49 protein-coding genes and 2 pseudogenes (1 of these 51 running past the window's edge) are annotated in these 57,671 nt (G+C 62.9%); 28 read left to right on the top strand and 23 right to left on the bottom strand.

The window, feature by feature from the left end:
• Positions 1-243 (top strand): transposase (locus BM216_RS32140; protein ID WP_177231018.1); only part of this gene is annotated, 243 nt, incomplete at its 5' end.
• Positions 244-388: 145 nt separating this feature from the next.
• Here BM216_RS32140 and BM216_RS32145 read toward each other — a convergent pair.
• From BM216_RS32145 to BM216_RS32160, 4 genes are all read right to left on the bottom strand, one after another.
• Positions 389-1,690 carry a PQQ-dependent sugar dehydrogenase gene (locus tag BM216_RS32145; protein WP_093004303.1) on the bottom strand — a complete coding sequence of 434 codons (1,302 nt, stop codon included), beginning with the start codon at positions 1,688-1,690 and terminating at the stop codon, positions 389-391.
• Positions 1,691-1,895: 205 nt separating this feature from the next.
• Positions 1,896-2,249 carry a hypothetical protein gene (locus BM216_RS32150; RefSeq protein ID WP_093004305.1) on the bottom strand — a complete coding sequence of 118 codons (354 nt, stop codon included), beginning with the start codon at positions 2,247-2,249 and terminating at the stop codon, positions 1,896-1,898.
• A 279-nt stretch (positions 2,250-2,528) separates the two neighbouring features.
• The gene (locus tag BM216_RS32155; RefSeq protein ID WP_093004307.1) at positions 2,529-2,900 is read right to left on the bottom strand and encodes a response regulator; all 372 of its coding nucleotides are present in this window, start codon (positions 2,898-2,900) and stop codon (positions 2,529-2,531) included.
• A gap of 167 nt (positions 2,901-3,067) precedes the next feature.
• Positions 3,068-3,937 (bottom strand): LysR family transcriptional regulator, encoded by an 870-nt coding sequence (locus BM216_RS32160; RefSeq protein ID WP_177231019.1) that lies wholly within the window; start codon positions 3,935-3,937, stop codon positions 3,068-3,070.
• Positions 3,938-4,272: 335 nt separating this feature from the next.
• Here BM216_RS32160 and BM216_RS32165 point away from each other — a divergent pair, with 335 nt between their 5' ends.
• Positions 4,273-5,607 carry an aspartate aminotransferase family protein gene (locus tag BM216_RS32165; RefSeq protein WP_093004311.1) on the top strand — a complete coding sequence of 445 codons (1,335 nt, stop codon included), beginning with the start codon at positions 4,273-4,275 and terminating at the stop codon, positions 5,605-5,607.
• A gap of 513 nt (positions 5,608-6,120) precedes the next feature.
• Here the strand turns inward: BM216_RS32165 and BM216_RS34960 are convergent.
• Positions 6,121-6,672: a CopG family ribbon-helix-helix protein gene (locus BM216_RS34960; RefSeq protein ID WP_244530455.1), complete on the bottom strand. Its 552-nt coding sequence runs from the start codon at positions 6,670-6,672 to the stop codon at positions 6,121-6,123.
• A 139-nt stretch (positions 6,673-6,811) separates the two neighbouring features.
• On the opposite strand from BM216_RS34960, the gene BM216_RS32185 reads away from it, so the two are divergent.
• A complete protein-coding gene (locus BM216_RS32185) occupies positions 6,812-8,272 on the top strand; it encodes a protein adenylyltransferase SelO (RefSeq protein WP_093004317.1) in 1,461 nt (486 codons plus the stop codon).
• 92 nt (positions 8,273-8,364) lie between these two features.
• Here the strand turns inward: BM216_RS32185 and BM216_RS32190 are convergent, their stop codons facing one another.
• Both BM216_RS32190 and BM216_RS32195 read right to left on the bottom strand, forming a co-directional pair.
• Positions 8,365-9,291 (bottom strand): dihydrodipicolinate synthase family protein, encoded by a 927-nt coding sequence (locus tag BM216_RS32190; RefSeq protein ID WP_244530456.1) that lies wholly within the window; start codon positions 9,289-9,291, stop codon positions 8,365-8,367.
• Positions 9,292-9,558: 267 nt separating this feature from the next.
• Positions 9,559-10,452: an AraC family transcriptional regulator gene (locus tag BM216_RS32195; protein ID WP_093004387.1), complete on the bottom strand. Its 894-nt coding sequence runs from the start codon at positions 10,450-10,452 to the stop codon at positions 9,559-9,561.
• Between the two features lie 304 nt (positions 10,453-10,756).
• Here BM216_RS32195 and BM216_RS32200 point away from each other — a divergent pair, with 304 nt between their 5' ends.
• The 3 genes and pseudogenes from BM216_RS32200 (at position 10,757) to BM216_RS32210 (ending at position 13,232) form a co-directional block, all read left to right on the top strand.
• The gene (locus tag BM216_RS32200) at positions 10,757-11,512 is read left to right on the top strand and encodes an SDR family oxidoreductase (RefSeq protein WP_093004319.1); all 756 of its coding nucleotides are present in this window, start codon (positions 10,757-10,759) and stop codon (positions 11,510-11,512) included.
• Between the two features lie 403 nt (positions 11,513-11,915).
• Positions 11,916-12,358: pseudogene (locus tag BM216_RS34965) on the top strand (DNA-packaging protein); the annotation flags it as partial.
• A 574-nt stretch (positions 12,359-12,932) separates the two neighbouring features.
• Positions 12,933-13,232 (top strand): hypothetical protein, encoded by a 300-nt coding sequence (locus tag BM216_RS32210; RefSeq protein ID WP_093004321.1) that lies wholly within the window; start codon positions 12,933-12,935, stop codon positions 13,230-13,232.
• 158 nt (positions 13,233-13,390) lie between these two features.
• Here the strand turns inward: BM216_RS32210 and BM216_RS32215 are convergent, their stop codons facing one another.
• Positions 13,391-13,663: a hypothetical protein gene (locus tag BM216_RS32215; RefSeq protein WP_177231020.1), complete on the bottom strand. Its 273-nt coding sequence runs from the start codon at positions 13,661-13,663 to the stop codon at positions 13,391-13,393.
• A gap of 175 nt (positions 13,664-13,838) precedes the next feature.
• Here BM216_RS32215 and BM216_RS32220 point away from each other — a divergent pair, with 175 nt between their 5' ends.
• Both BM216_RS32220 and BM216_RS34425 read left to right on the top strand, forming a co-directional pair.
• A complete protein-coding gene (locus BM216_RS32220) occupies positions 13,839-14,147 on the top strand; it encodes a Dabb family protein (RefSeq protein WP_093004325.1) in 309 nt (102 codons plus the stop codon).
• A 601-nt stretch (positions 14,148-14,748) separates the two neighbouring features.
• Positions 14,749-14,847, top strand: a pseudogene (locus BM216_RS34425) (phage major capsid protein); the annotation flags it as partial.
• 160 nt (positions 14,848-15,007) lie between these two features.
• On the opposite strand, the gene BM216_RS32235 reads toward BM216_RS34425, so the two are convergent.
• Entirely contained in the window at positions 15,008-16,234 is a 1,227-nt protein-coding gene (locus BM216_RS32235; protein WP_093004327.1) for an MFS transporter, read from the bottom strand.
• Between the two features lie 259 nt (positions 16,235-16,493).
• Between BM216_RS32235 and BM216_RS32240 the strand changes: the two genes are divergently transcribed.
• From BM216_RS32240 to BM216_RS32300, 13 genes are all read left to right on the top strand, one after another.
• On the top strand, positions 16,494-16,742 hold the full coding sequence (locus BM216_RS32240; RefSeq protein WP_093004329.1) for a hypothetical protein: 249 nt from the start codon (positions 16,494-16,496) through the stop codon (positions 16,740-16,742).
• 133 nt (positions 16,743-16,875) lie between these two features.
• A complete protein-coding gene (locus BM216_RS35245) occupies positions 16,876-17,010 on the top strand; it encodes a hypothetical protein (RefSeq protein WP_348272033.1) in 135 nt (44 codons plus the stop codon).
• A gap of 106 nt (positions 17,011-17,116) precedes the next feature.
• The gene (locus BM216_RS32250; protein WP_093004331.1) at positions 17,117-17,380 is read left to right on the top strand and encodes a hypothetical protein; all 264 of its coding nucleotides are present in this window, start codon (positions 17,117-17,119) and stop codon (positions 17,378-17,380) included.
• A gap of 59 nt (positions 17,381-17,439) precedes the next feature.
• Entirely contained in the window at positions 17,440-18,111 is a 672-nt protein-coding gene (locus BM216_RS32255; RefSeq protein ID WP_093004333.1) for a response regulator transcription factor, read from the top strand.
• Positions 18,112-18,132: 21 nt separating this feature from the next.
• Positions 18,133-19,539, top strand: a complete 1,407-nt coding sequence (locus BM216_RS32260) for an ATP-binding protein (protein ID WP_093004335.1) — start codon at positions 18,133-18,135, stop codon at positions 19,537-19,539.
• A 224-nt stretch (positions 19,540-19,763) separates the two neighbouring features.
• Positions 19,764-20,195 (top strand): hypothetical protein, encoded by a 432-nt coding sequence (locus tag BM216_RS32265; RefSeq protein WP_093004337.1) that lies wholly within the window; start codon positions 19,764-19,766, stop codon positions 20,193-20,195.
• Positions 20,196-20,353: 158 nt separating this feature from the next.
• Positions 20,354-21,592: a c-type cytochrome biogenesis protein CcmI gene (ccmI, locus tag BM216_RS32270; RefSeq protein ID WP_093004339.1), complete on the top strand. Its 1,239-nt coding sequence runs from the start codon at positions 20,354-20,356 to the stop codon at positions 21,590-21,592.
• Positions 21,589-22,122: a cytochrome c maturation protein CcmE gene (gene ccmE, locus BM216_RS32275; RefSeq protein ID WP_093004341.1), complete on the top strand. Its 534-nt coding sequence runs from the start codon at positions 21,589-21,591 to the stop codon at positions 22,120-22,122. The genes ccmI and ccmE overlap by 4 nt, the downstream gene beginning before the upstream one ends.
• Complete coding sequence (locus BM216_RS32280) at positions 22,119-24,116, top strand: heme lyase CcmF/NrfE family subunit (protein WP_093004343.1); 1,998 nt, start codon at positions 22,119-22,121, stop codon at positions 24,114-24,116. The genes ccmE and BM216_RS32280 overlap by 4 nt, the downstream gene beginning before the upstream one ends.
• Before the next feature lie 146 nt (positions 24,117-24,262).
• Entirely contained in the window at positions 24,263-24,742 is a 480-nt protein-coding gene (locus tag BM216_RS32285; protein WP_244530457.1) for a cytochrome c-type biogenesis protein, read from the top strand.
• 155 nt (positions 24,743-24,897) lie between these two features.
• Positions 24,898-26,469, top strand: coding sequence for a Do family serine endopeptidase (locus BM216_RS32290; protein WP_093004347.1), 1,572 nt, complete (start codon positions 24,898-24,900; stop codon positions 26,467-26,469).
• A gap of 252 nt (positions 26,470-26,721) precedes the next feature.
• Positions 26,722-27,399, top strand: a complete 678-nt coding sequence (locus BM216_RS32295) for a response regulator transcription factor (protein WP_177231023.1) — start codon at positions 26,722-26,724, stop codon at positions 27,397-27,399.
• A gap of 7 nt (positions 27,400-27,406) precedes the next feature.
• Positions 27,407-28,831, top strand: coding sequence for a sensor histidine kinase (locus BM216_RS32300; protein ID WP_177231021.1), 1,425 nt, complete (start codon positions 27,407-27,409; stop codon positions 28,829-28,831).
• 4 nt (positions 28,832-28,835) lie between these two features.
• Here BM216_RS32300 and BM216_RS32305 read toward each other — a convergent pair whose 3' ends face one another.
• Positions 28,836-30,230 carry a GntT/GntP/DsdX family permease gene (locus tag BM216_RS32305; RefSeq protein ID WP_093004349.1) on the bottom strand — a complete coding sequence of 465 codons (1,395 nt, stop codon included), beginning with the start codon at positions 30,228-30,230 and terminating at the stop codon, positions 28,836-28,838.
• A 233-nt stretch (positions 30,231-30,463) separates the two neighbouring features.
• Here BM216_RS32305 and BM216_RS32310 point away from each other — a divergent pair, with 233 nt between their 5' ends.
• Positions 30,464-33,412 carry a bifunctional [glutamine synthetase] adenylyltransferase/[glutamine synthetase]-adenylyl-L-tyrosine phosphorylase gene (locus BM216_RS32310; protein WP_093004351.1) on the top strand — a complete coding sequence of 983 codons (2,949 nt, stop codon included), beginning with the start codon at positions 30,464-30,466 and terminating at the stop codon, positions 33,410-33,412.
• A 55-nt stretch (positions 33,413-33,467) separates the two neighbouring features.
• Here BM216_RS32310 and BM216_RS32315 read toward each other — a convergent pair whose 3' ends face one another.
• Both BM216_RS32315 and BM216_RS32320 read right to left on the bottom strand, forming a co-directional pair.
• Complete coding sequence (locus BM216_RS32315) at positions 33,468-35,816, bottom strand: PAS domain-containing sensor histidine kinase (protein WP_093004393.1); 2,349 nt, start codon at positions 35,814-35,816, stop codon at positions 33,468-33,470.
• Positions 35,817-36,131: 315 nt separating this feature from the next.
• Positions 36,132-37,334 carry an MFS transporter gene (locus tag BM216_RS32320; RefSeq protein ID WP_093004353.1) on the bottom strand — a complete coding sequence of 401 codons (1,203 nt, stop codon included), beginning with the start codon at positions 37,332-37,334 and terminating at the stop codon, positions 36,132-36,134.
• 208 nt (positions 37,335-37,542) lie between these two features.
• Here BM216_RS32320 and BM216_RS32325 point away from each other — a divergent pair, with 208 nt between their 5' ends.
• Positions 37,543-38,106, top strand: a complete 564-nt coding sequence (locus tag BM216_RS32325; RefSeq protein ID WP_093004355.1) for a TetR/AcrR family transcriptional regulator — start codon at positions 37,543-37,545, stop codon at positions 38,104-38,106.
• A gap of 20 nt (positions 38,107-38,126) precedes the next feature.
• Here the strand turns inward: BM216_RS32325 and pepN are convergent, their stop codons facing one another.
• The gene (pepN, locus tag BM216_RS32330) at positions 38,127-40,766 is read right to left on the bottom strand and encodes an aminopeptidase N (protein WP_093004357.1); all 2,640 of its coding nucleotides are present in this window, start codon (positions 40,764-40,766) and stop codon (positions 38,127-38,129) included.
• Positions 40,767-41,276: 510 nt separating this feature from the next.
• Here pepN and BM216_RS32335 point away from each other — a divergent pair.
• Positions 41,277-42,215, top strand: coding sequence for a DMT family transporter (locus tag BM216_RS32335; RefSeq protein WP_093004359.1), 939 nt, complete (start codon positions 41,277-41,279; stop codon positions 42,213-42,215).
• 18 nt (positions 42,216-42,233) lie between these two features.
• On the opposite strand, the gene BM216_RS34430 is transcribed toward BM216_RS32335, so the two are convergent.
• The 7 genes from BM216_RS34430 to BM216_RS32365 all read right to left on the bottom strand — a co-directional run bounded on the left by BM216_RS34430 (position 42,234) and on the right by BM216_RS32365 (position 50,936).
• Positions 42,234-42,377: a hypothetical protein gene (locus BM216_RS34430; protein ID WP_177231022.1), complete on the bottom strand. Its 144-nt coding sequence runs from the start codon at positions 42,375-42,377 to the stop codon at positions 42,234-42,236.
• A gap of 11 nt (positions 42,378-42,388) precedes the next feature.
• Positions 42,389-42,580, bottom strand: coding sequence for a hypothetical protein (locus tag BM216_RS32340; protein WP_093004361.1), 192 nt, complete (start codon positions 42,578-42,580; stop codon positions 42,389-42,391).
• Positions 42,581-42,749: 169 nt separating this feature from the next.
• A complete protein-coding gene (locus BM216_RS32345) occupies positions 42,750-43,658 on the bottom strand; it encodes a uracil-DNA glycosylase (RefSeq protein ID WP_093004363.1) in 909 nt (302 codons plus the stop codon).
• Between the two features lie 255 nt (positions 43,659-43,913).
• Complete coding sequence (locus BM216_RS32350; RefSeq protein WP_093004365.1) at positions 43,914-45,206, bottom strand: Hsp70 family protein; 1,293 nt, start codon at positions 45,204-45,206, stop codon at positions 43,914-43,916.
• A 243-nt stretch (positions 45,207-45,449) separates the two neighbouring features.
• Positions 45,450-46,388 carry a hypothetical protein gene (locus BM216_RS32355; protein ID WP_143102938.1) on the bottom strand — a complete coding sequence of 313 codons (939 nt, stop codon included), beginning with the start codon at positions 46,386-46,388 and terminating at the stop codon, positions 45,450-45,452.
• Positions 46,389-46,575: 187 nt separating this feature from the next.
• Entirely contained in the window at positions 46,576-49,704 is a 3,129-nt protein-coding gene (locus BM216_RS32360) for an efflux RND transporter permease subunit (RefSeq protein WP_093004369.1), read from the bottom strand.
• On the bottom strand, positions 49,701-50,936 hold the full coding sequence (locus tag BM216_RS32365; protein WP_093004371.1) for an efflux RND transporter periplasmic adaptor subunit: 1,236 nt from the start codon (positions 50,934-50,936) through the stop codon (positions 49,701-49,703). Before BM216_RS32365 ends, BM216_RS32360 begins: the two co-directional genes overlap by 4 nt.
• A 242-nt stretch (positions 50,937-51,178) precedes the next feature.
• Here BM216_RS32365 and blaOXA point away from each other — a divergent pair, with 242 nt between their 5' ends.
• Positions 51,179-51,982, top strand: a complete 804-nt coding sequence (blaOXA, locus tag BM216_RS32370; RefSeq protein WP_093004395.1) for a class D beta-lactamase — start codon at positions 51,179-51,181, stop codon at positions 51,980-51,982.
• 42 nt (positions 51,983-52,024) lie between these two features.
• Here the strand turns inward: blaOXA and BM216_RS32375 are convergent, their stop codons facing one another.
• Both BM216_RS32375 and BM216_RS32380 read right to left on the bottom strand, forming a co-directional pair.
• Positions 52,025-52,228 carry a hypothetical protein gene (locus BM216_RS32375; protein ID WP_093004373.1) on the bottom strand — a complete coding sequence of 68 codons (204 nt, stop codon included), beginning with the start codon at positions 52,226-52,228 and terminating at the stop codon, positions 52,025-52,027.
• 331 nt (positions 52,229-52,559) lie between these two features.
• Positions 52,560-53,348, bottom strand: coding sequence for an SDR family oxidoreductase (locus BM216_RS32380; protein ID WP_093004375.1), 789 nt, complete (start codon positions 53,346-53,348; stop codon positions 52,560-52,562).
• Positions 53,349-53,651: 303 nt separating this feature from the next.
• Between BM216_RS32380 and BM216_RS32385 the strand changes: the two genes are divergently transcribed.
• A complete protein-coding gene (locus tag BM216_RS32385) occupies positions 53,652-55,310 on the top strand; it encodes an electron transfer flavoprotein-ubiquinone oxidoreductase (protein ID WP_093004377.1) in 1,659 nt (552 codons plus the stop codon).
• Between the two features lie 71 nt (positions 55,311-55,381).
• Here the strand turns inward: BM216_RS32385 and BM216_RS32390 are convergent, their stop codons facing one another.
• Positions 55,382-56,143, bottom strand: coding sequence for an SDR family NAD(P)-dependent oxidoreductase (locus BM216_RS32390; protein ID WP_093004379.1), 762 nt, complete (start codon positions 56,141-56,143; stop codon positions 55,382-55,384).
• A gap of 159 nt (positions 56,144-56,302) precedes the next feature.
• Here BM216_RS32390 and BM216_RS32395 point away from each other — a divergent pair, with 159 nt between their 5' ends.
• Together BM216_RS32395 and BM216_RS32400 are read left to right on the top strand one after the other, a co-directional pair.
• Positions 56,303-56,884: a TetR/AcrR family transcriptional regulator gene (locus BM216_RS32395; RefSeq protein ID WP_093004397.1), complete on the top strand. Its 582-nt coding sequence runs from the start codon at positions 56,303-56,305 to the stop codon at positions 56,882-56,884.
• 120 nt (positions 56,885-57,004) lie between these two features.
• A protein-coding gene (locus BM216_RS32400; RefSeq protein WP_093004399.1) for a pentapeptide repeat-containing protein crosses the window boundary here: on the top strand, positions 57,005-57,671 show its 5' portion. Its footprint extends 86 nt past the window's final position; 667 of the gene's 753 nt are visible here — the first part of the coding sequence; the start codon lies at positions 57,005-57,007; its stop codon lies off the right edge, out of view.

Below are 57,671 nucleotides of genomic sequence, written 5' to 3' on the forward strand. Positions count from 1 at the left end.
GATGCCCGTGATGTTGCCCGAGCAATAGCCGCAACACCAGAATACGTGCAGTCACGGCATCGCCGTAAGAAGGTCGAGATGCTCTTTGCTCACCTCAAGCGCATTCTCCGGATGGCGCGCCTGAGGCTGCGAGGTCCATGCGGTGCCCGCGATGAATTCCTGCTTGCAGCGACCGCCCAAAACCTCAGGAGGCTTGCCAAGCTGAGGCCACTGCGAACGCCGCAAGGCGCTATCGCCGCCTGACGGCGGCGGAGATGAAACCCTGCGCCGAGGCGCGGGGATCGAAAACGCAAACCCGCCGTCCAAAAGGAAAAAACGGCAGGACGAGCGGAAAATCAGTCGAGTTTTTCAACGATATCGGCCGAAAGCAGCCATCGTCGAAGGCTTCTCAAGCCCCTGTGACGCGCCAGATGACGTCGCCCACATCGTCCGCCATCAGCACGGCGCCGTCGGCGGCGAGCGCCACGCCGACCGGGCGGCCGTAGGAATGTTTCTCGTCCGGAGAGAGGAAATCGGTGAGGATTTCGCGCGGCATGCCAACGGGCTTGCCGTTCTCGAAGGCGACGAAGGCGAGCTTGTAGCCGGAAAGTTTCGAGCGGTTCCACGATCCGTGCTGGCCGATCGCCATGCCGGCCGGAAAGCCCGGCAGCGTGCCTTCGGGCAGCCAGCAGAGGCCGAGCGAGGCGGTATGCCCGCCGAGCGCATAATCGGGCTGCAGCGCCGAAGCGACCTTTGCGGCATCCTGCGGCACGCGGTCGTCCACCACCCGGTCCCAGTAGCAGAACGGCCAGCCGTAGAAGCCGCCGTCGCGGACCGAGGTCAGGTAGTCGGGCGGCGTCTCGTCGCCCAGCCCGTCGCGCTCGTTGACGACGGTCCACAGCATGCCGCCCTCCGGCTCCCATGCCATGCCGACCGGGTTGCGCAACCCGCCGGCAAAGATGCGCGACCGGCCGGATGCGATGTCGTATTCGAAAATGCAGGCGCGGTTTTCCTCCGCCGCCATGCCGGCATCGCCGATATTGCTGAGCGAGCCGACCGCGACGTAGAGCTTGGCGCCGTCCTTGCTGACGATCAGGTTGCGCGTCCAGTGCCCGCCGGGGATCAGGTCCATCAGCTTCTTGCCCGGCGTGGTGATCTTCGTTGCTCCCGGCTCGTAAGGGTAGGCCAGAAGCGCGTCGCTGGCGCCGACATAGAGCGTGTCGCCGACGAGCGCGATGCCGAAGGGCTGGCGCACGTTCTCGATATAGGCGTGGCTTTCCTCGGCCACGCCGTCGCGGTCGGCATCGCGCAGCAGGGTGACGCGGTTGGCGCTGTCGCCGGAGGCTCGGGCCCGCTGCATGGTTGCCGACATGGCATGGTCGAACAGGCTTTGCGGATTGCCCCGCTCGCCCATGGATTCCGCCACCAGCACGTCGCCATTGGGCATGACATGCATGTTGCGCGGATGATCCAGTCCGCGCGCAAAGGCATTGACCTTGAGCCCGGCGGCCGCCGTCGGCTTGTGGTCGCCCTCCCAGCCCTTCGCCGTCGGCATCTTCAGCGTCGGTATCATGCCCTGCGGCTTGGCCACCGGAATGGCCGGCGCCGTGCCATAGACGGGTGCCCGTGGAGCATCGCCCGAGTGACGAACGGCAACGATGCCCTTGCTGATGAATTCGATGAAACGGGCAAAAGAGGAAGGCGCAGCCATGGGATGCCTCGGGCTATGAGGGAAACGGGAGGCCGGACGCTAGAGCCTTTGCGCGGGCAGCACCAGAGGGAGGTGTGAAAATTTGCGGGGTGGGGAGAGAAGGAGGGAGGATAAGTGTCACGTTCCTACGGGCGCTGCACACTGCGGGGCGAAGGCCGTCCATAGCATTCGGGCAGGCCGTATCAGCCCATCCCGATGCCGAGGCTCAAATTATACCTTGCTTGCGAAGTTCGGCTTCCTCATCGCCCGTGATCCATCCGAATACCCTGCATTTGCCATTGGCCAGGCGCGTCAGATAGACATTCGTGAAGTCGATCGTCATTTGCCTCCCGTCGCGATCATATGTCGCCCGCCAGTCGACGCGGACGAGCGCATGCATCGCGTCGATCTCATCTGCCTGAAGGCCGGCGACCTCCATTTGTCGAGCGCCGATCTCGCGATTGCGCGCGAAGCCGGTCGCTATCGCCTTCCTGAAATCCTCGTCCTTATTGCCGGCTATGACGCCTGCCGGGGCCGCTCCTATGAAGGCATCCTCATAAAGATCGCTGATCGCAGCCATATCTGGCGCGCCGCCGAGTGCCGCGCTCGTCTCCTTCTCCTAGCGACCAAAAAGATCCCTTATTGCTTGCTGCATGGCCCAAACTCGCCTGAAAAATCTGTTCTGATCACCCGTCAACGCGTTACGGGCATCAATGGTCCTGGCCGGCGACGGCCCAGCCAACTCGACCGGATTGTGCCGGGAGAGGCTGCTCGGAAAAACACGCGGCCTCAGCCGATAGGTGAAGCCTTGAGCAGGCCTGCTCGCAAGACTTGCGGACATCTGACGGGCCGCAATGCGTCACCTGCCTGTCACCGCCACGCGGATCGCGGTGACGACATGATCGAACTCATATGGCTTGGTGAAAAAGGGAATATCTTCCGGCAAACTTGAAGGATCGGGCGTAACCCTCCCTGATGTCACGATTATCTTTATGGGCGGCCACCGATCGCGGACGAATGCCGCAAGCTTCAACCCATCCATGGTGCCCGGCATGTCTATGTCGGTGAAGATCAGCCGAACCTCCGGATACTGTTCTATGACGGAGATAGCCTGGTCGGCGGATTCCGCTTCCAATACCCGGAACCCGGAAAGCTCCAGTTCGTCGACGATTCCAAGGCGAACCAGGGCGTCGTCTTCCACGACGAGAACTGTGGCAGTATCCGAATGCATGAGCCATCTCGTTTCGGTTAGAGCGGATTGGCTCTGCTTCAAGCCCTTACGACATCTTTGTCTGATACCGTACATAACAGGAGAGGGCGGCATTCGTTCCTGTGCCGGTCAGAAATTTGTCAGATCACCGTCGCCTTCTTGAAATCGTGGCCCGTCTGATCCACGCGTCACAGCCGCTCAGCACCACCCGCATCATCCAGCTGCGGCAGCACCGCCCGGATATGCTCGCCGAGCGCCTTCGCCGCCGATGACGGCTGGTGTTCGGCAAATTCCAGCGCGATGCCGATCGTCGGCAGGGGCGGCAGGCCTTCGGTCACGATATGCAGGTCCGGCGGCACGGCGGTGCGGGTGAGCACGCTGACGGCATGGCCGGAGCGGGCGATCGCGATCAGCCCGGCAAGGCTGTCGCTCGCAAACGCCACCCGGTAGCGGCGACCGGCAGACGCCATCGCATCGCAGGCAGCCCGATGATCCAGCGTCATCGGCGCCGACAAGGCCAACGGCAGGACGGGATTGGCAAGCACGTCGGGTTCCGGCCGGTCCGCCACCCAGACGAAATCCTCTTCGCGGATGACATCTGCATGATCCGGTTCGGGCAGCGAGACGAGCGCGAGATCGATCTGCCGGCGCTGGAGAAGGGGTTTCAGCCCGATCGTCGGCGCGCAGACCATGCGCAGTTCGACCTCCGGATGAGCGGCGCAGAAGCAACGCAACAATTCCGGCAGGAAGGCGATCGAATAATCCTCCGGGCAGCCGAGGCTGACCGCGCCTTTCAGCGCAGCCCCTCCCATATCGGCGAGGATCTCGTCATGCCGTGCGATGAGGCTTTCAGCATGGGCAAGCAGCCGCTCTCCCGCCGCCGTCAACCGCACGCCGGCACCGGTGCGCTGCAGCAGGTCCTGACCGACACCTTCGGCGAGCCGTTGCATCTGCATGCTGAGCGCCGATTGGGTGCGACCCACCTGCGCGGCCGCAAGGCTGATCGAGCCGGTGCGGGCGACGATGACGAAGTTTTTCAGAAGGGCGAGATCGAGCATGGCGATATCAGTTTTGTCGATATCGGATTGAAATACTATCAATTGGACTTTGACGCCAGACACCTGCACCTTTTCGGTCGATTACGGGGCTTCGGCATGTGAAGAAAAGACCCCCTCCCAAACAACCGGGGTCGAGCGCGGGTCTCGACCCGTCCTTACGGACTCCACAGAGGGGAGGGCTTAACCCAGCCGCTGCGCCTAAGCGCAATTGAGCGGAACGGGTGCCGCGGGTCTTCTTCTCCCTTGTGGGGGAGATGGCCGGCAGGCCAGAGGGGGACTTGCTTCACATGCGAAACCCCTGCGCTCAATCGGGATCACAAAAGGGGAAAGCCGCCATGGACAATCGTGCAAAATCATCTGTCTCGCTGAACGACGATCCGGCCTTCTGGGCCGACGCCGACAAGCATCTGACGCGTTACGGGCCGGCCTTCGAACAGGTCATCATCGAGCGCGCCGAAGGGGCCTATGTCTATGATGCCGATGGCCGGGCCATTCTCGATTTCACCTCCGGCCAGATGAGCGCCGTGCTCGGCCATACCCACCCGGATATTGTCGCCACCGTCAACCGCCAGATGGCATCCGTGGCGCACCTCTTTTCCGGCATGCTGTCGCGCCCGGTGGTGGAACTGGCCGCCCGGCTTGCAGCGCTGGCGCCGGGGCTCGACCGGGTGCAGCTCCTGACGACGGGAGCGGAATCCAACGAGGCGGCAATCCGTATGGCGAAGCTCGTCACCGGCGGGCACGAGATCGTCGCCTTCGCGCAGAGCTGGCACGGCATGACCGGGGCGGCGGCGTCGGCCACCTACAGCGCCGGCCGCAAGGGATATGGTCCTGTTTCGGCGGGCTCCTATGTCATTCCGGCGCCGAACGCCTATCGCCCACGCTTCAAGCACCCGGACGGTTCGAACGACTGGCAGGCGGAGCTGGACGATGCCTTCCATCTGATCGACAACCAGTCGACCGGCAATCTCGCCGCCTTCATCGCCGAGCCGATCCTGTCCTCCGGCGGCATTCTGGAACTGCCGGTCGGTTATCTCGCGGCACTGAAGAAAAAATGCGAGGAGCGCGGCATGCTGCTGATCCTCGACGAAGCCCAGACAGGCGTCGGTCGCACCGGCAACATGTTCGCCTTCCAGCGGGATGGCGTCACGCCCGACATCATGACGCTGTCGAAGACGCTCGGCGCCGGCCTGCCGCTCGCAGCGGTGATGACCAGCGCCGAGGTGGAAGAGAAGGCCTTCGAAAAGGGGTTCCTGTTCTATACGACCCATGTCTCCGACCCGCTGCCGGCGGCCGTCGGAGTCACGGTTCTGGATGTCGTGGCGCGCGACAACCTAGTGGAACAGGCGGTAACGCGCGGCAGGCGCCTCAAGGACGGACTTCTGTCGCTGCAGCAGCGTTTCGAATGCGTCGGCGACGTGCGCGGCCGTGGGCTGCTTCTGGGCCTGGAAGTCGTCACCGACCGCCACAGCAAGGCACCCGGTTTCGAACTCGGAGCCAGGATCATGGAGGAGGCGATGGTGCGGGGTCTCTCGATGAACATCGTCAAACTCCCCGGCATGGGCGGTGTCTTCCGCATCGCCCCGGCCCTGACGGTAACGGATGCCGAGATCGACCGCGGTGTGGAGATCATGGCCGATGCGATCGAGGCCGCGCAAAAGGGGCGGTGAGGGTTCCTATCGCCGATCTCCCCCCCGTGTGGGGGAGATGCCCGGCACGGCAGAGGGGGTGGTTCCACACACTCTTCGTAAGCCGAGTTCGCCGCGCCACCCCCCTCTGTCATCTCCGATGACATCTCCCCCACAAGGGGGGAGATTGGTGGGTGCGACGCGCTCGTCTTCCACTACGACCCTTGCAGGCCGTCGTCGTCCGGGTCTTGGAGGTCCGTGTCAATATCGAGATCGGGCACGGCAACCGTCATTCGCCCATGGCGATGGTCGTGATCTCGATCTGGACGCCGTCATAGGAATAGTCGAGGAGATAATCGCTCGTGACCAGCGTGCGGTTTCCCGCAATTTGAAGGCCGTGTATCTGATTGCCGGATTGCGGAAAATCCTGGAGCAGCCGTTTGGCTTTCTTGATCGCCTGCGAGAAGTTCTTTGCGGCGGTCGGGCTGCGCTCACGCAGATATTCCGCCTCTCTTCTGATTTAATTCGCCGCGTCCCTGGAAAGCCTGATCGGGATCATGCGGCCTTGCCGGCAATAATCTTATCCAGATCGGCAATGACATCATCGATATCCTCGAACTCGCCTGCGGCAATCTGCTCGCGCCCCTTGACCGCAGCCAGGATATCGGAGCCTTCGTTCAGCAGATATGTCCTGAGGGCACGAACGATGATGTAGCTTCTCGAACGTTCTGTCGCCTCGGCGATAACGTTGATATCCGACAGCACATCCGCAGGAACGCGCAGGGTGACCGACTCTGTGCTGGCTTTCGACATAGCATTGTTTCCCTGAATACCCGTAAGACGTTGTAAGACAATGTGAGGTAATCCGGGGCTCGCTGCAAGAGTATGCCGGCGCAAAAAAAAACCCTCGCGAGGGAAACGCGAGGGGTTCGCAAAATAAGGCTGGATAGTCAGAAACGAGGCTGACGACGCCTCGGGGGTGATGAAATCACAGGTCGCGACAATCCGCTTCACCCGTTCGGGGGATATTTTATCGATCGGGACGATATTTTGGATCAATTTTCGTGGGTTGAGGTTCGGCCTGCACCATATGGTGATGGTCAGCATGCCATTCCGCCTTGCCCCGTTGCCGCGATTTCCCATATTGGGCGCGAGAGCCCCGAAAGGGGCAAGCTGACGAGAAGGGTAAGCCCTGACGGCCTTTGCGGGCCGTTCGGACCCGAGGCAAAACCCGAGGGAGTTTCCCGTGTTTCATTTCGACAATTCCTATGCCCGCCTGCCGGAAAAATTCTACGCATCCGCCTATCCCGAGCCGGTCGAGGGGCCGAAGCTGCTGAAGTTCAACGAGGCACTGGCAAAGGAGCTCGGTGTCGAGGCCGATTTTGCTGACCCGGACCGGCTGGCGGCGACGCTTGCCGGCAATGTCGTGCCGCAGGGCGCGATGCCGATCGCCATGGCCTATGCCGGCCACCAGTTCGGTTCCTTCGTGCCGCAGCTCGGCGACGGGCGGGCGATCCTGCTCGGCGAGGTCGTGGATGCCGACGGCCAGCGCCGCGATATACAGTTGAAGGGGGCTGGTCCGACGCCGTTTTCGCGCCGCGGCGACGGGCGCGCCGCACTCGGGCCGGTGCTGCGGGAATATATCGTTTCCGAGGCGATGCATGCGCTCGGCATTCCGGCGACGCGGGCGCTGGCCGCGGTCGCGACCGGCGAGCAGGTCTATCGCGAGATGCCGGAACAGGGCGCGGTCTTCGTGCGCGTCGCGGCAAGCCATGTGCGGGTCGGCACGTTCCAGTTCTTCGCCGCGCGCGGCGACAACGACGGTGTCAGGACACTCGCGGATTACGTCATCGAACGGCATTATCCCGATCTGAAGACTGCTGAAAATCCTTATCTCGCGCTGCTCAGGGCCGTCGCCTTCCGGCAGGCGGAGCTGATCGCCCGCTGGCTCGGCGTCGGCTTCATCCATGGCGTGATGAACACCGACAACATGACGATTTCCGGCGAGACAATCGACTTTGGCCCCTGCGCCTTTCTCGACGAATATCACCAGATGAAGGTGTTTTCCTCGATCGACCAGGGCGGGCGTTATGCCTATCGCAACCAGCCGGGCATCGGCCAGTGGAACATCGCGAGATTGGCCGAATGCCTCGTGCCGCTGCTGGACGAGGATCAGGACAAGGCGGTGGACGAGGCCAATGGCGTGCTGAAGGAATTCGGCGAGCGGTTCCAGAGCGCCTGGATCGCGGTTTTCCGCGGAAAGATCGGGCTGGAGACGCAGGCCGACGGTGACGGGCAGCTGGTGCAGGATCTACTGACGGCAATGCAGGAGGCCGAGGCCGATTTCACGCTTGTTTTCCGCGGGCTGGCCGATGCGGCGGAAGGGTCTGACGAATGTTTTCTCGCCTGTTTTGCCGATCCCGCCAAGGCCGTCGAGTGGCTGGCGGCGTGGCGCGAGCGGCTGGCAGCGGAGACCGCAGGCGATGCCGAGCGGGCGCTAGCGATGCGCGGGGTCAACCCGGCGATCATTCCGCGCAACCATCGAATCCAGGAAGCGATTTCTGCCGCCAATTACGGCGACTTCTCCTTTTTCGAGCGGCTGCTGCAGGCGTTGGAAAAGCCCTATGAGGAACGCGCTGAATTTGCCGACTACATGACGCCGCCGAAGCCCGACGAGCGGGTGGCCCGGACGTTCTGCGGGACATGACGCGACTTCGCCCCTCTTCGAAAGACGAAGTCGTCATTCCCTTGTTTTAAGCCAAGCGCGGACGCAGGGGGGCCTGCTGTTGCAGGAGCTGCCTAGTCCTTCAGGCCGGCAATTGCCGCCTCGATGGCCGGCAGGGCGTCCGGACCGGGTGGCAGAAGCGGGCGGGGCGGCAGGCCGGTTTTTAGGCCCAGCATCTCGGCTGCGGCATAAACGACCCTGAGGCTGCCATGGGCCTTGAAGGCCTGCCAGAGCGGATGAAAGAGAGCGTCGAGGCGGGCGGTTTCTGTCGCATCGCCGGCGAGTGCGGCGCGTGTGAGCGCCAATGACGGCTTGGGGAACAGGCCGCCGATGACGCTGTACCAGCAGTCGGCGCCGGAAAGCAGCGCCTTGCCGCATTCCCAGTCGCCGCTATAGCCGATCGAAAAACTGCCCGGCGTGACCGAACGCAGCTGGGCGAGTTCGCCGGAAAAATCGAGATCCTCGGCGATCGGCATCTTCACCGCGCTGATATTGGCAAGACCGGCAAGACGGGCGATCAGCCCGTCGCTGAAGGAGAAATGCGTCGTCGACGGGTTGTTGTAGATGGCGAGCGGCAGGTCGGTGGCCGAAGCCGCGGCCTCGTAATGACGAAACGCCTCTTCTTCGGTCAGCGGCGTGTAAGAGACGGGGGCGAGCAGCAGCGCATCGGCGCCGCAGGCCGCCGCATCACGGGCGAGCGCCTGGACTTCGTCGGTGCGAAGCGCGCCGATGCCGACGATGACGGGAACCTTGCCGGCGGCGCATTCGACCGCAGCCTTGACCGCCCGGCGGCGCTGTTCCCGCGCAAGATACATGTAGGCGCCGGTGCTGCCGAGCAGGCCGATCGAATTCGCCTTGGCGTCGACGATGCGGGCGACGAGCCGCTGCAGGGCATCGGTATCGACACGGCCGTTCTCGTCCGCCGGTGTCAGCGGGAAGGCGGAAAGGCCGGTGAAGACGGGAGGCTTGGTCGGCATGTCGGCGGGGGTGGCGGCAGGCATGAAGGGCTCCGGCTGGGATGTCTTGGGTGGACTATGGACGGAAAGAAACGGATCGCAAGCGGGATTGTTGCGGGGGAGGTTTTTTGACCGATCTCCCCCCTTGTGGGGGAGATGTCACGTAAGTGACAGAGGGGGGTGGGTGCTGCGAACTCAACTGGCAAAGGAGTGCGGAGAGACACCCCCCTCTGCCCTGCCGGGCTACCTGGGCCGAGCCACGGGTCTCGGCCCGCTCTGCGAGCCCCCCACAAGGGGGGAGATCACCCAAGATTAAGCCGCCGCGAGCTGCCTTGATCTTGCGGTCTGGATTTCCTTCACCGGCGGCAGGCCGAACATGCGGCGGTATTCGCGGTTGAACTGCTGGACGCTTTCGTAGCCGACGGAGAAGGCCGCGATGCTGGAATTGGCGCCTTCGGCGAGCATCATTCGGCGCGCCTCGATGAGCCTCAGCTGCTTCTGGAACTGCAGCGGCGACAGCGAGGTGACCGAGCGGAAATGCTGGTGGAAGGAGGACGGGCTCATGCCGGCGACCGAGGCGAGTTCCTCGACCGGCAGGGTTTTCGCAAAATCGGCCCGCATCACGTTGACCGCCCGGCCAATGCGCTGGACATGGCCGTCGGTGACGCCGAGACGGCGGATCGCCGCGCCGTGGCGCCCGGCAAGCAGCCAGTAATGGATCTCCCGCATCAGCGAGCCGTGCAGGTGCTGGATTGCTGCCGGACGATCGAGCAGGCGCATGAGGCGAAGCGCGCTGTCGGCGACTTCCGCATGGGTGGGCTCGTTGCGCACCGCGGCACCGCCCGGATCCGCGATCGGCCCCATCTCGGCCGATAGCTCGGCGATGATTGCGGCGTCGAGACAGATCACCATCGAGAAATAGGGTTCGACGACGCTTGCCCTCCTGATCTGGCTGACCGTGGGCACGTCGGCGGTGATCAGCAGCGAATCCCCGGCTTCGAAGGTGAGGGTCTGGTTGCCCATCGTCACCAGCTTGGTGCCCTGCAGCACGAGGCAGGCGAGCGGCGAGGTGATCTGGTGCTGCAGCTCGCTCGGCGCCGTCGCGCGGATGACGGTGAGGCCGGCAATCGGCGTTGAGGCGAAGCCCGTGTGGTCGGCATGGGCCATGGAATAGCGGCGGACAGTATCGAGCAGCGTGTCGTTCATGGAGGCGAGACTACACGGGAGCGGCATGGGCGTAAACGGCATTTGGAGGAATAGGCAAAGAATGCCGAGCTTCCGGCAACCGGGGAACGATGGCCATGGGCATATTCGGCGCGTCGACAGGACGTCGCCGCCGGATCCCGAAAAGCGGTTCCCAACAGGGGATCAGGCAAGGGATCCGCAGGCCGGCATCCGACCGACCGGGGCAGCCAAAAGCCCCGACGCCCAATCACCGGATCGCCGTGAGCGCCGGTCCAAGCCCATCATCCGGCCGGCCTTCCGGCCGTTCAAGCCATGGAGAGCTAACATGACGAAGATTGCCATCATCACCGGTGCCAGCCGCGGTCTCGGCCGCAACACCGCGCTTCACATCGCCGACAAGGGCAGCGACGTAATCATCACCTACCGCAGCAGAAAAGAAGAGGCCGAAGCTGTCGTTGCCGAGATCGAGGCGAAGGGCCGCAAGGCCGCCGCCTTCCAGCTCGACACCGCCGACATTTCGACCTTTCCGGCCTTTGTCGAGAGCCTGCGCAGGGTGCTGAAGGACAAGTGGCAGCGCGATACGTTCGACCACCTGGTCAACAATGCCGGCCATGGCGAATATGCGATGATTGCCGACACGACCGAGGCGCAGTTCGACGGGCTGGTGAATGTGCACCTGAAGGGGGTCTTCTTCCTGACCCAGGCGCTTCTGCCGGTGATTGCCGACGGTGGCCGGATCGTCAACCTGTCGACGGGCCTGACGCGCATTTCCGCCCCCGGCTTTTCCGCCTATTCTGCGGTCAAGGGCGCAATCGAGATCCTCAGCATCTACATGGCCAAGGAACTGGGCGCCCGCGGCATCGCCGTCAACACGGTGGCGCCCGGCGCAATCGAGACCGACTTCCTCGGCGGCGCGGTGCGCGACCAGCCGGACATGAACAAGTTCTTCGCCGACATCATTGCACTTGGCCGCGCCGGCGTGCCGGACGATATCGGCCCGATGATCGCGGGCCTTTTGACCGAGGACAACCGCTGGATCAATGCCCAGCGGATCGAGGTTTCGGGTGGGCAGGTGATCTGAGGGGCGGGGGAAGGATCCCCTCACTTGCGATTTCTAAGACTTAGCTGCGACTAAGATCTTGAAATCGGTATCTCTCCCACAAGGGGAGAGATACCAGAGCTCGCGACACCCTCAGCGCTATATCTCTCCCCCTATGGGAGAGGTTACAAAATCAAGATCTTAACCGCAGGCTAAGCCTTCGATTTTGTTGGTGATGGGGACACTTTCCCTCGCCTAGATCACCGAAAATCACCGCGATAGGAAAGTAATCCTTGACGGTGCTTTGGTGGGGTTTGTGCATGGTCGAAGAGCCGTGCAGAGGGCGCGGTTTGTGACGACAACGCCGGTGATGAAACGGCGGATCGCCGACCCTTCGACGCGGCTGGGAAATCTCGATCGTCGGCAATGCGGGCAATCAAGCGTCGGCGCTCATTCCTGCTGCGGCATCGTCGTGGCCGGTATCGAGCTTCCGGCCGGGCGATGGTGCTGGCTGATCGTTCGGTGGAGGGCGCAACACCTCCGCCTGGGCGACGGCGGTGGTCAAGGCCTATCGGCGGTTCGAGGCCGATAGGGTTGTGGCCGAGGTCAACCAGAGCGGTGAGATGCTGAAAGGCGTCGACGTAGCACTGCCGCTGGCGCGGGTTAGGGCACCGCGCGGCAAATTTTGCCCGCGCCGAGCCGATGGCCGCTCTCTACGAGCAGGGGAGGGTTGCCCTGTGGGACATTTCACCGAACTGGAAGACCAGATATGCGATTTTGGCCCGGACGGCCTGTCGTCGGGCCGTTCGCCCGATTGGCTGGATGCGCTGATCTGGGTACCCCACGTCGCTGGTGCTGGAAGCCCAGGGCAAGCCGCGGGTGAGGGGATATAGCAGGTCGAAGGCGATATCGCCGAGCTCAGACTGCGCAGCGCAGGACGGACCAAACAAATCCCGGAGCCATATCCTGCCGACAAACAGAAGCGCCGTGCCCAGAAGAGCCGGCGCTGCAATTTGATACGGATCGGACATGTTGCATGCCCGAATAGGAAGAATGGCTCAGCGCTGGTTGGGCTGACGCGAAGGGCTTTCCTGGATCTGCTTCCATTCGGATTCCAGACGTTCAGCGACATGCTGGGGGATCGGCTTGGAGGGGGCTGCCTGTGCCGGCTGCTGCATCGTCATGATCTCCTGTTTTGTTGCGCTGCACTATCATCGCAGCGCCGACATGAACGTCGGATGAGCGAATTGGTTCCACAACCCACACCGAAAGTAAATGTGCGCCTAAGGCGTTAAAACGATTTAGTTTTTCTAAACCGATTGAATTTTGTGAACGCGGTAAAGAGGTAGGATTAATATGGGTCCCAACCGCCACTTTTCTTCGACCACGACCGTCGCAATCTCTTCGGCGGCCGGCTCTCCAAGGGCAGGTCGAGGGGCTGGAGGCGATACTGGACGGCTGGATGAAGCGCTCGGCGACGCTTTCCGGTGGGCTCGGGGCGGATGGTGGCGACGATGCGTTGGCCTATGTTCTCGCCACAGCCTTTCACGATTCGGCGGGGACATTTACCGGGCGGGCGCTCGGTCGCTATTTTTCGAAGGGCAAGGCGGCCGGGGCGGGTGCGCGGAAGAATATCAATGGCACGGACAGGGCCGACCTGGTGGCGCTGCATGTGCGGGTGTCTCAGGCGGGTCTGGAGGTCGAGCGAGCGAGTCCGTGCCACAGGCCAAGTTCAGAAGTGGATCGTGTAGGTCATGACTGAGAGATGGGCAGGGCCGCCGGGGTGACGGTCGCACCAACGCGGAGGCGGGTGCCGCGATATCTGCCGCTGCAGATTGTTTCGGGCACACCATCCAGCTGATCGGAGCTCGGCGGATTGAGCCCAAGCTCGCTGAAGGCCCATTTGAGGGCGACGATCGCTTACGAGTGGCCCGCTACCATTGGAATATACTGGCTGGCTATTTCGGGCATGGTTCTTTCGGGACCGATGCCGGAAATGGGATCGGCGGTGGACGTGTCGATTGCGGCCTTGTAGACGAGATCTTCCAGCAGAGCAGTGCCGTTCCAGAAGCGGATGCCGAGATCCAACAGGATGCGGGAACCGGTGAAAAACGCCGTCGAAGCGACGAGAACAACAAGACCCGACGTCACAAATGTGCGCTGGAAGGCCCGGCCCGATGTCATGGTCCGCACGAGTATCCCGTTCGATGTTTCGCTTTGTCGGGGCCACATAGGCAGGGGACGATGGCGGTCAATTGTTCTGCGGTGAGGCCGCTGGTCTTGTCGGCAAGAGTCGCCGCTCCGTTGTGGGCTTTGCGCATGCATGGTAGCAGGCGCTCGATGTGACCGGAAATATTGCGGAGTTTCGATGATACGCCATATCGTGTTTTTCACGGCCACGGACGAGAATGTCGACGAGGTTCGGGCGGGGCTTTCGCTGCTGACGGCAAACCCGCATGCATCGGTGCTGGAGATAGGCACCAACGTGAAGACCGACCAGCTGGGCACGGATATCGATCTGGTCGTCTACGGCGAATTCGAGAACGAGGCGGCGCTGGCCGCCTACAAGGCGCATCCGATCTACCAGCAGTCAATCGACGCGGTGCGGCCGATCCGCGAAGTTAGGATCGCCGCCGACTATGACAGCGACAGGGCGGTGAAGATGCCGCTGCGCTAGAGCGGTTTCGCTTTTCGTCGAGCAGCGAAACGGCTCCAGGCCTGCCATTTTACGCAGTTCCGGACGCAAGACTGTTTACGCGCTTTAGCTGGAACTGCGCTAACCGGCCTCCCACGACGGCCGGCTCAGCCAAGAGGATCATCGAGTTCCTTCAATCGAGTACTGAACACTAAGGGGGGGCAGCATCTAGTGTCGCCGCCGCCTGCGCAATCGCTGCCGATATTTGACGGCGGTGCCTTCGGACGCCACGGGCGGTCGGGCGGGTCTGCCATGAGCGGCTTCCTGAGGAAGCTCGGCGGGTGGCCGGCGAGGTAGACGGCGCCGGCGATGACGGCTGATCCGCACAAGAAGCCCGAGTGCGACCAGAAAAAGCGTCTGAATGGCGTCCTCCCCAATGGGCGAAAACTCGCCAATCTGGGGCTTGCCGGGATCAGCGGCGACGGGGTGTTTTTACGGTTATGCCAGCGTCTTCGGCGCGATCAAACTGGGCAAGGACCGGATCGAGAGCGGGGCATTCCTAAACTCGCTCGTCGCCCGCGGGGCGCCGGCGGGGGCGGATGCTATACCAACTCGATCCGAACGAGCCGATCGGCGCCTGGAATCCACCGATCCCTCCGACACGCTGGTCGACCTAATCTATGCGCTGAAGGCGGGGCACCGGCAGAACGGCACTTTCATGTTGAACCGCAAGGTGCAGGCCGAAGGATGGCGTCAGGTGCAGGAGGTAGGCGGGCGCGTGACGGCGTTGATGTGCAATGCGGAACTGGCGCTGGAAGGATGTGTGCTGGTGAGCCTGTTCAGGACCAGAACCCGCTCACGGCGCGAACCGAAGACGCGCACCTTTCGGGTGGAGGTAAGGTTTAGGGCCGTGACGGAATGACCGTCTGGTTGGATCTGTGCGCCCTCCTCACCAGCGCGATGAGCATGCCGATGGCCGCCAGCGCAACGATGGCAAGCGCGATGGAGAAGACGAGCGCAGTTGCAACGCCGCTGCGGTCGATGAGCGCAGTGAAGATGATCGGTGCTAGCGCATTCGCGATGTTCTGCGGCATGGCGAGACGTGTCGCCTGGCGGCCGTATTCGCGCGGCGAGAAGAGGGCGAGCGGCAAAAGCGCCCGAGCAACGACCAGGATGCCGGCGCCGAAGCCGTAGAGGACGATGAAGGCCCATAGGCTGAGTGTCGATGCAGGCAGAAGCAGCAAGCAGGCGAAGGCCGCCACCATGAAGCTGGAACCCGCCACCGAGGTGAGGAACGGGTTGCCGCGCTTGCCGAGCAGCATGTCGATGCCGCGGGCCGAAATGCCGAGCACGCCGCGGGCTGCTGCAAGCTGCAGCGCAAATTCCGGCGTTGCACCCAGTCGCCGCAGGATTTCCAGCAGCGACGGCGACAGGCCGAAGGTGACGAAGGATGCAATCGCCGTCGTCATCGCGACCAGCAGGAACGCCGTCTTGCGGCTGTGCGGTGTCAGGGGAACGGGTGCGAGATCGGTGGCGTCGGCCGACTTTGAATAGACGATCGGCCTGGGCAGGCCGAAGAGATAGAGCGGGATGCAGACGAACACATGCAGGGCCGCGGCCATGAGCAACGTGCTGCGCCAGCCGACCATATCTGAAGACAGGCTGAGCAGCGGCCAAAAGATCGTGGCGGACAGGCCGGTGAACAGCATGAGGAAGGCGATCGTGCGCTTGCCGTTTGCCCCTTCCCGCTCGACGACAGCCGTATAGGCCGGGGCCGAGAGGACGAATGCGCCGCCGAGGCCGAGGATGATCCAGGCTGCCGCGTAGGTGACGACACCGGTCGACACGGCGAGGACGATGAGCCCGGCTGCGAAAAAACCGGACCCTGCCGCCATGACGCGTGCAGCACCGTGGCGATCTAGCATGCGCCCGACGAGAGGGCTTGCAAGCGCGTTGACCATCATCATCACGGACAGGCCGGCATAGACGATCTCGTTCGCAAGGCCGAGATCCGGGGCCAGCTTGCGGCCGAGCACACCGATGGTTTCAAAGGTCGTGCCCCAGCCGATCAGCTGCGTGACGGCAAGGACACCCACGGTCTGGGCTGAGCGAAGGGACATGCTGGTCATGGGACGGCTTTAGGGGACGGCTTGGGGGACGGATGCGTCGCGGGTGAACCTGCTACCGGCTGTATCAGGCCGGGTGGCCGGGGAGAAGTAGGCGTGTCGAAAAAGATGACATCGGATCAAGAAGGGGTTGCGGCATCGTAAAGCAAAAGGCAGAGACCTGCTTCTGAAGTCGATGAGGGCGGGTCGTTCGTGCCTTCAATGCCGAGACGGTGGACGTGACGGGTGCCGAAAGCGTCGGACGCTGGCGCGAGCTGATCGGGTGGATGCCGACGGGTGGGATGCGCTCGATATCCCGACGGACGAGCCGCAGGAGCGTTACCCGATCGAGGTGATGGCGGGCGATGCGGTGAGGCGGTGCGTCGAGGTCGACACGCCTGCCTTCACCTATTCAAGCGTCGATCAACTGACCGATTCCGGTGCCCTTCCGCACGTCCTGGACCTGCGGGTGAGGCAGATGGGACGCAGCGTGCCGTTCGGCATTCCGGCAGGGGCAGCGATCAATCCTTGATAGCATGGAAATGAGCGAATGGATGAGCATATCGCAGCAAGTGAGATGGATGGGGCAAAGGTCTGGCATCAGTCGAAGACGGTCTGGGGCGCGCTGATCGCCGTCCGTGCATCGATCCCGCAAGGTCTCGGGCGTGGATTTCGGTGCGGACGAACAGGGGCAGCTGGCGGATATCGCAGTAACGCTCGCAGGCGCCGTGGGCGGGCTTCCGGCACGCTATGGACGCCTCGTCACCACGTCCGTGATCGGTGGACAATCGAGGAGTTAACGTAAGCATTACAGAGCATTCATTTGCCATTCAGCCGGGTTTCATTACATAGTCCATCACATGCTTCGGGCATGATCTTGTTGGTCTATTGAGTGGAAGCAGGAATATGGCGCGACTGCCGATCATCGCGATTTTGGCTGCCGGAACAGCGTTCTCGACGCTGCCGCCGACATCGCCCGCGGTTGCTCGCGACTACCTCATTCTGGTCGCCGGCGACTGCGGCACGGCCGCCTCGCGGGTCGTGCGCGAGACGGGTGGACAGCTCCTCTCTGCCCAGCCTTCTTCCGACGGCCAGACCTGCATCGTTACCGTGCTCGTGCAGGGCAATGGCGAGCGGCCGCGCAAGGTTACCGTCCGTGTTCCCATGTGATAAGCCGGCCCATGTGATAAGCCAGGGCGCTCGCAAGCACAGCAGATAAGGGACGGTTCATGCGCATTCTCGTGGTCGAAGACGACGTCAATCTCAATCGCCAGCTTTCCGACGCGTTGAAGGAAGCCGGATACGTCGTCGACACCGCTTTCGACGGCGAGGAAGGTCACTTCCTCGGCGATACCGAACCCTATGACGCCGTGGTTCTCGATATCGGTCTGCCGGAAATGGACGGAATCACCGTCGTCGAGAAATGGCGCAGCAACGGCAAGGGCATGCCCGTGCTGATGCTGACTGCCCGCGATCGCTGGAGCGACAAGGTTGCCGGCATCGACGCCGGTGCCGATGACTATGTCGCCAAGCCGTTCCATGTCGAAGAGGTTCTGGCGCGCGTTCGTGCGCTGATCCGCCGTGCCGCCGGTCACTCATCCTCTGAAATCGTCTGCGGCCCGGTGCGGCTGGATACCAAGGCATCCAAGGCGACCGTCGATGGCGTGGCGCTGAAGCTTACCTCGCACGAATTTCGCCTTCTTTCCTATCTCATGCATCACATGGGCGAGGTCGTGTCGCGCACCGAGCTCGTCGAGCATATGTACGACCAGGATTTCGACCGTGATTCCAACACGATCGAAGTGTTTGTCGGGCGTCTGCGCAAGAAGCTCGGCGTCGACCTGATCGAGACGGTGCGTGGCCTCGGCTACCGGATGCAAGCGCCGGCCGATGCCCGCTGACGCTTACCCCAAGGAGCAGCAATGGGGGGAGTAAGATCACTTACGGCGCGCGTTCTGTTGCTGGCGACGGCGTGGTCGGCCGTGGCATTGGTGGTGATCGCGATCGTCATCTCGGCTCTCTACCGGCAGTCGGCCGAACGGGCCTTCACGGACCTTCTGCGCGCGCAGCTCTACAACGTCATCAACTCGATGACGATCGGGGAGGACAACAAGCTTTCCGGCAACCCGCAGCTCGGCGACCTGCGCTTCTCGCAGCCCGAGACCGGCTGGTACTGGATCATCGAGCCGCTCGGCACGTTTGCGGCGAGCCCGATCTCGTCCTCCTCGCTCGGCACCTCCAATATCAAGGTACCGACGATCCTGAGCGTGCCCTTCAACAATCGCTACGAGCGCTTCTACCAGACCTATGACGCCTTCGGAAACCATGTTCTGGTGGCTGAAACGGAAGTGGTTCTGGACGGCGAGGGCCGTGCGGCACGCTTCCGCGTATCGGGCAATCTCGCCGTCGTCGAGGACGACATCCAGAGCTTTTCCCGCAATCTCTACATCGCGCTCGTCATCTTCGGTGTCGGCAGTCTCGTGGTCAACGGCGCGGCGATCCTCTTCGGCCTGTTGCCGCTCAAGGGCGCGCGCCGGTCGCTCGAACGGGTGCGCCGGGGCGAGGTGGAACGGCTGGAAGGCCAGTTCCCACGCGAGATCATGCCGCTGGCCAACGACATCAATGCGCTGATCGAAAGCAACCGCCGCATCGTCGAGCGCGCGCGCATGCAGGTCGGCAATCTGGCCCATTCGCTGAAGACGCCGCTTGCGGTGCTGCTGAACGAGGCGCGCCTTGGCGAGAAGGTGCAATCCGATCTTGTTCGCTCGCAGGCGGAAGCCATGCAGAGCCAGGTCCAGTCCTACCTGAACCGTGCGCGCATCGCCGCCCAGCGCGAGTCCCTGCTGGCCCGCAGCGAGGTGGAGCCTGTTCTCGAGCGCCTGGTGCGCGTGATGCGCAGGCTCAATCCCGAACGCGAATTTCACCTGTCGGTCTCGCCGTCGACGCTGGCCATCGGCATGGAACAGCAGGACCTGGAGGAAACTGTCGGGAATCTTCTCGAGAACGCATCCCGTTTCTGCAAGACGGGCGTGAACGTCACCGCCACGCCCGCGGCCGCGCCGGAAGGGGCGGAGGGCGATGCCGCCCGCCGTGCCTGGGTGCTGCTTGTCGTTGAGGATGACGGCCCGGGGCTGGAACCGGAGCAGATTACCGAGGCGCTGAAGCGCGGCCGGCGGCTCGACGAGAGCAAGCCGGGCGCCGGTCTCGGGCTTTCGATCGTCACCGAGATCACCTCCGAATATCAGGGCGTGGTACGCCTGGACCGTGGCCCGCGCGGCGGTTTGAGGGCGACCCTGCTGCTGCCGGGCGTATTGAAAGACGGCACCTGACATGTGGCCGATAAGCAACGGCTAAAGAGTTGCTGTTATTCCGGCTGGACGGCTGCATCGCCTGCTATATCTTTGGGAGCCAGGGCGGACAGACAGGTTCTGAGACAGCAGCAGGAATGCAGCCGATCGGGGAAGGAGATTTCCCGAGCTTGTCGATGCCGCCCCGGCAGTCGATGGTTGACTGTCCGCCATGAAAAATTCAGCCGGAGACTGTTTCACAACCGATGCGATCCTCAAGATTTTCGACCGTGCTGTTGACCCTTTCCTGCCTTGCCGTCGTCTCCGGCTGCACGACGGCCTCCAACTCGTCCACGGCTTCTCGCGGGCTGCTGTCGCCCAAGCCTTCGTCCTCGGCCGCCTATATTACGGCCCTGCAGGGTGGGATCATCTCGCGCAGCGGCGCGGACCTGTCCTCCAGCGATCGTTCGCGCGCCTTGGAAGCGGAATACCGCGCCCTTGAAGCCGCCGCAGGTGGCCAGGCGATGAGCTGGAAGGGCGACAATGCCAGCGGCGAAGTGATCGCCAGCGCGCCCTACCAGGTCGGTGCCCAGAATTGCCGTCAGTATCGCCACACGGTCATGGTCGGTGGACGGGAACTGATGGCGCGGGGCGTGGCCTGCCGCAATACGGACGGCACCTGGACGCCGCTGACGTGATGCTCAAGCGGTGATCACGCGTATTTTGATGCAAATCATGGTCGCTTTTTCGGGCGCGGTCCATTAGAGCGGACGCAGGCCGCGGCCAAACGCTTCAAATTCACGTCAACTGCGGCCGGCTTGTTGGAATGTGACTGCCGTTGCAGTAATTGGCGAACATGGTTCTTTGGATACTCCTCGCGCTCCTGACCGCTGTGGTCGCGACGGCGCTTCTCTATCCGCTTTCCCGGCGTAGCGAGGCCCCGGCTTCCGACCACGCGGGCGAGGTCGAAGTCTATCGCGATCAGATGAAGGAACTTGATCGCGATCGCGCAGATGGCCTGATCAGTGATGGTGAGGCCGAATATGCGCGGGCAGAGATCGGACGGCGCCTGCTGGCTGCCGCCGGCAAGCCTGATGCGCAGGCGCGCGCAGGTGCCGGCCGCCTGACGAAATTCGCGATGGGCGCTGTCACGGTCGCGCCGCCCGCCATAGGGCTCTGTCTTTACATCATGCTGGGCAGCCCGGACATGCCCGATCAGCCGCTCGAAGCGCGACTGGAAAACCCCGGCAACGACCTGTCGCTGCTGGTGGCCAAGGCCGAGCGGCATCTGGCGCAGAGCCCGAATGACGGAGCGGGCTGGGATGTGCTGGCGCCGATCTATTTCCGCACTGCAAGGCTGGGCGATGCCGAGCTTGCCTATCGCAACGCCATCCGCCTGAGCGGCCCGACCGCTGCCCGTCTCTCCGGCCTCGGCGAGACGCTGGTGGCCGCCAGCGACGGGATCGTAACCGAGGACGCGCGTTCCGCCTTCGAGGAAGCCGTGCGGCTAGAGCCCGGCGACGTGCGGGCCCGCTTCTATGTCGGCCTCGGCCTCGAACAGGGCGGCCGTGCAGCGGAAGCAAGGGCCGTATTCGAGGAAATTGCCAAGGCATCGCCGCCCGAAGCGCCCTGGATGGGGCTGATCAACGAGCATATCGCCAAGAATGGCGGCGCAGCACCGTCTCCGGTAGCGCCCGCCGGCCCGCTGGCAACGGCGCCTGGCGCACCTCCGACGCTGGGTGGCCCGACCTCCGAGGACGTCGCGGCGGCAGAGGGCATGTCGCAGGGTGATCGGCAGGACATGATTCGCGGGATGGTTGACAGCCTTGCCGCGAAGCTCGAAAGCGATCCTAGGAATATCGAAGGCTGGCTGAGACTGGTAAGGTCCTACATGGTACTCGGCGACAAGGATAAGGCGCAGGTCGCTCTGAAGAGCGGGCTTGGCCACTTCCCGGCCGAAGGACAGGAGGGTAGGCAGCTCTTGGCGCTTGCCCAGGAAATGGGGCTGCCGGCCGATGGCGCAGCCCAGGAGGCGACGCCCTCGTCGGCGCCCCCGCTGGCACCCACGTCGACGCCCCAAGGAGCCACGCAATGACGCGCAAACAGAAACGGTTGGCGGTGATCGCGGGCGGGATGAGCTTCATCATCGTCGCCGTGTTCCTGGTGATGTTCGCCTTCTCGCAGTCGGTTGCCTATTTCTTCATGCCGGGTGATATCGCGACCGCCAACCTGCAGCCCGGAACCCGCATCCGTCTCGGCGGCCTTGTGGAAGAGGGCTCGGTGAAGCGCGGCCAGGGATCGACCGTGAGCTTCACAGTGACCGACGGCAAGGCGACGGTGCCGGTGAGCTATACCGGCATCCTGCCGGATCTTTTCCGCGAGGGGCAGGGTGTGGTGACGGAAGGCTCTTTCGACGCGGCCTCTAATGGCTTCGTGGCCGACAGCGTGCTTGCCAAGCATGACGAGAACTACATGCCGAAGGAAGTTGCCGACCGCCTGAAGAAGGACGGTGTGTGGGAAGACGGAACGGGCAAGGGCATGGCGCCGGCGAAGAACGGTCAGGCACCCCAAGCTGCGCCCAAGACGGATGAAAAGGGGCAGGTCGTGGGGAGTACCGCGCCATGATCGTCGAGTTCGGCCATTACGCGCTGGTCCTTGCACTGGCGACTGCGATCATCGTCTCGACCCTGCCGCTGATCGGCGTCAGACGGCGTGACGGGAACATGATGGCGCTGGCGACGACGGGGTCGATCGTCATGTTCGCGCTCGTGCTCCTGTCCTTCATGGCATTGACCTGGGCCTATGTCGTCTCCGACTTCTCGGTGAAGAACGTGTGGGAGAATTCCCACTCGCTGATGCCGCTGCTCTACAAATATTCCGGCGTCTGGGGCAATCACGAAGGCTCCATGCTGCTCTGGCTGCTGATCCTCGTGCTGTTCAGCGCGCTGGTGGCGCTCTTCGGGCGCAATCTGCCCGATACGCTGAAGGCGACCGTGCTGGCGGTGCAGGCGTGGATCTCGCTCGCTTTCATGCTGTTCATCCTGCTCACCTCCAACCCATTCCTGCGCCTTTCTCCGGCTCCGGCCGAGGGTGAGGACCTGAACCCGGTGCTGCAGGATTTCGGTCTCGCCCTCCATCCACCGCTTCTCTATCTCGGTTATGTCGGCTTCTCGGTCTGCTTCTCCTTTGCCGTTGCAGCATTGATCGAAGGCCGCATCGATGCGGCCTGGGCGCGCTGGGTACGCCCCTGGACGCTCGCCGCATGGACCTTCCTCACTGCCGGCATCGCCATGGGTTCCTACTGGGCTTATTACGAACTCGGCTGGGGCGGCTGGTGGTTCTGGGATCCGGTCGAAAACGCTTCCTTCATGCCCTGGCTTGCCGGCACGGCGCTGCTGCACTCGGCGCTGGTGATGGAAAAGCGCGAGGCGCTGAAGATCTGGACCGTGCTTCTGGCGATCATGACCTTCTCGCTGTCGCTGCTCGGCACCTTCCTAGTTCGCTCCGGCGTGCTGACCTCGGTCCATGCCTTTGCCACCGATCCGTCGCGTGGCATCTTCATCCTTTGTATCCTGGCGATCTTCATCGGCGGTGCCTTCACGCTGTTTGCCTGGCGCGCGCCGACCCTGAAGGCGGGCGGCATTTTCGCGCCGATCTCGCGCGAAGGCGCGCTGGTGCTCAACAACCTGATCCTCACCGTCTGCACCGCCACCGTTCTGACCGGCACGCTCTATCCGCTGGTGCTTGAAACGCTGACCGGTGAAAAGATCTCTGTCGGTGCACCGTTCTTCAACATGACCTTCGGCCTGCTGATGCTGCCGCTGCTGATCGCCGTGCCGCTCGGCCCGATGTTGGCCTGGAAGCGTGGCGACCTTTATGGCGCGCTGCAGCGGCTCTGGGCGTTTGCGGGCCTGGCGCTGCTTGCCGGTCTGGCGCTCTGGTACATGCGCAATGGCGGTCCGGTCATGGCCGTCTTCGGCCTGGCGCTCGGCTGCTGGGGCATGCTCGGCGCAGTCGCAGATCTCTGGTATCGCGGCAATTTCGGCAAGGTGCCGGTGAAGACCTCGATCTCGCGCCTGAAGGGATTGCCGCGTTCCGCCTGGGGCACGGCGATCGCCCATTTCGGCCTCGGGGTGACGGTGATCGGCATTGTTGCCGCGTCTGCGTTCAGCACCGAGACGGTGGTCGAGATGAAGCAGGGCCAGACCGCGGAGGCCGGCGGCTATTCGCTGACTTTCGACGGCTTCCGCGAGGCGATCGGCCCGAACTATACCGAGGATCGCGGTCACTTCACTGTCCGCAGGGGCGGTGCGACGGTCGACGACGTCTGGTCGTCGAAGCGGCTCTATACGGCGCGGCGCATGCCGACGACGGAGGCGGGCATCCTGACCTTCGGTCTCAGCCAGCTCTATGTATCCCTCGGCGACCCGATGGATGGCGGCGGCATCGTCGTGCGCATCTGGTGGAAGCCGCTGATCGTCTGCATCTGGGGCGGTGCTCTGATCATGATGATCGGCGGGTTCGTGTCACTGTCGGATCGCAGGCTGCGGGTCGGGGCACCGAGCCGCAAGGCGAAGCTGGTCAAGGCGAGCAAGCCTGTAATGGAGCCGGCGGAATGAAGGTCGCGCACCTCTTTCCCTCATTCCTGTGCTTGTCAAAGGAATCCAGCGCGCCCAAGTCCTTGGGCGCAGAAAGCTCCTTCGGCACAGTGAGTTCTTTCACGGCGCAGACGCCCCGTGGCTGGATTCCTGTGACAAGCACAGGAATGAGGGGACGAGAGGTTCGGCGCCTTGTCTCCAAATTCCTTCTAGCGGTGTTCCTCCTGCTCACCCCCATCAACGCCTTCGCCGTCAATCCCGACGAAGTGCTGAAAGACGCTGCGCTCGAGCATCGGGCGCGGCAGATTTCCGCGCAGCTGCGCTGCATGGTCTGTCAGAACCAGTCGATCGACGATTCGAATGCCGAGCTTGCCAAGGACCTGCGCGTGCTGGTGCGCGAGCGCCTGACGAATGGGGATACGGACGCTGAGGTGAGGGACTATGTCGTCTCGCGCTACGGGGAGTTCGTGCTGCTCAATCCGCGGCTGAGCATAAAGACGGTCATCCTGTGGGCCATGCCGATCGGGCTGATCGTCGTCGGCATTTTTGCCGTTTTCGTTTTCGTCCTGAGCCGCCCGAGCCGCCGTCCCGCCGAGGCACTGAGCGCCGAGGAAAAGGCCCGGATCGACGAGTTGCTGAAGCGCTGAACGGCTCGTCGCGCCGCCGAACATTTCCAAATATTACGAACATTTCATGCTCTAGCCACCTGCAGTTAAGGTGACGGCTCCTATATCTTGGTCATCAAACGACGCCGGACGATCCGGCCAGATTGAGTGACGAAGAGAAGAAGGTAGCTTTCCCTATGAGCACAATTGGACGTCCCTCCCTCAAGACAGTGCTGAAGACTTCGACCGTTGCCGGCCTCGCGGCCGTCATGCTTTCGACCGGTATTCCGGCCCAGATCACGTCGTCCTTCGCCGCGCCGGTTGCCGTAACCGCGCCGCAGGCACCGAGCTTCGCGGATGTCGTATCCGCCGTTTCCCCCGCCGTCGTCTCCGTGCGCGTCCAGTCCGACGCCCAGCCGGTTTCCGATGACAGCGGCAGCAATTTCTCCTTCAACTTCGGCGGTCGCGGTTTTGATGAGCTGCCGGACGATCATCCGCTGAAGCGCTTCTTCAAGGAGTTCGGCGGCCAGATGCCGGGCGGCCCCAATGGCGGACCCGGGGGCCGCAACCAGGATCGCGCCGATCGCGGCGGTCCTCGTCCGCACCATCTGCGCCCGACCGCGCAGGGCTCCGGCTTCTTCATTTCCGAAGACGGTTACGTCGTGACCAACAACCACGTCGTGTCCGACGGCCAGGCCTTCACCGTCGTCCTGAATGACGGGACCGAGCTTGACGCCAAGCTGGTCGGCAAGGATAGCCGTACCGACCTCGCCGTTCTGAAGGTCGATGCCACGAGCCGCAAGTTCACTTATGTCGACTTTGCCGATGATGCGAAGGTTCGCGTCGGTGACTGGGTCGTCGCCGTCGGCAACCCGTTCGGCCTCGGCGGCACGGTGACTGCCGGTATCGTTTCGGCCCGCGGCCGCGACATCGGCTCCGGCCCCTATGACGACTACATCCAGGTCGACGCTGCGGTGAACCGCGGCAACTCGGGTGGCCCGACCTTCAACCTCGAAGGCAAGGTCGTCGGCATCAACACTGCGATCTTCTCGCCGTCGGGCGGCAACGTGGGCATCGCCTTCGCGATCCCTGCCTCCACCGCCAAGGACGTCATTGCCGACCTGATGAAGGACGGCAAGGTCGAGCGCGGTTGGCTTGGCGTGCAGATCCAGCCGGTCACCCAGGACATTGCCGACTCGCTCGGCCTGAAGGATGCGTCCGGCGCACTCGTCGTAGCTCCTCAGGAAGGTTCGCCTGGCCAGAAGGCCGGCATCAAGCAGGGCGACATCATCCGCTCCGTCAATGGCCAGCCGATCAAGGACGCCCGTGATCTGGCCCGCCGCGTTGCCGCCTTCGGCCCCAACACCAAGGTCGATGTCGACCTGTGGCGCGACGGCAAGGAACAGACCCTGCCAGTCATGCTCGGCAACATGGCAAGTGATGAAGCTGCCTCCGCCGATACCGAACAGCCGGACGATCCGGCTCCGGCCAGCGAACAGGCTCTCGCAAGCCTCGGCATCACGGTTGCTCCCGCCGAGGACGGTTCAGGCCTTGCTGTGACCGATGTCGATCCGGACTCTGAAGCCGCCGCCCGCGGCTTGAAGAACGGTGAAAAGATCCTCTCGGTCAACAACAAGAAGGTCGAATCCGCTGCTGATGTCGGCAAGGTTCTGGACCAGGCCAAAAAGGACGGCCGCACCCGCGCGCTCTTCCAGGTCGAGGCCAACGGTTCCAGCCGCTTCGTCGCCCTGCCGATCGAACAGGGCTGATCCCGAGCGGTTGATCCCCAACCATCCGAGTGATCTTGGCGGGGGTGGCACCTCCAGGCCCGACCGCCGAGATCCACACCGAAGAGGGGCGCCGCCGGCAACGTCGGCGCCCCTTCGCGTAGATGGAGTTTTCCGATGCAGACCCTGATACAAGCCTCGACCCAAGCCCCGGCCCAAGCCATGTCCCCACAATCCACCGCCTCAAGCGATTCCGATGGTGCAAAAGTCTCCGGCGACGCTATTGTCCCGCACATGAAGATTCTGGTTATCGAAGACGATCTCGAGGCGGCAGCCTACATGACCAAGGCCTTTCGCGAGGTCGGCATCATCGTCGACCATGCGAGCGACGGCGAAAGCGGCCTGTTCATGGCGAGCGAGAATTCCTACGACGTGATGGTCATCGACCGCATGCTGCCGCGCCGCGACGGGATTTCCGTCATCAGCGAGCTGCGCAAGCGCGGCGTCAACACGCCGGTGCTGATCCTGTCGGCGCTCGGTCAGGTGGACGACCGGGTGGCGGGCCTGCGCGCCGGCGGCGACGATTACCTGCCGAAGCCCTATGCCTTTTCCGAGCTTCTCGCCCGCGTCGAAGTGCTCGGCCGCCGCAAGGGCACGCCCGAGCAGGACATGGTCTACCGTGTCGGCGATCTCGAGCTCGACCGGCTGTCCCACGAGGTGAAGCGCGCCGGCAAGGACGTGCTGCTGCAGCCGCGCGAATTCCGCCTGCTCGAATATCTGATGAAGAATGCCGGTCAGGTGGTGACCCGCACCATGCTGCTCGAAAACGTCTGGGACTATCACTTCGACCCGCAGACCAACGTCATCGATGTGCATGTGTCGCGCCTGCGGTCCAAGATCGAGAAGGACTTCGACAAGCCGCTGCTGAAGACCATTCGCGGCGCCGGCTACATGATCAAGGACGAGGGATAAGCTCCGAATGCCCTCCCGCATTATCCAGCGGTCCCGCCTCATGTTCCGTTCCACGGCCGTGAGGCTGTCGGCGCTCTATATTCTTCTCTTTGCCATCTGCGCCGCCTTCCTGGTCTTCTACGTCACCGCGCTCTCCGAAAAGACGCTGGTGCAGCAGACGCGCCAGACGATCCAGGAGGAAGTGGAGGATATCCAGCGCGCCTATAATCGTGGCGGCGTCAATCTTCTGCTGCGCATCATGGAGCGCCGTGCCCGCCAGCCGGGTGCGAACCTCTATGTCATCGCCGGACCCAATGGCGAGCTGCTGGCAGGTAACGTCGCCTCCGTCCAGCCGGGCGTGCTCGATCGGCAGGGTTGGACGGACATGCCCTTCGTCTACGAACCCTATGCCGAGGTCGGCGGCCCGCGCAAGCACCTCGCCATCGCCAACGTGCTCCAGTTCGAAAACGGCCTGCGTGTGATGGTCGGCCGCGATCTCGGCGATCCGAGCCGCTTCCGCTACATCGTCCGCCAGGCACTGATGGTGGCGCTGGCGATCATGGGTCTCGGCGCGCTCATCATCTGGTTCGGCATCGGCCGCAACGCGCTCAAACGCATCGACCGCATGTCTGCGGCAAGCCAGAAGATCATGGCCGGCGATCTCTCGCAGCGCCTCCCGGTTGGCCGATCCGGTGACGAATTCGATCGTTTGTCCAGTTCGCTCAATGCGATGCTCGGCCGCATCGAAAAGCTGAACGAGGGCCTGCGGCAGGTTTCCGACAACATCGCCCATGACCTGAAGACGCCGCTGACGCGGCTGCGCAACAAGGCCGCCGATGCGCTCGGCGAAGACAGGGAAGAGGTGCGCAAGGCAGCGCTAGAGGGGATCATCGGTGAATCCGACCAGCTGATCCGTACCTTCAACGCGTTGCTGATGATCTCCCGTGTCGAGGCGGGATCGATCGCTGCCGAAATGTCGAGCGTAGATTTGTCAGCGGTCTCCGCCGATAGCGCCGAACTTTATGAGCCGGTGGCCGAGGAGGCCGGGATTTCGCTGGTGACCGAGATCGAGCCCGGCATTGCCGTCAACGGCAACCGCGAACTCATCGGCCAGGCAATATTCAATCTCTTGGACAATGCGATCAAATATGCCGGCGAGGGGAGCGATAGGCCTGTCATCAAGGTCAAGCTCTTCTCGGCCGCCGGCGAGGTGAGGCTCGCGGTCTCGGACAATGGTCCGGGCGTTCCCGCTGACAAGCGCGGCGAGGTGACCAAGCGCTTCTTCCGTCTCGATGCCAGCCGGTCTAAGCCAGGCACCGGGTTGGGGCTCTCGCTTGTCGAGGCGGTGATGGAGTTGCATGGCGGCAGGCTGGAACTGTCCGCCACCGACGAGGCCAACAGCGAGACGCCGGGCCTGACGGTGACGATGGTGTTCCCGGTGGTGAAGGCGTAACGCCTCACACCAGCGGCGGCGCCAGGTTCATCAGCAGCACCATGACTAATCCGACGGCAGAGACGATCGACTGGATGATAGAGATCGTAGCCGTCGCTTCGCCCATGCTCATGCCGAAGGATTCCTTCACCAGCCAGAAGCCGGCGTGGTTGGCATAGTTGAAGAACAGCGATCCGCAGCCGACCGACAGCGCCAGAAGCGAGGCGTTGAGCGACGGGTCGGCGGCGACGAGCGGTGCGAGCAGTCCCGATGCGCCGACAATGCCGACGGTTGCCGAGCCGGTGGAGACTGAGAGCAGCATCGAGATGATCCAGCCGAGCAGCAGTGGCGAGAGCGAGAACTGCTGGCTCAGGTGCATGATCGCCTCGCCGACCTTGGCATCGCCGAGCACGTGCTGGAAAGCACCGCCGCCGGCGATGATCAGGAGCACATTGGCGATCGGCTTGACGCTGGCGGAGAGGGACGAGCGGAGATGCTCGCTGCTGCCGCCGCGCGCATAGATTAGGGTGCAGGCGGCAAACAGCACGCCGATCAGCATGGCGATGCCCGGATCGCCGAGGAAGTCGGTGGTCGACAGGATTGCCGAGCCTTCCGGCAGGAGCAGTTCGGCGATCGCGTGGAAGAGCATGAGAAGTGCGGGCAGAAGCGCGGTCAGCAAACTGAGGCCAAGGCCGGGCGGTGCCTGATCCGTGGACAGGCCGTTTTCGGTGTCTTCCGAAAACTGGTCGATGAGGCTCTGGTCCGGCTTGACCGTCAGGCGCGGCGTGATGATCGCGCCGTAGATGGGGCCGCCAATGATGATCGCCGGGATGGCGGCGATGAAGCCGTAGAGCATCGTCGCGCCGATATTGGCATTGAGCGAGGCGATTGCCGTCAATGGGCCGGGATGCGGCGGGACCATACCATGCATCGAGGCGAGTGCCGCGATGACTGGCACGCCGACATAGACATAGGCCGAGCCCTTGATGCTCTTGGTCGCGTCGAGCTTGCGCGCGACACTGAAGATCAGCGGCAGGAGCACGACAAGGCCGACTTCGAAGAACATCGGGATGCCGATGATGAAGGCCGCGCCGGCCATCGCCCAGGGCAGGAGGCGGGTCGAGGTCCTTGAGATGATAAGATTGGAAATGCTGTCAGTCACGCCGCCTGCGGCCAGAATCCTGCCGAGCATGGCGCCGAGTGCGACCACGAGGCCGACCGCGCCGAGCGTATGCCCGGCACCCGTTTCGATCGACTTGATCAGCTTGTCGCCCGGCATGCCGGCAACGAGGCCGACGGCGATCGAGGTGATGATCAGCGCCAGAAGCGGGTGCAGCCTGATGCGCGAAACAATCAAGACGACGAGGAAGACCACGCCGCCGACGGCGGTCGCGAGAAGGGCGATATCGGACGAACTCATTTTCTCTCCCGAGTGACAGGACGCGGGAGCGCAGGCAGCCTGGTGACTCCATTCACCGCAATTGCTGGACGCGGCCCGCGCGGGGCTGGAGCGCGAATGGCTCCAAAAAGGATAGGACCCCGATTAGATTCGCTCGACTGACCCTCCGCAATCGTTCGTGGGTTGTGGTTTCCCGCATTCTCGTTTGTCTTCCCGCGCTTCGCAAACTAGAAGCTGTGTAAGGGAGAAAACGGATGGAAAAGGCAAGGCGGCTCGATGCCGTGGCGGCGGATGTGATCCGGCCGCTGAACCAGACGGAAGCCAAGGCGGCGCTCGGCGTCCTCAAGGACATTGCCAAGTCTGAGCCCGCCGTCGCCGAAGCCCTGAAGCGGGACGGAGCGCTCAAGGCCTTTCTCGTCGCGGCATTTTCGCTGTCGCCCTATCTGCGCGATACCGCCGTCGTCTTCCCGAAGTTCTTGGCCGACGCGATAACCCGGCCGATCGAGCCGACCCTTTCGGCGCTGACCGAGACCGCCCGCAATGCCTGGCAGCCGGTTGGTGATGCGGTCCCGTCCGAAAACGAGGTGATGACGGCGCTGCGAATAGCAAAGCGCGCCCTGAGCTTCATCGTTGCCTTGGCAGACCTTGCCCGCATCTTCACCGCCAAGGAGACGACGCGCTGGCTGAGTGACTTCGCCGAGGCCTCCGTTGCCGCGGCGATTGATCATCTTCTGCTGTCCGCCCACAATAGCGGCAAGCTGAAGCTCGCCGACCCGAGCGAGCCGAGCCGCGGTTCGGGCCTGATCGTGCTCGGCATGGGTAAGCTCGGCGGCCGCGAGCTGAACTATTCCTCCGATATCGACATCGTCGTCTTCTACGATCCGGAATCGGGTGTTCTCGACGATCCGCTGGATGCGTCTGAGACGTATGGCCGGATGATGCGCCGCCTGATCCGCATCCTGCAGGATCGCACGGCCGACGGTTATGTCTTCCGCACAGACCTCAGGCTGCGGCCCGATCCGGGCTCGACGCCGCTTGCCGTCTCCCTCGACGCGGCGCTGATCTATTACGAGGGCAGGGGGCAGAACTGGGAACGCGCCGCCTATATCAAGGCGCGGCCGGTGGCAGGCGATATCCCGGCCGGGGAGAATTTCCTCAAGCTTCTGACGCCCTTCGTTTTCCGCAAATATCTAGACTATGCGGCGATCGCCGACATTCATTCGATCAAGCGGCAGATCCATGTTCACAAGGGGCATGGTGCGATCGCGGTGAAGGGTCATGACGTGAAGCTCGGCCGCGGTGGCATCCGCGAGATCGAGTTCTTCGCCCAGACCCAGCAACTGATCGCTGGTGGCCGGATGCCGCCACTCCGGACCCGCGAGACGGAAGTGGCACTGCAGGCGCTGGCCGATGCCAAGTGGATCAAGCCCGAAATAGCGACCGCGTTGACCGAGGGCTACTGGTTCCTGCGCGATGTCGAGCACCGCATCCAGATGGTGCATGACGAACAGACGCATAAACTGCCGGACAGTGACGCTGAGTTGAAGCGTATCGCCTTTATGCTGGGCTATGCCGATGTCGCCGCTTTCTCCTCCCGGCTTGAGGCCGTGCTGAAGACGGTTGAGCGGCGTTACTCGCGGCTTTTCGAGCAGGAAGAGCGGTTGTCGGGCGGAGAAGGCAATCTCGTCTTCACCGGCCAGAAGGACGATCCCGACACATTGAAGACATTGGCCGAATTCGGCTTCGAACGCCCGGCCGACATGTCGCGGATGATCCGCACCTGGCATTCCGGCCGCTACCGGGCGACGCATTCGGTCGAGGCGCGCGAGCGGCTGACGGAGATGATGCCGGCGCTGCTGAAGGCGTTCGGTGAGAGCCGGCGGGCGGACGAGGCGCTCCTGCGTTTCGACAGTTTCCTCAAGGCGCTGCCGGCCGGCATCCAGCTTTTCTCGCTCATCGGCAACAACCCGCCGCTTCTCTCCCTCATCGTCACGATCATGGCGTCCGCGCCGCGGCTCGCCGATATCGTCGCTTCCAAGCCGCATGTTTTTGACGGTATGCTGGACCCTGGCCTGATGGCGGAAATTCCGACACGGGACTATCTGGCAAGGCGGCTGGATACGTTTCTGTCCGGATCGCGCCATTACGAGGACCGCCTCGACCGGCTGCGAATCTTCGCCGCCGAGCAGCGTTTCCTCATCGGCATTCGCCTTCTGACCGGGGCGATCTCCGGCGACGATGCCGGCCGTGCCTTCACCGATCTCGCCGACCTGCTGATCGATGCGGCGCTGAAAGCGGTGCTCGCCGAGATCGAGGCTGCGCATGGGCAATATTCCGGCGGGCGTGTCGCGGTGATGGGCATGGGCAAGCTCGGTTCCTTCGAGCTGACGGCGGGCTCGGATGTCGATCTCATCCTTCTCTACGACTATGACAGCGAGGCACTGGAAAGCGACGGGCCGAAACCGCTCGATGCGCAGCGCTATTTCACCCGCGTCACGCAACGGCTGATCGCCGCGCTCTCAGCTCCCATGGCGGAGGGCGTGATCTTCGAGGTGGACCTTCGCCTGCGCCCCTCCGGCAACAAGGGGCCGGTCGCAACCCGCATCAATGCCTTCGGCAAGTACCAGCGGGAAGAAGCGTGGACCTGGGAGCACATGGCGCTGACGAGGGCACGGCTCGTCTGCGGAGATGAGAGCCTTGTCGGCGAGGCGAGGGAGATCATTGCGGAAATTCTGTCGGCTAAACGCGACGTCGGGAAGATTGGCAAGGAAGTCACCGAGATGCGGGCGCTGATCGAGACGGAAAAGCCGCCGCGCGACAGCTGGGACCTGAAGCTCATTCCCGGCGGGTTGGTGGATATCGAGTTCATTGCTCAGTATTTGCGGCTCGTGGCGCCGGCGAAAGGTATCGCCGCTGAAACCTATGGGTTTTCGACCGAGGAGGCGCTGAAGGCAATGGGCACGGACCTGCTGCCGCCTGCCGATCTCGACACCTGCCTTGAGGCACTGCGCCTCTTCACTGAACTCTCCCAGATCATCCGGCTCTGCGTCGAAGGAGCCTTCGATGCCGAGGATGCGCCGGCAGGACTGGTCGAGCGCATCTGCCGGGCAGGCGACTGCCCGGATCTCGGCACGCTGGAGGGGGAAGTGAGGCGGCTGTCAGAAGAGGTTCGTGAAGTGTTCGGACGGGTTGTGAAACTATAATCAGCGGCTGAGGAGCTTATCAGCGTGACTAGCCTACACTCAGCTCGCTGCCGTCTCACGCCGCCTTCCTGCGGGTAGATGGCATCGGCAAATCCAGATCCGGGATGTGGATCGACACGGCTGTGCCCTTGCCCATCTTGGAGCGGATGCGCATCTTGCCGCCATGCAGGGCCACGAGCGAGCGGGAGATGGCAAGCCCGAGGCCCGAGCCGCCCTTGCTCTTGGCATACTGGCTCTGAACCTGTTCGAAGGGCTGACCGATCTTGGAAAGCGCATCGCGGGGAATGCCGATGCCGCTGTCGGCAATGGTCAGCATCAGGCCGCTTTTCAGTTTCTTTGCGCGAAGTTCGATCGTGCCGCCTTCGTTGGTGAACTTCACCGCGTTGGATAGGATGTTGAGCATGACCTGCTTCAGCGCGCGGCGGTCGCCGACCATGTCGAGCGCCTTAGGCAGGCTCTGGCGGATGGCGATGTGCTTTTCTTCGGCGGCGATGGCAGTGAGGCGCAGCGTCTCTTCGACCAGCGGCGCAAGATCGACGCGCTCGCTCTGGATGCGCATGTGGCCCGCCTCGATCTTGGACATGTCGAGAATGTCGTTGATGACGTTGAGCAGGTGCTTGCCGCTGTCGTGGATATCCTTGGAATATTCGCCGTAGCGCGGCGAGCCCAGCGGGCCGAACATGCCGTTCATCAGGATCTCGGAAAAGCCGAGGATGGCGTTGAGCGGCGTGCGCAGCTCATGGGACATGTTGGCGAGGAATTCCGACTTTGCCTTGTTGGCGGCCTCGGCGCGTTCCTTCTCCACCTGGTAGGCGGCATTGGTTGCCGACAGTTCCGCCTTCTGGCGCTCCAGCGTCTTCTGCGAGGCCGAAAGGTCGCCGATCGTCGCCATCAGGCGGCGTTCGCTGTGGCGCAGGCGATCCTGGTGGCGCTTCAGAAGCGTGATGTCGGTGCCGACCGAGACCGTGCCGCCGTCGCGGGTGCGGCGCTCGTTGATCTGCAGCCAGCGTTCGTCGGCAAGCTGTACTTCGGTCGTGCGGGAGAATCCGCTGCCGTCTGCATCCGCGACGCGGCGCTCGATGACCGGGCGCGCTGCCGCGCCGTTGACGACGTTGCGCTCGGTGCCGGGCACCAGCACGTTGTCCGGCAGTCCGTAGGCCTGCTGGAAGTGAGCGTTGCACATCACGAGACGGTCGTTCTTGTCCCACAGCACGAAGGCTTCCGAGGTGCATTCGATGGCATCGGCGAGACGCTGGTCGGCTTCCGCGTAACGCTGGGCGAGCCGGTGCTGCTCGGTGACGTCCATGGCGATGCCGATAACATGAGTACGTCCGGCGGCGTTGCGCACCACCTGGGCACGGGCGCGCATCCAGACATAGTGGCCCGCCGCATGGCGCATGCGGAAGATCTGGTCCACCTGCTTGGCATTGCCGCGGCCGATGGCGCGGGCAAGCGCATAGATATTGCCATCGGACGGATGCATCATTCGGGCTGCATCCGCAAACGAGATGATGCTGCCGGTCGGCGGCAATCCGAGCATCTCGTACATCGAGCCGGACCAGAACAGCCGGCGATTGGTAACGTCGAAATCCCAGAGTCCGCTGCGGCCGCGCGACAGGGCGGTCTCGATCCGCAGGTTCGACTCGACGAAGATCTCGTCGGCATCGCGGGCTCGTTTCACCTGGACGTAATAGGCATAGAGAATGACGAGCAGGATGGCGGAAATGCCGGTGAAGACCGTGACGTTGAGAGACACTTCGCTGCGCAGGAAGCGGTTGGTGGCCTCCATCGAATGGGCAGCGACGATAAGCGCGCCCTCGGTGCCGACGGGCTGGATGGAAGCGAAGTGGGAGATATCGTCGAGATGGGTTTCGATGATGCCGCTCGGGCCGTCGACGCGGCGCAGGGCTGCGGTCTCAGGCAGGAGCGAGGTCAGCCGGCGTCCGATATAGGAGGCGGCACCTTCGGACGCGCCGAAGACGATGCCGGTCGTGTTGACGAGAAGGGTGAACGAACCCGGCTGGCGGCCGGTCGTCGAAAGATAGGAACCGAGGCGGGCTTCGGCGGCGGCGCGATCACCGGGATTGAACATTGCTTCCTGGCCGGCGAAGACAGCGCTGGCGGTTGCCGCCATCAGGGCCGTGGACTGCCGGGCAGCATCTTCCATCCGGCCGTGCTCGCCGATGATGCCGACGCCGCGGGAGGCTGCGACCACCAGCAGGAAGGCGATGATGAGGATTGGGATGGAGCGTTTCAGGACCATTTCCACCCGCGGCACCTGCCGCGTGATCGGGCGGACCGCGAGATGACTTTCTTCCGCGATCGTTTTTTTCAGGCCGATAAACTTCGGAAATTTGAAGCGCAGCCGATCCCCGGCCGCGGTTGCCCGCCGCACGTCCGATATCGTGTTCATCTGGTCCCTCGTGATGATTCGGAACGCCGCCCGCCCGAATCTGACCTAGTGAATCATAGAGTGATTCTTCGTGTCCAGAGGGTTGGTAATATTTTGTTAATTATATGAAATTAAGCGGCTTTCCCCCGATTTGAAAGGGCAAATCAGCAGGCGTGCGACGCGAATCCCGGATTTGAAAAATAGGCGCCAGTCAAGCAAGTTGTTTCAAAATGTGTCAATCCGTGAAGTCGGCGCGCGGGATATATCGACGGCATGAGGCCCTGCAATCCGGTCCGGATTGCAGGGCCTCTCATCCGCTTCGGCGTGTCAGGTGAGTGCGGGAGCCTGGGAGAGGTTTGTCCGGGTCACGGTCATCGAAATCAGGGCGAGCAGGATGACGGCCGCGCCATAGACATAGATGGTCGCCTGCAGTCCGATGACGGGCGCCGCGAAGCCGGCAAGGATGGCGGGCAGCGCGAAGGCGAGATAGCTCTCGATCAGGAAGGCGGCGAACAGCTCCGCCCGTTCATGCGTCTCGGCCAAGGGCAGGAGGATACGCAGGATGTTGGAAAAGATCGAGCCGAAGCCGAGCCCGGCAGTCGCGGTACCGACGAAGATCGCGGTGACGGCTTGAAGGTGTACGCCTGAAAGCGTGATGAGGACACCCGCGATCAGTCCTGCCGTGCCTGTGAGAAGCACGCGCTGCGCCGGCAGCTTGCGGAAGATCAGCACGGATGCCGTGCCGCTCAGCATCAGGGTCGCGACGACGGAGGCGCCGACGAAAGGCGAGACGATGCCGGTGGCGACGGTTACCAGTGTCGGCATCAGGGACAGGTAGAAGCCGCCGAGTGACCAGCCCGCGACATTGACCGGAGTGACCCGCAGCAGTGTCGAGCGCGCCTTGCGCGGCACGCTGACATGCGGGCGAAGAGAGGCGATTGCGCCCGGACGCTGCGAGATCGTTTCCGGCATGAAGAAGAGCGTGGTGATCGCGAGCCCGGTCAGGCCAAGCAGGACGACATAGACCAGATGGGTCGGGTAGGGGGCGTAATCGACCAGTATTCCGCCGAGCAGCGAGCCGATTGTCAGGCCGAGAAAGGCGGTGATGCCGTTGAGCAGCGGTGCCTTCTCGCGGTTGGTGTCGAGGATCGTGGCGCCGAAGGTGGGGAAGGCGACACCCGTCGCCAGGCCCTGGACGATGCGGGCGGCAAGCAGTGTCGGACCGGATTGCGCGATGAGGAAAATAACGAGGGCTGTAGCGTTCAGCAGAAGCGCGAGAAGAATGAGCGGGCGCCGTCCGAGAAAATCGGAAAGTCCGCCCACCGTTAGCAGCGCGGCCAGAAGCGCAAACGCATAGGAGCCGAAGACCAGCGTGATCATGCCCGGCGTGAGATGCAGCGTCTCTTGGTAAAGATGATAGAGCGGCGTCGGGGCGCTGCTGCAGGCGGAGATCATCACCGCACCGAGAAAGCTGAACACGGTCATGCGGGTAGGACCGGACGAAGCGGCAGGAGCGACGGTCTTGCTCATGAAGTCACCTTAACGCAAATTATTAGCGTTAGTGAGATATAATTGCGATCTGCGATTAACGCAATATATTTGCATTAAGGTGTGTCGGGAAGATTGCCGCTCGCGTTTCAGATGCAAGATATGGAAAATATGATGCAGGCGCGGCAAAGGTCGAAGAGCCGATTTTTCTATAGCCAGAACATGTGCCGGCGACCGGCGGGAGAAAATGATGGCACGGGAGATGTTGCGGCAGGGTGGCCGTAGTGCGCGCATTCAGACGGCGGTGCATGCCGCGACACGCGATCTGCTCGAAACCATCGATCGCAGCGCCATTACCGTGCCGATGATCGCCGAAAAGGCGGGCGTTCCGCCATCGACCATCTACCGGCGCTGGGGGGATATCGGCGATCTTCTGGCGGATGTCGCGCTGGCTCACATGCGGCCGATCGCCGATCCCACGGATACCGGCAGCATGCATTCGGATATCGAGACCTTCATCATCGAATATGCCGAGGAAATGTCGTCGGGTGTCGGGCGGGAAATGCTGTCGGATATTTTAGGCAGTTCGTCCGGTGGCGCTGCGCAGCAGTGCTGCCATTATACGATCCATCACCTCGAGACGCTGCGCGACAGGGCAGAGCAAAGGGGAGAGGCGGTCTTCGACATTGCCGCCGCAATGGACAAGATCGTGGCGCCGATCGTCTATCACATCATGTTTCGCGACCGGGAGGTCACGCCCGACTATTGCCGGGCGCTGATATCCGATTTTCTCGGCAAGACAGCCGGCCGCTGAGGCAGCCGGCATAAGCCTCATCAATCCTTGAGCATACGGCCGACGATGTCGCTGACATCGGTCGACAGGTCCTTCGTGCCGGCGATCCTGGCAAGTGCCGCGCGCGCCTTTTCGGCGCGGCCGGCTTCGAGCGAGCGGAAGGAGCGCATCGAGGTCAGGATACGGGCCGCGAGCTGCGGGTTCTTCGGGTCAATCAAAAGGATCTGATCGGCGAGGAACTCGTATCCCGCACCATCGGCGCGATTGAAGCCCGTCGGGTTGGAGAAAGCGAAGGCGCCGACCAGCGACCGTACCCGGTTCGGATTGCCGGCATTGTAGCGCGGGTTTTCCATCAGTTCCCTGACGCGGGTCAGTGCGTCTGCTCCCGGTATGATCGCCTGGATCGAGAACCACTTGTCGATGACCAGAGGATTGCCGTCGAAGCGCGTCAGGAAGCTGGCGATCGCCGCCGTCGTTTCCGAGGCATCGGGGAAACGATGGGCAAGCAGCGTCAGCGACTGGGCGAGATCCGTCATGTTATCGGCCGAACCGAAGGCCTCGGCTGCGCGGGCGGGCGTGCCCTCGGCGTAGGTTAGGTACATGAGAGCGGCGTTGCGCAGCGAGCGCTTGCCGGCACCCTCCGCATCCGGCGAATAAGCGCCGGTGACGTGCATCTCGTCGACGAGGGCAGCAAAGGTTTCCTCGCCGGCCTTGGCGATCGATTCCAGCACTGCCTTGCGGCTAACATGGATCGCCTCGGGGTCATTGTTGGAGCCGATTTCGCGGGCAATGTCGGCTTCGCTTGGCAGGTTCAGCACCTGGGCGCGGAAAGCCGGTTCCAGCGAAGAATCGGCGGCGCATTCCAGAAGCGCGGAGACGAGCGCCGGGTTGCCGCTGGCCTTCTTGCCGTCGCGGGCAGCCTGGATCAGGTTCGGCATGGCGAGGTCGGTCAGGGCCTGCCAGCGGGAGAAGAGATCCGTGTCGTGGCGGGCGATATGGGCGAGATCGGCTTCCGACTGGTCGAAATGCAGGTTGATCGGTGCCGAGAACGACCGGTTCAGCGACAGGACCGGGCGGGAGGAGATGCCGGAGAAGGTAAAGGTCTGCTTGCGTTCGGTAAGATGCAGCACGTCACCGGTGACGTCACCGCCTTCGACCGACGTGGGCGTCGCGATCGATCCGTTGTCGAGAATGAGCGCAAACGAGAGTGGGATATGCAGCGGCTCCTTGTTCGGCTGGCCGGGCGTGGCAGGCGTCATCTGCTCGAGCGACAGCGTGAAGATGCCGGCAGCCTGATCGTAGCTGCCCGAGGCGGTCACGAGCGGTGTGCCGGCCTGCACGTACCAGCGGAAGAACTGCGCAAGGTCGCGACCGCTCGCATCCTCGAAGCACTTCACATAGTCCTCGACGGTGACGGCCTGGCCGTCATGGCGCTCGAAATAGAGGTCCATGCCCTTGCGGAAGGCGTCGCGGCCGAGAACGGTTGCGATCATGCCGGTGATCTCGGCACCCTTCTCGTAGATCGTCGTCGTGTAGAAGTTGTTGATCTCGCGATAGGTGTCGGGACGCGGCGGATGCGCCAGCGGGCCGGCATCTTCCGGGAACTGTTCCGACTTCAGGCCGCGCACGTCGGCGATGCGCTTGACCGGGCGCGAACGCATGTCGGCCGAGAATTCCTGGTCGCGATAGACCGTCAGGCCTTCCTTGAGGCAGAGCTGGAACCAGTCGCGGCAGGTGATGCGGTTGCCGGTCCAGTTGTGGAAATATTCATGCGCGATGATGCGCTCGATATTCGCGTAATCCTGGTCGGTGGCGGTTTCCGGATCGGCAAGGACATACTTGTCGTTGAAGACGTTGAGGCCCTTGTTCTCCATCGCGCCCATGTTGAAGTCGGACACGGCGACAATCTGGAAGATGTTGAGGTCGTATTCGCGGCCGAACCGCTCTTCGTCCCATTTCATCGAGCGCTTCAGCGCGTCCATGGCATAGGCGGCGCGGGCTTCCTTGCCGTGCTCGACATAGATCTTCAGCGCGACTTCGTTGCCCGACATCGTCTCGAACGTGTCTTCGACGACGCCGAGATCACCGGCGACCAGCGCGAAGAGATAGGCAGGTTTCGGATGCGGGTCGAACCAGGCGGCAAAGGCGCGGCCTTCGTCGTAACCGGCGCCGCCGAGGAAATTGCCGTTGGACAGCATGACCGGGTTGGCCGCCTTGTCACCGATGATGGTGATCGTATAGGGCGCCAAGACGTCCGGACGGTCCGGGAAATAGGAGATGCGGCGGAAGCCTTCGGCCTCGCACTGGGTGCAATAGACACCGTTGGTGCGGTAGAGGCCCATCAGCTTCGTATTGGCTTCCGGGTTGATATGGGTGGTGATGGTCAGCTCGAAGGGCGCTTCGGCCGGCAGGTCGCGCACCGTCAGCGTGTCCGGTGTCGCGTCATACTGACTGGCCGGAACTTCCTTCTGGTCGAACAGTAGGCCGGAAAGCGTCAGCTCGTCGCCGTCAAGCACCAGCGGAGCGGATGCATCAACGCCCTCGCGCCGGTGGAAGATCAGCCGCGCGTCGACCTTGGTATTGGTCGGATCTAGCTCAAATGTGAGGTCCACCCGTTCCAGGACGAAGTCGGTGGGGCGGTAATCTGCCAGATGCACGATCTGGCCCATATCTGTTCGCATAGTGAATCCTGAACCGGCTTTCAAATATACGGCTATGGGATTTTCTGCCCCCGATCAGACCGGCACATCCCCATTTGCCGAGCGCATAATTGCATCCAATGCTAAACGATTGTTGAACCCGCTCTAAAATAAAACGGGTTGCCGTCAGTATAGTGATCCAATTTCGGTCACTGCATGATTTTAGGGTGAGTATCTGATTAATTTTATCGGGTTCTGTCGCAGATGATCTTGGCTCAAAAGGTCCGCTGACCCTCGCAAATCCCCCGCATTGTGGAGTTCTGCCCGATACGTTGTGGATCTCGATCGGTTTCGCCTCCAGGTTTAACGTCTCCGAGACCTGCCGGCATCATGGTTTGCAAACAGTTCCGCCGGGTTAACCTATTCGTCATCGTAATGGCGTGATCATCAGTTTTCATGCACGGCGGGCCACTTTTCCGTTACCCTGCCGATGATTCCCCGCCACTCGCAGTTTCGGATCGGCGCTCCCGGCTGGTCCACAATGAGTTTACAATGGCCGCCGAAGCCTTGAATCCCCTTCGCGGGATTACGTTGAAAGTTCTTTCCGTCGTCGTCTTCGTCATGATGCAGGCCTGCATCAAGTCAGCAGGAGCTGGCATCCCCGCCGGCCAGATCACCTTCTACAGGTCGGCTTTCGCGCTTGTGCCCATCCTCGCCTATCTCGCCTTCCGCAAGGAACTGTTCCATGCCTTTCACACCGACAGCCTGTTCGGTCACCTGAAGCGCGGCACATTCGGCATCATGGCGATGGCTTTCGGCTTCTACGGCCTCATTCACCTTCCCATGGCCGACGCGATCGCCATCGGTTATTCCATGCCGCTGATCGCCGTCATCTTTGCCGCACTGATCCTCAAGGAGACCGTCAGGCTCTATCGCTGGAGCGCGGTTGCCGTCGGCATGGTCGGCGTCGTCATCATTTCCTGGCCGAAGCTGACCCTTTTCAGTTCGGTAGGAGCAGGATCGGAACAGGCCATGGGCGCGCTTGCGGTGATCATTGCTGCGGTCATGGGCGGTTTCGCAATGATTCAGGTCCGCCAGCTGGTGCGGACCGAAAAGACCGCCACGATCGTCCTCTATTTCTCGCTGACCGCCGCCGTCTTTTCGCTTGTCAGTATTCCCTTCGGCTGGGCGCCTTTGACCGGCTTCCAGAGCTTCTGTCTGATCGCGTCGGGTTTCTGCGGCGGTCTCGGCCAGATCCTGCTGACCGAAAGCTATCGCCAGGCCGACGTCTCGACCGTCGCGCCCTTCGAATACAGCTCGATCATCCTCGGTATCGCGATTGCCTATACCCTGTTCGGCGATGTGCCGACGATGAGCACGCTGATCGGCACCGCGATCACCGTAACGGCCGGTATCTTCATCATTTACCGCGAGCACCAGCTGGGCCTGGAACGCAAAGCGGCCCGGAAGGCTTCGCCTCCGGGCGCATGAAGCGGCAGGATCGATTTCTTAGAGCGGAATGCCGGACGAGGGCGCTTCTATTTCGCAGCGCGTCTGGCTTGCCTTGGAGTATTCGCGCGACGCGTTGACTGCCGCGCCGATCTGGCGAAGGTTTTCACGCAGGGCGCGGATCGGGCGGAAGATCATGGTCATTGCGGTTTATCTCAGCGATCGCGGAAGTCGACGAAAACGGCGGCCGGACGGGTAATCCCGAGAGGGCGAGCCATTGCGCGCGACGTGATCTGCTCGTTCGTTGCCGAGCCGAAGCGGTGGTAGCCCTGCGTCGAGCGTGGCCCGATTCCTGCAGCGCGGAGAGTTTCAAAACCCGAATGGATCGGGCGGAAGCGGGTGGTCATTGCCTTGGTTCCTTAGCATGTTCCTCCCAAGACATTGCTGATATTGCGCTGCACAATCGATTCTAGCAATGCGTGCAAACGCCACGCTGCCATGCGCAACATGCATGGCCTGCTTCATAAAAGTGTAACTTATATCGTGTTGCGGGCGCGTTTGCCGCAAATTTGGGCATCAATTGGGTTGCAGGCGGCTTTTGAAGGTCAAAAGGTCGCGCCAGGCGAGTGCCTTGTTCGCGGGGACGGCCAGAAGCTCCTGCGGATGGAATGTCGCGAGCGCCGGTATTTCCAGTCCGCCGGAGGAGGCCGGACGCCACTCGCCGCGCATCGTGTGGATCGTGCCCGTGCCGCCGAGGAAGACGCGGGCCGGGAAATTGCCGAGCAGCAGCATGAGCTTCGGCTCCGCGAGCGCCACCTGCCGTTCGATGAACGGGCGGCAGATATCCATCTCGGCCTGCGAGGGCATGCGGTTGCCGGGGGGCCGCCACGGAATGACATTGGTCATCAGCACGCCGTCACGGGAAAGCCCGATGGCGGCCAGCATCCGGTCCATCAGCTCGCCGGCGCGGCCTGCAAACGGCGCACCGTCCCGGTCGTCATCGGCATTCGGCATTGGGCCGATTACCATGATGCCGGAAGCGGGATTGCCGCTGGCAAAGACGGTGGAACGGGCGCTGTTCTTCAGATTGCACCCGTTGAAGGCTTCAAGCGCCGTCTGCAGCTCGGTAAGTGAACGGGCGCTTTCGGCGGCAAAGCGGGCCGCTGCCACGGCTTCGCCGTCGGGTACGGCGACTGAAGGGGCGGGCGAGGGCGCGGCCCGGCGTGGTGCGGCGCCTTGTCCGGAAGCGCCTTGTCCGGAACCTGCCCGAGACGGCGCAGCGCGGTCGGCCGGACCATCCTGATCCCGCACCTGATCTCGCGCACCGGCCGGCATCCTGCCTTGCGCCTTGGCAGCCTTCTGGGCCTCGAATTCGGCGATCCGATCGACCGGTTCGTCATCCAGCATCCACTCAACCCCGGCATCCGCATAGAAATGCAGAAGCGCGGCAAGCTCGGCTGGGTGAAGGTCTGAGGCGGCGTTCATGAATCCGTTCTTACAGCATGTCGGCCGGAAGTGGGAAATTGTTTGGGGTGGGCTTTTCCCCTCACCAACAAAATCTAGCACTTAGCTAAAGCTAAGATGCTGATTTTGTAACCTCTCCCACAGGGGGAGAGGTAGACTCGCGGATGGCGCGGCAGCTTTATCTCTCCCCTTTTGGGAGAGAAAGCGATTTCAACATCTTAGCGTCAGCTAAGCGTTAAATATCGCAAGTGAGGGGATTTTCCGGCATCTTGAGACTCAAGCCGCCCACTGCTCCACATCGCCGCTCTCGCCGATCAGCGCCAGGCCGTGGGCGATCGACAGAAGCTCGCCACCGCTCTCGATCTTCGATGCATCGAAGCGGCGGATGAAGATTTCCCGCACGGCCGGCACGAAGGACGTGCCGCCGGTCAGGAACACCTTGTCGACGTCGGCCGGCGCCGTATTCGTCTTGGTCAGCACATCGTCGAGCGCGCCCTCGATGCGCGACAGGTCGTCGGCGATCCAGTTGTTGAAATCGGTGCGCTTCACCATCTTGCGGCCGGCCTTGCCGAGCGGCGAGAAGTTGAACTCGGCCTCTTCGGCGCCCGACAGCGCCATCTTCGTCGCCGAGATCGCTTGGTAGAGCGGATAACCCTCGTCATGCTCGACCAGATCGATGAACAGCTCGAGCTTGTCGGGATCGACGGCGGAGCGCACCAGCGACTTCAGGTCGTTGAATTCGCGCGTCGTCTTGAAGATCGACAATTGGTTCCAGCGTGAGAAATTGGCGTAATAGCTCGACGGCACTTCCAGCACCTTGTCGAAGCTGCGAAAGAACGTGCCCTTGCCGATTTCCGGCGCCACCAGATGCTCGATCATCTTGGCGTCGAAATGGTCGCCGGCAATGCCGACGCCGGAATGGCCGATCGGGGTCGCGGTCAACTTGCCGGCCGTGCGTTCAAAACGGATCAGCGAATAGTCGGTCGTGCCGCCGCCGAAGTCGGCCACCAGGACGTTGGCGTCGCTCTTCAGCGTCTGGGCGAAGTAATAGGCGGCCGCGACCGGCTCGTAGACATAGTGGATCTCGGGAAAGCCGAGCCGGGTCAGCGCTTCGTTATAGCGCTGTGTGGCAAGTGCAGGGTCCGGGCTGGCGCCGGCGAAATGCACGGGACGGCCGGCGACGAGGCGGGAGATTTCGCTCGGCCAGTGGCCGTCGGCATAGGTCTTCAGCCGCTTCAGGAAAATTTCCATCAGGTCTTCGAACGTATGCCTGCGGGCGAACACCAGCGTGCCCTGGAAAAGCGGGCTCGCGGCAAAGGTCTTGATCGACTGCAGGAAGCGGGCGTCGCCCGGATTGTCGATGAACTGGCGGATCGCCGCCTGCCCGGCCTCGACCTTCAGTGCCTGGGCGCCGAGCTGCGCATCCTTCATGAAGGAGAGCGCGGTGCGCATCGAATCCGTCTCGCCGGCGCTCGAGGAAAAATGCATGGAATGGGTGGTGCTGCCGCTATCCGCCAGCGCCATAACGGTATTGGTCGTGCCGAAGTCAAGCCCGAGCGCCCGTGCCATGGCCGTGCTCCTTTTAGTCTGCCGATAATGTTGGACCCGGGATGCTCCCGGACGCTGAAGGCAGGACACGCAAGGGCGCCCGCCGATTTGAGAGCGCGCGTGATCGCACAGGAGCGGCGGGAAGGCAAGGGGCGAAGAAGGTGGGAGAGCGGGCAGCGGAAAGCAGGTGGGCGTCGAGGCGGAAAACGAAAAAGGGGGCGCGATCGGCACCGCGCCCCTTGTAGCAAATACCCATGCCGAAGATCAGGCTTCAGCGTACCAGCGATTGACCAGCGAAATCGGCTTTTCGGTCGCCTTGGCATTGTCATCGATCAGCGAAATGCTCTTTGCCGTTGCGGTCGTCGTCTCGGACGAAAGAGAATCCAGCAGGCGGCTGGCGAGCTGGTCCTGAATGGCGGCGACGGCGCGATTACGGCTTTCGGCACGCGCGTCGCTGGTGCCGCTTGCCTGGCGCTGGCGGATCTCTTCGAGGTTGGCCAAGAGCGGCGTGAGGAAGTCTTTCAACTCCCCGGCCTGTTCCGCAGCTGGGGCAGCCTCTTCGTCTCCTATCGGCGCCGTGGCAACCGGAGACGGCGTGGTCGCGACCGGAGCAGGTGCGGGCGACGCCTGATCCGGCGCGGAGGCCGTGTCTTCCGCGACGGTCTCACCCGGAGCAGACGCTGCAGGCTGACCAGCCACCGGCTGGCTGGCGACAGGCTCATCTGCTTGCGGCTGGCTTAGCTCTGACTGGGGAGGTGTCCCCGCAGAAGGCGCCGGCCCGGAGGCCTCGTCGCTCGGTGCCGAGGCAGCAGGCGCGTCCGGCTGTTCAGCGGGCTGCGGCTGGGCGCCAGCTTCGGCTTCAGCCTCCGCCGAGGCTTCGCCTTCTACAGCTTCGCCGGTGCCGTCATTGACGGGCACGCCGGCGTCGGAACCTGTCTCTTCCGTGTCGGGGGCAGTCGCAGACGGCTCCTCGGTCACAGGAGCGGTCTCTTCCGAGCTTGCCGGCGGCACGTCGGTGTAGGTTCCGTCGTCGGTCTCGCCCGGTTCTTCGTCATAGATCGGATCGGCCTGGCTATTGTCGGCAGGCGGAGATGTCGTCGCCTCGTCATTCGCCGGCGTGCTGCCGGATGTTTGGCCAGACGATGGCTGCTGGCTTGGGGAGGTGGACTGGCCGCCGCCTCCGAAAATGCCTTCGAGTAACAAGTTCTGCTCCATTACGGACTAATGTAGCTCGCCCTTATCAGTCGCAAATTGATGAGGTCTCAAAGTTGGAATGACAAATAAAATCAATATTTAAGCATGCATTTGCATGGTTGTGCGCGGGCCAATTGAGTGTGCAAATAACGTCGCACGCGGCGCGTGTCGGGACGGGGTTTCCCAAGGCGTCCGGTCACTCCGCCGCGATCGCGCTCGGCACGTCGTCGTCATTGGCCTCGTGGCGATCGCCGCCCTTGTGGCCGGTCAGCCGGGCGAGGAAGCGGCCGAAGCGATCCATCTCGACGAAGATAACCGGGGTGATGAACAGTGTCAGCGCCTGGCTGACGATCAGGCCGCCGACGACGGCGACGCCGAGCGGCTGGCGCAGCTCCGACGAGGCGCCGGTGCCGAGCGCGATCGGCAAGGCACCGAGCAGCGCGCAGAAGGTCGTCATCATGATCGGCCGGAACCGGCGCACGCAGGCCTCGTGGATTGCGGCTGTCGGCGCTTCACCCTTCTCGCGGATGAGCTCGACGGCGACGTCGATCATCATGATCGCGTTCTTCTTGACGATGCCGATCAGCATCAGCAAACCGATCAGCGCGATGATCGACAGGTCGAATCCGAAGACCTTCAGCGCCAGGAGCGCGCCGAAGGCCGCGGCCGGCAGACCCGAAAGAATGGTCAGCGGATGGATAAAGCTTTCATAGAGCACGCCGAGCACGACATAGATCGTCAGCACTGCAGCCAGGATCAGCATCGGCGTATTGCCCTGGCTCTGCTGGAAGATCTGGGCCGTGCCGCCATAAGAGGTGAAGACGTCGGCCGGCACGTGCAGCTCGGTCTTCAACTGGTTGATCGTGTCCGTTGCGTCGCTGAGCGAGGCGCCATCGGGCAGGTTGAACGAGATCGTCGTGGAAACGAGCTGGCCGGTCTGGTTGATTGTCACCGGCGCGGTCCTGCGCTCGACTGTCGCGAAGTTCGACAGCGGCACTAGACTGCCATTCGACGACTTGACCCGGATCTGCTGCAGCAGCTGGTCGTTCCACTGCGTATCGCGGTTGAACTCGATCAGCACGTCATAGCTGTCGCCGGTCGACTGGATCTGCCCGGCGGTAAAACCGCCGAAGGCCATTTCCAGCGTCTCACGCAGCACGTTGTCGGTGATGCCGAACTTTGCCGCCTTTTCCGTATCGACCTTGATATCGGCCTCGACGGCGTCGTTCTGCGCATCCGACGTAACGTCGGTGAAATGGGCGTGGTCACCCCGCATCGCCGTCAAAAGCTTGCCAGACCATTCGTTCGTCTGGTCGGCATTCAGCGCCTGCACGACGAGCTGATACTGGCTGGCGGTATTGCGGCCGCCGAAGCGCAGGCTCTGCTGCGGCGTGATATAGGCCTTGATGCCGGCGATCTTGCCGAGGCTCTGGCGCAGCTCATTCAGTGTCTGCTGCAGCGGCGGGCGCTTGTCGCGATCCGTCAGCTCGACGAAGACGGTGCCGTTGTTGAGCGGGCTGCGGACATTGCCGCCGACCGTCGAGGTGACATGCCGCACCGCCGGATTCTTCTGCACGGCGGCCACGACCGCTGCCTGCAGGTCGCGCATGGCCGGATAGGAGATATCCTCCCGCGCCTGGGTGGAGATCGTCAACCTCCCGATGTCTTCCGTGGGAAAGAAGCTCGAGGGCAGCGTCTTGAACAGGTAGCCCGAGGCGCCGACCGAGGCGAGAAAGACGAGCATGATGATCAGCCGGTGGTTCAAGCACCAGCCGACGGATTTGTCATAAGCCTTCAGCATGCGGTCGAAACCCTTGTCGAAGATCCGCACCACGAGGCTCGGATTGTGATGTTTGTCCGACATGCGCGAGCCGAGCATCGGCGTGACGGTCAGGGACACGATGGCCGAGGCCGTGATGGCCAGCGCGACGACCATGCCGAATTCGTTGAATAGCCGGCCGACGACACCGCCCATCAAGAGCACCGGAATGAAGACCGCGATCAGCGAGATGGACATGGAGACGATCGTATAGCTGACCTCGCCCGCACCCTGCAGCGCCGCCTGCATGACCGGCATGCCGTCCTCGATATGCCGCATGATGTTTTCCAGCATCACGATCGCGTCGTCGACGACGAGCCCCACCGCGAGCGTCAGCCCGAGCAGCGATATGTTGTCGATACTGTAGCCCAGCATATACATCGCGCCGAAGGTCGATATCAGCGACAGCGGCACGGCGAGCGTCGGCACTATGGTAGCCGAGACGCGGCCAAGGAAGAGATAGATGACGGCGATGACGAGCACGATCGTCAGCCCGAGGGTGAATTTCACGTCGGCGATCGAATCGCGGATGGCGATCGAGGCATCGTTCATCACGCTGATCGAGGCGGAGGCTGGGAGTTCGTCCGTCAGGCTCGGCAGCCGGGCCTTGATCTCGTCCACCACATCGACCGTATTGGCGTCCGGCTGGCGCTGGATGGCGAGCACGATGGCCGAGCGCGCGTCGTAGGAGGCGCCGGCATCAAGGTTCTCGACGCTGTCGGAAACGGTGGCTATATCGCCGAGATGCACCGACGCACCATTGGGGTTGGCGATCACGAGGCTGCGGAATTCCTTCGCATTGGTGCGCTGCGTGTCGGCATTGATCGTCAGCTTTTGCACGCCATTCTGCAGCGAACCGACCGGCGCCTGGCTGTTGGCGTTGGCAACCGCGTTGCTGACATCCTGCACGCCGAGGCCGCGCGCCTGCAGCTTGGCGGGATCGACCTCGATCCGGACCGCAAACGTCTTGGCGCCGTGCACCATAACTTCGGCCACGCCGGGAAGCGTCGACAGGGCAGGGGACATGATGTTCTCGGCGATGTCGTCGAGCTTGCTCGGCTCCATCGTGTCGCTGCGCACAGCAAGCAGCAGGACGGGCGCATCGGCGGGGTTGGTCTTGCGATAGCTCGGCGGCGTCGTGAGATTGTCCGGCAATTGCCGCGTCGCCTGGGAAATGGCTGCCTGCACGTCGGCTGCCGCTGCGTCGATATCGCGGTTGAGGTCGAACTGCAGCACGATCGAGGTATTACCGAGAGAATTGGTGGTGCTGATTTCGCTGATGCCCGGGATTGTCTCGAACTGCTTGATCAGCGGCGTCGAGACCGCGGTCGCCATGGTCTGCGGCGAGGCGCCGGTCAGCGAGGCATTGACGTTGATCGTCGGAAAGTCGACCTGCGGCAGGGCCGAGACCGGCAGGAGATTATACGCGGTGAGGCCGGCAAGCACCGCGCCGATCGCCAGCAGCGTCGTCGCGACCGGCCGGCGGATACAGAAGGCCGGGATCATTGGACCGCTCCCGTCACGGCCGCCTCGTCGGTCGTGGTGGCCGCCGCGGCCTTGTTGGCATCGGCCGTCCCATTGGCGTCAAATTCCTCGCGCACCGTCGCGTCATCGACCAGTTGCACCTGGCCCTCGACGACGACATGCGCGCCATCGGTGATGCCTTTGGCGATCGCTGTCATATTGCCGTTCGACCGGGTGACTGTGACCGGGGTCACATGAACCTTCTTGTCATCGCTGACCGTGAAAACGAAAGGCTGATCGGCGCCGGGGCTGACGGCGACCGTCGGGACGACGATCGTCTTCTGGTCATTCTGGAAATGCATCGTCACGTTCAGCGACTGGCCGGGCCAGAGCTTGCCGTCGGCATTCTCGAACCGGGCCTTGGCGAGAATGGTGCCCGATGCGGGATCGACCGTGTTGTTGAAGAAGTTGAGCGTGCCCCTGGTTGGCGGCTGGCCGGCGCTCTGCGGCTCGGCATCGACTGCGATCGAGCCGTTCGAGAAGCCTGTCCTGATCTCGCCGAGATAGCCTTCAGGTACGGAGAAGTTCACGTAGATCGGGTCATGTTTCTCGATCGTCACGACTGTTGCGCCCACGGTCAGATAGGCGCCGAGGCTCGGCACGATATCACCGAGCCGCCCGTCGAAGGGTGCTCGGATTTCGGTATGTTCGACGACGATCTCGTCGGCGGCGATCGTCGCCTTGTCGCTTTCGATGGTTGCGGCGGCCGTGTCGCGCGCGGCCCGCGCCTCGTCTGCGGCCTGCTGCGTCCCCGCATTGCGGTCGACCAGCGTCTGAGCGCGTGTGAGGGCAATTTCGTTTTGGGCGAGCGTCGCCTGATCGCGAGTAAGAAGCGCCTTGTCCTTTTCCAGAACCGCCCTGGCGGTGCGGTCGTCGAGCCTGGCGATCAGGTCGCCGGCCTTCACCACATCGCCGTCTTGGGCGCTGATAGAGACGATCATGCCGGCTTCCTGCGCGGCGATCGTCGTGTTCTCGTCGGCATCGGCGACACCCGTTGCCGTCACGTCCATCGGCAGGACGGCGGTAGCGGCGGCTACGGTTCTGACGACGGGCGGCGGCCCGCCGCCACGGCGATGCCCGCCCGAACCGCCGTTCTGGTCAGTGGCGGACGCCTGCTGATCGGGATGGGAGATGAAGGGAAGCCGGTCGCGATATAACCAGGCGGCGACGCCCGCAGCGACAATGATGATTGCAATGGGCCAAGTCTTTTTCATGAGAATATCTTCTTCATGGGATACGCACGTCCTGTCGGGTGGATCCGGCTCGCCACGGGTGTGACTGGACGAAAATACGCGAACTGGCGGCCGGGAGGCATTAAATCTCGGTAATGAAGCCACTTAATTTCGGGGGCCTGAGACCTGTCTCTGCCATGCTTTCGCCGCGCACCTTCGCTTTACGGTGTGGGTGAATCGAATGGAGGAACCCCTTGGCCCAACGCAGATTTTTTCTCTCCACCCTGTGTCTGTCACTTTCGCTTGCCGCGGGCCTTCTGGTTCACGCTGAGCAGACCAAGGCGGCCGAGCCGGTCCGCTGCACCGTCGTGCTGGATGCCGCGAGCGGCAAGGCCCTGCATCGCAGCGGCACCTGCGATGTGGGCTTCTATCCGCAGTCGACGTTCAAGCTGCCCATCGCGATGATGGGCTACGATGCCGGCATCCTCATCGACGAACACAATCCGCGCTGGGATTATCAGGCAAAGTTCAATCGCTCCGAACGTGAGCAGAAGGCCACCGACCCGACCATATGGGAGCGGGATTCGATCGTCTGGTATTCCCAGGAGATCACCCGACGGCTCGGCAAGAAGGCTTTCGCAGACTATGTCCGCGGGTTCGACTATGGCAATCACGACGTCTCGGGCGGTCCGGGCGGCACGGATGGTCTGACGGAATCTTGGCTGAGTTCGTCGTTGAAGATCTCTCCGGATCAGCAGGTCGATTTCCTGCGCCGGTTCATGAGCGGCCGCCTGCCGATCTCACCGGAGGCGGTGAAGCTGACGCAAGCCATCGTGCCGACGTTTCCGGCCGCGGACGGCTGGACGGTTCACGGCAAGACCGGTGCCGGATGGCTGCGCACAAAGGCCGGCAAGCCGGATCGCAGCCGCCCGCTCGGCTGGTTCGTTGGCTGGGCGGAGAAGGATGGCCGCCAGGTGGTCTTCGCGCGGCTTCTCGCAGATACGAAGCGCCACACGGAACAGCCGATCAGCTACACGGTGCGCGACGGATTGATTGCCGATCTGCCGGGATTGGCCGGCACCCGATAGGCAGGGGGCGGCCACCATGTCGGTTCTTGGCGGGGTCTCGGCTCAGATCTTGAAACGGCGCGAAGCCCAGACGATCATCAGCCCGACCAGCGACGTCAGCAGCCCCCAGAAGATCCAGGGGCTCTGGTTGATCATGAAGCTGGAGCGCGGATAGGGAAACACGCCGGTGCCCTGGCCGATCCAGACAAGGCCGATGACGACGACAATCACGCCGAATATTCCCGTGGCGGTCCTGATGAAGCGCATCGTTCTGCCTTCTGTCGGAGATCTGTCCCGGTGACGGTTTGAACGGGATCGGGCAAGGCCGTCGTCAACGAGGATAGGGCGTGAGGAACCATCCGGCAATGATGGCGAGAACGATAAAGCCCGGCAGTCGGTCGGGCTTCGATTGATTAATCTCCTGCTCTCGACCGCAAAGGCCCCGATTTTCCGCATTCCTGTGACGAGCACAGGAATGCGGGGAGGGTGGCTTTGCCGCCGATTGCCAAAGCAGGCCTCGGCATTGCCAAGCCCGCGAGCTTTGCCGGCGGTCTGAGCCCGGCTCACAGCCGGGCTTTCGGATCAGGGATGCCCGGGCCTAGAACGAGCGCGCAGCGCCGCCGTCGATGCGCAGCATCGAACCGGTGATGTAGCTTGCCGGGCCCGAGCAGAGGAATGCGCCGGCGGCGCCGAACTCTTCCACCTTGCCGAGCCGGCCGGCCGGAATGGTCTTGACCGAAGCTTCCCGCACATCCTCGACGCTCTTGCCGAGGCGCTTGGCGTTGGCGGCATCCAGTTCCTCGATCCGGTCGGTATGGATGCGGCCGGGAAGTAGCATGTTGGCGGTAATGCCGAAGCCGGCGACTTCGTTCGACAGCGTCTTGTTCCAGCCGACCAGCGCGCCGCGCAGCGTGTTGGAAAGTGCCAGGTTGGTGATCGGCTCGACCACGCCGGAAGAGGCGACGGTCAGGATACGACCCCAGCCCTGCTGCTTCATCTGCGGCAGAAGCGCATTGGTCAGCGAGATCACGCGCAGCACCATCGACTGGAAGAAGCTGTCGAGTTTGTCGGGGTTCATGTCTTCGGTCGAACCCGGCGTCGGGCCCCCGGTATTGTTGACCAGGATATCGATGCCGCCGAGCTTTTCCTTGACCGCATCAACCATCGCCTCGACGAAGTTGTCGTCCGAAAGGTCGCCCCATACCCAGTCGGCCTTCCCCTTGCCGCGGGCGTTGATCGTCTTGCAGTTTTCCGCCAGTTTTTCGCCGGAACGCCCGACGAGCAGGACATTGACGCCTTCTGCCGCCAGCGCTTCGGCGATGCCGAGCCCGAGGCCGCGTGAGGAGGCGAGCACCAATGCGCGTTTGCCGGTAATGCCGAAATCCATGACTGACTTATCCTTCTGTGCGTGGAAGCCCGCAAGGCGCGCGGATCGGATGGCGCCGGGGGGCGATATCGAAAGGGTGCGGGGCGTTATAGCTTTGGTATACCACTTGCGAAAGGTCGAACTTGCCCTCTTGCCAAGACTCTTTATTTACGTGAACGTAAAGGTAATATGATGAAACGGAAAGTCCGGTTGCGCGATTGACACGCTGGAAGACGTATTCGCGCCTCGACAATGGGATTGGCTTTTGCCAAGACGAATAGGAATGAATGACAAGCCGGAAGGGACCGGCAAGCGGAGCAGGACATGGACGTAAACGACCTTCCCGAGCGGGAATCGATGGAATTCGACGTGGTGATCGTGGGCGCGGGCCCGGCGGGCCTGTCTGCGGCCATCAGGCTGAAGCAGGTCAATCCCGACCTGACGGTGGTCGTGCTCGAAAAGGGCGCGGAGGTCGGAGCGCATATCCTGTCGGGCGCTGTGGTCGACCCGGTCGGCATCGACGCGCTCCTGCCTGGCTGGCGCGAACAGGAGGGACACCCGTTCAAGACGGAGGTCACCGACGACCACTTCATGCTGCTTGGACCGGCCGGATCCATCCGCCTGCCGAATTTCGCCATGCCGCCGCTGATGAACAATCACGGCAATTACATCGTCTCGCTCGGCAATGTCTGTCGCTGGCTTGCGGGCAAGGCGGAGGAACTCGGCGTCGAGATCTATCCGGGCTTTGCCGCGGCTGAAGTACTCTACAATGAGGAAGGTGCGGTCATCGGCGTCGCCACCGGCGACATGGGCATCGAGAAGAATGGCGAGCCGGGCCCGAACTATACCCGTGGCATGGAATTGCTCGGCAAGTACACGCTGATCGGCGAGGGCGTGCGTGGGTCGCTCGCCAAGCAGCTGATCGCGAAATTCGATCTGCAGAAGGATCGCGAGCCCCAGAAATTCGGCATCGGTATCAAGGAACTGTGGCAGGTCAAGCCGGAGAACCATAAACAGGGCCTCGTCCAGCATTCCTTCGGCTGGCCGCTCGGAATGAAGACCGGTGGCGGCTCGTTCCTCTATCACCTTGAAGACAACATGGTCGCCGTCGGCTTCGTCGTGCACCTCAACTACAAGAACCCCTATCTCTACCCGTTCGAGGAGTTCCAGCGGTTCAAGACGCATCCGGCGATCCGCGACACGTTCGAAGGCGGCAAGCGTCTCTCTTACGGCGCCCGCGCCATCACGGAGGGCGGCTACCAGTCGGTGCCGAAGCTCTCTTTCCCGGGCGGTGCGCTGATCGGCTGTTCGGCAGGCTTCGTCAACGTGCCGCGCATCAAGGGCTCGCATAACGCGGTGCTGTCCGGCATTCTGGCCGCCGACAAGCTCGCCGCCGCGATTGCCGCCGGCCGTGCCAATGACGAGCCGGTGGAGATCGAGAACGAATGGCGCTCGACCGCCATCGGCACCGACCTGAAGCGCGTCCGTAACGTCAAGCCGCTGTGGTCGAAATTCGGCACGGCGATCGGCGTCGCGCTCGGCGGCCTCGATATGTGGATCAACCAGATCTTCGGCACGTCTCCGTTCACGGTGAAGCACGGCAGGACGGATGCGCAGTCGCTCGAGCCGGCCAAGCTGCACAAGAAGATCGACTATCCGAAGCCGGACGGCGTGCTTACCTTCGACCGCCTTTCTTCGGTCTTCCTGTCCAACACCAATCACGAGGAAGACCAGCCGGTCCATCTCAAGGTCAAGGACATGGACCTGCAGCGGCGCTCGGAACACGACGTCTATGCCGGGCCCTCGACGCGCTACTGTCCGGCCGGCGTCTATGAATGGCGGGAGCAGGACGGCGAGGAGGTCTATGTCATCAACGCGCAGAACTGCGTCCACTGCAAGACCTGCGACATCAAGGATCCCAACCAGAACATCAACTGGGTGCCGCCGCAGGGTGGTGAGGGGCCGGTCTATCCGAATATGTAATCGCTCTTGCGATTGCCCGAGACGAGAAAAGCCCGGCCTTGAAGCCGGGCTTTTCTTTTGGCGGATGTGCGTCAGACGCCGAGGCCGCCGGCTATGTCGATCACGCCGCCGGTCATGTAGCCGCTGTTCGGTCCGGCAAGGAAGCCGACGAGCGCCGACACTTCCTCGAGCATTGCGATGCGGCGGATCGGATGCATGTCGAGGAATGCGTCGGGCGCGTTGGTGCTGCCCAAAACCTCGACCATCATGTCCGTCGGCATGGCGCCCGGCTGAACGACATTGACCGTGATGTTGCGCTGCCCGAGATCGCGTGCGACACCCCGCGCATAGCCGTTGATGGCGGCCTTGGTCCCGGCATAGTCGGCAACACCGGGAATGAGCGCAAGCGTGCCGTTGAGCGAGCCGATGAAGATGATCCGGCCGCCATCGGTCAGCGCCGGTGCCGCCGCGCGGGTGGTCGCGATGGCGCCCATGACATTGACCTGCCACTGGCGATCGAGCGCTTCGGCATCCAGATTGGGATCATCGACGGTCTGGCCCTTGGCGACGACCGCGGCATTGTTGACGAGGATGTCGAGCCTGCCGAAATGCTCCACCACCTTCGCGATAAGTGGTTTGGCGGCCGCCATGTCGGACTGATCGCTCTGAAACGCTACGGCGCGAACGCCCTTCGCCTTCAGCGTCTCCACCACCGCCGCGGCCTTATCGGACGAGGCCACGTAGCTGATCGCCACATCCGCCCCCTGGTCCGCAAGCACTGCCGCGATCGCCGCGCCGAGCCCGCGTGAGCCTCCGGTCACAAGCGCGACCTTTCCCTTCAAATCGTTCGACATGAATACCCTTTCCATTTGCCTTGAAACGCGGCCTGCAGAAGGCGGCCGCCGGTTCGTTTATTTCATAACATTCGGTACGATAACGATCGTTATGAAATGTAGACACGAGGAGTCAAGTGGTTTAATAACACTCGTTATGAAAACATGCGGATTGATCTGATGGGACGCCACCGCGAATTCGACGTCGACAAGGCGCTGGATGCCGCCCTGTGTGTCTTCTGGCGCAAGGGCTACGAGGGGGCCTCCTATGCTGACCTCACCGAGGCTGCCGGCGTCGAGCGGCCAGCTCTCTATTCAGCCTTCGGCAACAAGGAAGCGCTCTTTCGTTTAGCGCTGGCGCGCTATTACGAGCGGTACCTGGACTACATCCCGGTTGCGCTTGAGCTGCCGACGTCGCGGGAAGTCGCCGCGCATATCCTCTACAATGCGATCGACCTCAATACGCGCTACGCGGACCACACCGGTTGCCTCGGTATCAATGGCGTCCTCGCCGGATCGGACGAGGCCGAGCCCGTGCGCCAGGCGCTGATCGAGGCGCGCGCTGAAGGCGAGTTACAGCTTCGCGAGCGCTTCGAGCGGGCCAAGGCCGAAGGCGACTTGCCCGAGACGGCGAAACCGGACGCTCTTGCGGCATTCCTGCTGGCCGTCCTTCACGGCATAGCGGTTCAGGCCAAGGCCGGTTTCAGCCGCGAAACGCTGAGAGCCGTTGCCGATCAGGCCCTCTCCACCTGGCCGCGCTGACCCTGCGGCGGGCGTTGATCCTTGAACGCTAACATGATCAAGTCACGGAGCTTTCCCCTTTAACCCGACAGGAAAGGGGGCTAATGTTCCCGAGGGAACCCGTCGGGATTGTGCTGGACCATGACACAAGTTGTAAACGAGATCAGAGACATCGCGAGCCGGCGCTTGCGTGCTTCGCAGCGAGTTGCGGGGCTCTGCTCGGCCGCCGCATTGCTGGCTTTGGGCATCATCCCTGCCGGCGAAGCCGCCGCTATCGAGTGCCGCGCCGACCCGCGGCCCGGCATCGACTGGAGCGGTTGCAAGAAGCGCCTGCTGATGCTGGATGGCGGCAATTTCGAGGGCGCCAATCTTTCCGGCGCCGATTTGAGCATGACCGATCTCAGCCGCACAAACCTCAAGAAGGCCAATTTCAATAAGACCATGCTGGTCCGCGCATCACTGGCCGGGGCCGATGCGGAGGGTGCGGATTTCGAACGGGCGGAGGGCTATCGCAGCAACCTGTCGGGAATTTCGGCATCCGGCGCCAATTTCGTCTCGTCCGAAATGCAGCGCGCCAACTTTTCCGAGGGCGAGTTGAACAATGTCGATTTCACCAAGGCGGAACTCGGCCGGGCGCTCTTCTTCAAGGCCAAGCTCGGAAATGTGCGTTTTGCCATGGCCAACCTGTCACGCGCGTCCTTCCACACGGCTGAGATCAGCGGGCCGATCGATTTTACCAGCGCCTTCCTTTTCCTAACGCGGATTGAGGGGGTCGATCTGTCGTCGGCGACAGGGCTGACCCAGGACC

The organism is Rhizobium sp. NFR07, from assembly GCF_900111905.1.
Classification (GTDB): Bacteria; Pseudomonadota; Alphaproteobacteria; order Rhizobiales; family Rhizobiaceae; genus Neorhizobium.

Excerpts from the sequence above, each read along its gene's own strand:
- BM216_RS32340 (WP_093004361.1), bottom strand. The coding sequence starts at position 42,580 with ATGACCACCCGCTTCCGCCCGATCCATTCGGGTTTTGAAACTCTCCGC.
- BM216_RS32250 (WP_093004331.1), top strand. The coding sequence starts at position 17,117 with ATGGCGCGACTGCCGATCATCGCGATTTTGGCTGCCGGAACAGCGTTC.
- BM216_RS32290 (WP_093004347.1), top strand. The coding sequence starts at position 24,898 with ATGAGCACAATTGGACGTCCCTCCCTCAAGACAGTGCTGAAGACTTCG.
- BM216_RS32235 (WP_093004327.1), bottom strand. The coding sequence starts at position 16,234 with ATGACCAGCATGTCCCTTCGCTCAGCCCAGACCGTGGGTGTCCTTGCC.
- BM216_RS32155 (WP_093004307.1), bottom strand. The coding sequence starts at position 2,900 with ATGCATTCGGATACTGCCACAGTTCTCGTCGTGGAAGACGACGCCCTG.
- BM216_RS32285 (WP_244530457.1), top strand. The coding sequence starts at position 24,263 with ATGAGGGGACGAGAGGTTCGGCGCCTTGTCTCCAAATTCCTTCTAGCG.
- BM216_RS32160 (WP_177231019.1), bottom strand. The coding sequence starts at position 3,937 with ATGCTCGATCTCGCCCTTCTGAAAAACTTCGTCATCGTCGCCCGCACC.
- BM216_RS32305 (WP_093004349.1), bottom strand. The coding sequence starts at position 30,230 with ATGAGTTCGTCCGATATCGCCCTTCTCGCGACCGCCGTCGGCGGCGTG.
- BM216_RS32255 (WP_093004333.1), top strand. The coding sequence starts at position 17,440 with ATGCGCATTCTCGTGGTCGAAGACGACGTCAATCTCAATCGCCAGCTT.
- BM216_RS32150 (WP_093004305.1), bottom strand. The coding sequence starts at position 2,249 with ATGGCTGCGATCAGCGATCTTTATGAGGATGCCTTCATAGGAGCGGCC.
- BM216_RS32145 (WP_093004303.1), bottom strand. The coding sequence starts at position 1,690 with ATGGCTGCGCCTTCCTCTTTTGCCCGTTTCATCGAATTCATCAGCAAG.
- BM216_RS32195 (WP_093004387.1), bottom strand. The coding sequence starts at position 10,452 with ATGAACGACACGCTGCTCGATACTGTCCGCCGCTATTCCATGGCCCAT.
- BM216_RS32345 (WP_093004363.1), bottom strand. The coding sequence starts at position 43,658 with ATGAACGCCGCCTCAGACCTTCACCCAGCCGAGCTTGCCGCGCTTCTG.
- BM216_RS32375 (WP_093004373.1), bottom strand. The coding sequence starts at position 52,228 with ATGCGCTTCATCAGGACCGCCACGGGAATATTCGGCGTGATTGTCGTC.
- BM216_RS32320 (WP_093004353.1), bottom strand. The coding sequence starts at position 37,334 with ATGAGCAAGACCGTCGCTCCTGCCGCTTCGTCCGGTCCTACCCGCATG.
- BM216_RS32165 (WP_093004311.1), top strand. The coding sequence starts at position 4,273 with ATGGACAATCGTGCAAAATCATCTGTCTCGCTGAACGACGATCCGGCC.
- pepN (WP_093004357.1), bottom strand. The coding sequence starts at position 40,766 with ATGCGAACAGATATGGGCCAGATCGTGCATCTGGCAGATTACCGCCCC.
- BM216_RS32310 (WP_093004351.1), top strand. The coding sequence starts at position 30,464 with ATGGAAAAGGCAAGGCGGCTCGATGCCGTGGCGGCGGATGTGATCCGG.
- BM216_RS32350 (WP_093004365.1), bottom strand. The coding sequence starts at position 45,206 with ATGGCACGGGCGCTCGGGCTTGACTTCGGCACGACCAATACCGTTATG.
- BM216_RS32380 (WP_093004375.1), bottom strand. The coding sequence starts at position 53,348 with ATGGATTTCGGCATTACCGGCAAACGCGCATTGGTGCTCGCCTCCTCA.
- BM216_RS32260 (WP_093004335.1), top strand. The coding sequence starts at position 18,133 with ATGGGGGGAGTAAGATCACTTACGGCGCGCGTTCTGTTGCTGGCGACG.
- BM216_RS32190 (WP_244530456.1), bottom strand. The coding sequence starts at position 9,291 with ATGCCTGCCGCCACCCCCGCCGACATGCCGACCAAGCCTCCCGTCTTC.
- BM216_RS32335 (WP_093004359.1), top strand. The coding sequence starts at position 41,277 with ATGGCCGCCGAAGCCTTGAATCCCCTTCGCGGGATTACGTTGAAAGTT.
- BM216_RS32200 (WP_093004319.1), top strand. The coding sequence starts at position 10,757 with ATGACGAAGATTGCCATCATCACCGGTGCCAGCCGCGGTCTCGGCCGC.
- BM216_RS32395 (WP_093004397.1), top strand. The coding sequence starts at position 56,303 with ATGGGACGCCACCGCGAATTCGACGTCGACAAGGCGCTGGATGCCGCC.
- ccmI (WP_093004339.1), top strand. The coding sequence starts at position 20,354 with ATGGTTCTTTGGATACTCCTCGCGCTCCTGACCGCTGTGGTCGCGACG.
- BM216_RS32325 (WP_093004355.1), top strand. The coding sequence starts at position 37,543 with ATGGCACGGGAGATGTTGCGGCAGGGTGGCCGTAGTGCGCGCATTCAG.
- BM216_RS32295 (WP_177231023.1), top strand. The coding sequence starts at position 26,722 with ATGAAGATTCTGGTTATCGAAGACGATCTCGAGGCGGCAGCCTACATG.
- BM216_RS32280 (WP_093004343.1), top strand. The coding sequence starts at position 22,119 with ATGATCGTCGAGTTCGGCCATTACGCGCTGGTCCTTGCACTGGCGACT.
- BM216_RS32300 (WP_177231021.1), top strand. The coding sequence starts at position 27,407 with ATGCCCTCCCGCATTATCCAGCGGTCCCGCCTCATGTTCCGTTCCACG.
- BM216_RS32365 (WP_093004371.1), bottom strand. The coding sequence starts at position 50,936 with ATGAAAAAGACTTGGCCCATTGCAATCATCATTGTCGCTGCGGGCGTC.
- BM216_RS32220 (WP_093004325.1), top strand. The coding sequence starts at position 13,839 with ATGATACGCCATATCGTGTTTTTCACGGCCACGGACGAGAATGTCGAC.
- BM216_RS32385 (WP_093004377.1), top strand. The coding sequence starts at position 53,652 with ATGGACGTAAACGACCTTCCCGAGCGGGAATCGATGGAATTCGACGTG.
- BM216_RS32390 (WP_093004379.1), bottom strand. The coding sequence starts at position 56,143 with ATGTCGAACGATTTGAAGGGAAAGGTCGCGCTTGTGACCGGAGGCTCA.
- BM216_RS32210 (WP_093004321.1), top strand. The coding sequence starts at position 12,933 with ATGAAGCGCTCGGCGACGCTTTCCGGTGGGCTCGGGGCGGATGGTGGC.
- BM216_RS34430 (WP_177231022.1), bottom strand. The coding sequence starts at position 42,377 with ATGACCATGATCTTCCGCCCGATCCGCGCCCTGCGTGAAAACCTTCGC.
- BM216_RS34960 (WP_244530455.1), bottom strand. The coding sequence starts at position 6,672 with ATGCTGACCATCACCATATGGTGCAGGCCGAACCTCAACCCACGAAAA.
- ccmE (WP_093004341.1), top strand. The coding sequence starts at position 21,589 with ATGACGCGCAAACAGAAACGGTTGGCGGTGATCGCGGGCGGGATGAGC.
- BM216_RS32360 (WP_093004369.1), bottom strand. The coding sequence starts at position 49,704 with ATGATCCCGGCCTTCTGTATCCGCCGGCCGGTCGCGACGACGCTGCTG.
- BM216_RS32265 (WP_093004337.1), top strand. The coding sequence starts at position 19,764 with ATGCGATCCTCAAGATTTTCGACCGTGCTGTTGACCCTTTCCTGCCTT.